48 protein-coding genes and 1 pseudogene (1 of these 49 running past the window's edge) are annotated in these 57671 nt (G+C 64.2%); 28 read left to right on the top strand and 21 right to left on the bottom strand.

All coding sequences use genetic code 11. From position 1 onward, the window contains the following. Positions 1-348 precede the first annotated feature (348 nt). A complete protein-coding gene (locus tag ACSC1W_RS09660) occupies positions 349-801 on the top strand; it encodes a ferritin-like domain-containing protein (RefSeq protein WP_435347032.1) in 453 nt (150 codons plus the stop codon). Here ACSC1W_RS09660 and ACSC1W_RS09665 read toward each other — a convergent pair. Genes ACSC1W_RS09665 through ACSC1W_RS09680 form a run of 4 tightly spaced genes read right to left on the bottom strand, consistent with a single transcriptional unit; the run spans position 798 to position 5031 of the window. Next, the gene (locus tag ACSC1W_RS09665) at positions 798-1772 is read right to left on the bottom strand and encodes an ABC transporter permease (RefSeq protein ID WP_435347034.1); all 975 of its coding nucleotides are present in this window, start codon (positions 1770-1772) and stop codon (positions 798-800) included. The two genes, ACSC1W_RS09660 and ACSC1W_RS09665, sit on opposite strands and share 4 nt — an antisense overlap. Continuing rightward, positions 1769-2497 carry an ABC transporter ATP-binding protein gene (locus tag ACSC1W_RS09670; protein ID WP_435347036.1) on the bottom strand — a complete coding sequence of 243 codons (729 nt, stop codon included), beginning with the start codon at positions 2495-2497 and terminating at the stop codon, positions 1769-1771. Before ACSC1W_RS09670 ends, ACSC1W_RS09665 begins: the two co-directional genes overlap by 4 nt. Then, positions 2494-4419 (bottom strand): NosD domain-containing protein, encoded by a 1926-nt coding sequence (locus ACSC1W_RS09675; protein WP_435347038.1) that lies wholly within the window; start codon positions 4417-4419, stop codon positions 2494-2496. The genes ACSC1W_RS09670 and ACSC1W_RS09675 overlap by 4 nt, the downstream gene beginning before the upstream one ends. Before the next feature lie 3 nt (positions 4420-4422). Beyond that, positions 4423-5031 (bottom strand): nitrous oxide reductase accessory protein NosL, encoded by a 609-nt coding sequence (locus ACSC1W_RS09680; protein WP_435347039.1) that lies wholly within the window; start codon positions 5029-5031, stop codon positions 4423-4425. A gap of 152 nt (positions 5032-5183) precedes the next feature. Here ACSC1W_RS09680 and ACSC1W_RS09685 point away from each other — a divergent pair, with 152 nt between their 5' ends. Beyond that, positions 5184-5480: a DUF5779 family protein gene (locus ACSC1W_RS09685; protein ID WP_435347041.1), complete on the top strand. Its 297-nt coding sequence runs from the start codon at positions 5184-5186 to the stop codon at positions 5478-5480. Between the two features lie 36 nt (positions 5481-5516). Here the strand turns inward: ACSC1W_RS09685 and ACSC1W_RS09690 are convergent, their stop codons facing one another. Continuing rightward, positions 5517-6197 (bottom strand): VOC family protein, encoded by a 681-nt coding sequence (locus ACSC1W_RS09690; protein ID WP_435347042.1) that lies wholly within the window; start codon positions 6195-6197, stop codon positions 5517-5519. A gap of 49 nt (positions 6198-6246) precedes the next feature. Then, a complete protein-coding gene (locus ACSC1W_RS09695; protein ID WP_435347044.1) occupies positions 6247-7095 on the bottom strand; it encodes a class I SAM-dependent methyltransferase in 849 nt (282 codons plus the stop codon). A gap of 146 nt (positions 7096-7241) precedes the next feature. On the opposite strand from ACSC1W_RS09695, the gene ACSC1W_RS09700 reads away from it, so the two are divergent. Beyond that, entirely contained in the window at positions 7242-7925 is a 684-nt protein-coding gene (locus tag ACSC1W_RS09700; RefSeq protein WP_435347046.1) for a hypothetical protein, read from the top strand. A gap of 55 nt (positions 7926-7980) precedes the next feature. On the opposite strand, the gene aglM is transcribed toward ACSC1W_RS09700, so the two are convergent. Then, positions 7981-9282: a UDP-glucose 6-dehydrogenase AglM gene (aglM, locus tag ACSC1W_RS09705; protein WP_435347048.1), complete on the bottom strand. Its 1302-nt coding sequence runs from the start codon at positions 9280-9282 to the stop codon at positions 7981-7983. A 108-nt stretch (positions 9283-9390) separates the two neighbouring features. Here aglM and ACSC1W_RS09710 point away from each other — a divergent pair, with 108 nt between their 5' ends. Further along, the gene (locus tag ACSC1W_RS09710; RefSeq protein ID WP_435347050.1) at positions 9391-9804 is read left to right on the top strand and encodes a JAB/MPN domain protein-containing protein; all 414 of its coding nucleotides are present in this window, start codon (positions 9391-9393) and stop codon (positions 9802-9804) included. 49 nt (positions 9805-9853) lie between these two features. On the opposite strand, the gene ACSC1W_RS09715 is transcribed toward ACSC1W_RS09710, so the two are convergent. Then, positions 9854-10063, bottom strand: coding sequence for a ribbon-helix-helix domain-containing protein (locus tag ACSC1W_RS09715; protein WP_435347052.1), 210 nt, complete (start codon positions 10061-10063; stop codon positions 9854-9856). Between the two features lie 129 nt (positions 10064-10192). Between ACSC1W_RS09715 and ACSC1W_RS09720 the strand changes: the two genes are divergently transcribed. Then, on the top strand, positions 10193-10519 hold the full coding sequence (locus tag ACSC1W_RS09720) for a hypothetical protein (RefSeq protein WP_435347054.1): 327 nt from the start codon (positions 10193-10195) through the stop codon (positions 10517-10519). Here the strand turns inward: ACSC1W_RS09720 and aglJ are convergent. Further along, entirely contained in the window at positions 10516-11493 is a 978-nt protein-coding gene (aglJ, locus tag ACSC1W_RS09725; RefSeq protein WP_435347055.1) for an S-layer glycoprotein N-glycosyltransferase AglJ, read from the bottom strand. The genes ACSC1W_RS09720 and aglJ overlap by 4 nt on opposite strands. 131 nt (positions 11494-11624) lie before the next feature. Between aglJ and aglF the strand changes: the two genes are divergently transcribed. Beyond that, entirely contained in the window at positions 11625-12416 is a 792-nt protein-coding gene (gene aglF / locus ACSC1W_RS09730; protein ID WP_435347057.1) for a UTP--glucose-1-phosphate uridylyltransferase AglF, read from the top strand. 2 nt (positions 12417-12418) lie between these two features. Continuing rightward, positions 12419-13609 carry a bifunctional sugar-1-phosphate nucleotidylyltransferase/acetyltransferase gene (glmU, locus tag ACSC1W_RS09735; protein WP_435347058.1) on the top strand — a complete coding sequence of 397 codons (1191 nt, stop codon included), beginning with the start codon at positions 12419-12421 and terminating at the stop codon, positions 13607-13609. Between the two features lie 16 nt (positions 13610-13625). On the opposite strand, the gene ACSC1W_RS09740 is transcribed toward glmU, so the two are convergent. Together ACSC1W_RS09740 and ACSC1W_RS09745 are read right to left on the bottom strand one after the other, a co-directional pair. Continuing rightward, positions 13626-15128 carry a flippase gene (locus ACSC1W_RS09740; protein ID WP_435347059.1) on the bottom strand — a complete coding sequence of 501 codons (1503 nt, stop codon included), beginning with the start codon at positions 15126-15128 and terminating at the stop codon, positions 13626-13628. Between the two features lie 249 nt (positions 15129-15377). Continuing rightward, on the bottom strand, positions 15378-16319 hold the full coding sequence (locus tag ACSC1W_RS09745) for a hypothetical protein (protein ID WP_435347061.1): 942 nt from the start codon (positions 16317-16319) through the stop codon (positions 15378-15380). Positions 16320-16520: 201 nt separating this feature from the next. On the opposite strand from ACSC1W_RS09745, the gene ACSC1W_RS09750 reads away from it, so the two are divergent. The 4 genes from ACSC1W_RS09750 to ACSC1W_RS09765 all read left to right on the top strand — a co-directional run bounded on the left by ACSC1W_RS09750 (position 16521) and on the right by ACSC1W_RS09765 (position 20891). Further along, the gene (locus ACSC1W_RS09750; protein WP_435347063.1) at positions 16521-17453 is read left to right on the top strand and encodes an alkaline phosphatase family protein; all 933 of its coding nucleotides are present in this window, start codon (positions 16521-16523) and stop codon (positions 17451-17453) included. Between the two features lie 189 nt (positions 17454-17642). After that, positions 17643-18452, top strand: a complete 810-nt coding sequence (locus ACSC1W_RS09755) for an FkbM family methyltransferase (RefSeq protein WP_435347065.1) — start codon at positions 17643-17645, stop codon at positions 18450-18452. A 28-nt stretch (positions 18453-18480) separates the two neighbouring features. Further along, a complete protein-coding gene (locus ACSC1W_RS09760; RefSeq protein WP_435347067.1) occupies positions 18481-19608 on the top strand; it encodes a glycosyltransferase family 4 protein in 1128 nt (375 codons plus the stop codon). 101 nt (positions 19609-19709) lie between these two features. Further along, positions 19710-20891: a glycosyltransferase gene (locus tag ACSC1W_RS09765; protein ID WP_435347069.1), complete on the top strand. Its 1182-nt coding sequence runs from the start codon at positions 19710-19712 to the stop codon at positions 20889-20891. A 16-nt stretch (positions 20892-20907) separates the two neighbouring features. On the opposite strand, the gene aglG is transcribed toward ACSC1W_RS09765, so the two are convergent. Continuing rightward, positions 20908-21843 carry a glucosyl-dolichyl phosphate glucuronosyltransferase gene (aglG, locus tag ACSC1W_RS09770; protein WP_435347070.1) on the bottom strand — a complete coding sequence of 312 codons (936 nt, stop codon included), beginning with the start codon at positions 21841-21843 and terminating at the stop codon, positions 20908-20910. A gap of 117 nt (positions 21844-21960) precedes the next feature. Here aglG and ACSC1W_RS09775 point away from each other — a divergent pair, with 117 nt between their 5' ends. The 3 genes from ACSC1W_RS09775 to ACSC1W_RS09785 all read left to right on the top strand — a co-directional run bounded on the left by ACSC1W_RS09775 (position 21961) and on the right by ACSC1W_RS09785 (position 26299). Next, positions 21961-24942: an STT3 domain-containing protein gene (locus tag ACSC1W_RS09775; RefSeq protein WP_435347072.1), complete on the top strand. Its 2982-nt coding sequence runs from the start codon at positions 21961-21963 to the stop codon at positions 24940-24942. A gap of 55 nt (positions 24943-24997) precedes the next feature. Beyond that, the gene (locus tag ACSC1W_RS09780) at positions 24998-25924 is read left to right on the top strand and encodes a DUF368 domain-containing protein (RefSeq protein WP_435347073.1); all 927 of its coding nucleotides are present in this window, start codon (positions 24998-25000) and stop codon (positions 25922-25924) included. Positions 25925-26179: 255 nt separating this feature from the next. Further along, complete coding sequence (locus ACSC1W_RS09785) at positions 26180-26299, top strand: DUF7503 family protein (RefSeq protein WP_435347676.1); 120 nt, start codon at positions 26180-26182, stop codon at positions 26297-26299. 23 nt (positions 26300-26322) lie between these two features. Here the strand turns inward: ACSC1W_RS09785 and ACSC1W_RS09790 are convergent, their stop codons facing one another. The 4 genes from ACSC1W_RS09790 to glpA all read right to left on the bottom strand — a co-directional run bounded on the left by ACSC1W_RS09790 (position 26323) and on the right by glpA (position 33119). After that, the gene (locus ACSC1W_RS09790) at positions 26323-28398 is read right to left on the bottom strand and encodes a hypothetical protein (protein ID WP_435347075.1); all 2076 of its coding nucleotides are present in this window, start codon (positions 28396-28398) and stop codon (positions 26323-26325) included. A gap of 439 nt (positions 28399-28837) precedes the next feature. Then, positions 28838-30118, bottom strand: coding sequence for an anaerobic glycerol-3-phosphate dehydrogenase subunit C (locus ACSC1W_RS09795; RefSeq protein ID WP_435347077.1), 1281 nt, complete (start codon positions 30116-30118; stop codon positions 28838-28840). After that, the gene (gene glpB / locus ACSC1W_RS09800; protein ID WP_435347078.1) at positions 30115-31413 is read right to left on the bottom strand and encodes a glycerol-3-phosphate dehydrogenase subunit GlpB; all 1299 of its coding nucleotides are present in this window, start codon (positions 31411-31413) and stop codon (positions 30115-30117) included. Before glpB ends, ACSC1W_RS09795 begins: the two co-directional genes overlap by 4 nt. After that, the gene (glpA, locus tag ACSC1W_RS09805) at positions 31410-33119 is read right to left on the bottom strand and encodes an anaerobic glycerol-3-phosphate dehydrogenase subunit GlpA (protein WP_435347080.1); all 1710 of its coding nucleotides are present in this window, start codon (positions 33117-33119) and stop codon (positions 31410-31412) included. Before glpA ends, glpB begins: the two co-directional genes overlap by 4 nt. A gap of 249 nt (positions 33120-33368) precedes the next feature. Here glpA and glpK point away from each other — a divergent pair, with 249 nt between their 5' ends. From glpK to ACSC1W_RS09820, 3 genes are all read left to right on the top strand, one after another. After that, positions 33369-34910, top strand: a complete 1542-nt coding sequence (gene glpK, locus ACSC1W_RS09810; RefSeq protein WP_435347082.1) for a glycerol kinase GlpK — start codon at positions 33369-33371, stop codon at positions 34908-34910. Positions 34911-34912: 2 nt separating this feature from the next. Then, positions 34913-36088 (top strand): DUF7973 family transport facilitator, encoded by a 1176-nt coding sequence (locus tag ACSC1W_RS09815; RefSeq protein WP_435347084.1) that lies wholly within the window; start codon positions 34913-34915, stop codon positions 36086-36088. A gap of 96 nt (positions 36089-36184) precedes the next feature. Then, the gene (locus tag ACSC1W_RS09820; protein ID WP_435347085.1) at positions 36185-37366 is read left to right on the top strand and encodes a Cdc6/Cdc18 family protein; all 1182 of its coding nucleotides are present in this window, start codon (positions 36185-36187) and stop codon (positions 37364-37366) included. A 936-nt stretch (positions 37367-38302) separates the two neighbouring features. Here the strand turns inward: ACSC1W_RS09820 and ACSC1W_RS09825 are convergent. Then, complete coding sequence (locus ACSC1W_RS09825; RefSeq protein WP_435347086.1) at positions 38303-38428, bottom strand: hypothetical protein; 126 nt, start codon at positions 38426-38428, stop codon at positions 38303-38305. An 838-nt stretch (positions 38429-39266) separates the two neighbouring features. Here ACSC1W_RS09825 and ACSC1W_RS09830 point away from each other — a divergent pair. Continuing rightward, a complete protein-coding gene (locus ACSC1W_RS09830; RefSeq protein WP_435347088.1) occupies positions 39267-39758 on the top strand; it encodes a hypothetical protein in 492 nt (163 codons plus the stop codon). A 437-nt stretch (positions 39759-40195) separates the two neighbouring features. Here ACSC1W_RS09830 and ACSC1W_RS09835 read toward each other — a convergent pair whose 3' ends face one another. The 3 genes from ACSC1W_RS09835 to ACSC1W_RS09850 all read right to left on the bottom strand — a co-directional run bounded on the left by ACSC1W_RS09835 (position 40196) and on the right by ACSC1W_RS09850 (position 43972). Then, positions 40196-40648: an outer membrane protein assembly factor BamB family protein gene (locus tag ACSC1W_RS09835; protein WP_435347090.1), complete on the bottom strand. Its 453-nt coding sequence runs from the start codon at positions 40646-40648 to the stop codon at positions 40196-40198. 80 nt (positions 40649-40728) lie between these two features. Continuing rightward, on the bottom strand, positions 40729-42054 hold the full coding sequence (locus ACSC1W_RS09840; protein ID WP_435347092.1) for an outer membrane protein assembly factor BamB family protein: 1326 nt from the start codon (positions 42052-42054) through the stop codon (positions 40729-40731). Between the two features lie 544 nt (positions 42055-42598). Then, positions 42599-43972: an outer membrane protein assembly factor BamB family protein gene (locus tag ACSC1W_RS09850; protein ID WP_435347094.1), complete on the bottom strand. Its 1374-nt coding sequence runs from the start codon at positions 43970-43972 to the stop codon at positions 42599-42601. A gap of 539 nt (positions 43973-44511) precedes the next feature. On the opposite strand from ACSC1W_RS09850, the gene ACSC1W_RS09855 reads away from it, so the two are divergent. The 4 genes and pseudogenes from ACSC1W_RS09855 to ACSC1W_RS09870 all read left to right on the top strand — a co-directional run bounded on the left by ACSC1W_RS09855 (position 44512) and on the right by ACSC1W_RS09870 (position 50014). Continuing rightward, the gene (locus ACSC1W_RS09855; RefSeq protein ID WP_435347096.1) at positions 44512-45849 is read left to right on the top strand and encodes a hypothetical protein; all 1338 of its coding nucleotides are present in this window, start codon (positions 44512-44514) and stop codon (positions 45847-45849) included. Positions 45850-45929: 80 nt separating this feature from the next. Then, positions 45930-46199 (top strand): annotated as a pseudogene (locus ACSC1W_RS09860) (IS5/IS1182 family transposase); the annotation flags it as partial. A 1683-nt stretch (positions 46200-47882) separates the two neighbouring features. Beyond that, positions 47883-48740, top strand: a complete 858-nt coding sequence (locus ACSC1W_RS09865) for a twin-arginine translocation signal domain-containing protein (protein ID WP_435347098.1) — start codon at positions 47883-47885, stop codon at positions 48738-48740. A gap of 569 nt (positions 48741-49309) precedes the next feature. Beyond that, positions 49310-50014, top strand: coding sequence for a phosphoglycolate phosphatase (locus tag ACSC1W_RS09870; RefSeq protein ID WP_435347100.1), 705 nt, complete (start codon positions 49310-49312; stop codon positions 50012-50014). Here the strand turns inward: ACSC1W_RS09870 and ACSC1W_RS09875 are convergent. Then, positions 49974-50174 (bottom strand): VNG_1110C family protein, encoded by a 201-nt coding sequence (locus ACSC1W_RS09875; RefSeq protein ID WP_435347102.1) that lies wholly within the window; start codon positions 50172-50174, stop codon positions 49974-49976. The two genes, ACSC1W_RS09870 and ACSC1W_RS09875, sit on opposite strands and share 41 nt — an antisense overlap. Positions 50175-50389: 215 nt before the next feature. On the opposite strand from ACSC1W_RS09875, the gene ACSC1W_RS09880 reads away from it, so the two are divergent. The 6 genes from ACSC1W_RS09880 to ACSC1W_RS09905 form a co-directional block, all read left to right on the top strand. Next, on the top strand, positions 50390-51502 hold the full coding sequence (locus tag ACSC1W_RS09880) for an OBG GTPase family GTP-binding protein (protein ID WP_435347104.1): 1113 nt from the start codon (positions 50390-50392) through the stop codon (positions 51500-51502). Beyond that, positions 51502-51960, top strand: a complete 459-nt coding sequence (locus tag ACSC1W_RS09885) for a TIGR04206 family protein (protein ID WP_435347106.1) — start codon at positions 51502-51504, stop codon at positions 51958-51960. The genes ACSC1W_RS09880 and ACSC1W_RS09885 overlap by 1 nt, the downstream gene beginning before the upstream one ends. 83 nt (positions 51961-52043) lie before the next feature. Further along, on the top strand, positions 52044-53180 hold the full coding sequence (locus ACSC1W_RS09890) for a hypothetical protein (protein ID WP_435347108.1): 1137 nt from the start codon (positions 52044-52046) through the stop codon (positions 53178-53180). Positions 53181-53324: 144 nt separating this feature from the next. Beyond that, positions 53325-54083, top strand: a complete 759-nt coding sequence (locus tag ACSC1W_RS09895; RefSeq protein ID WP_435347110.1) for a VOC family protein — start codon at positions 53325-53327, stop codon at positions 54081-54083. A 211-nt stretch (positions 54084-54294) separates the two neighbouring features. Next, complete coding sequence (locus ACSC1W_RS09900; RefSeq protein WP_435347111.1) at positions 54295-55692, top strand: DUF7827 domain-containing protein; 1398 nt, start codon at positions 54295-54297, stop codon at positions 55690-55692. 393 nt (positions 55693-56085) lie between these two features. Continuing rightward, on the top strand, positions 56086-57671 hold the 5' portion of the coding sequence (locus ACSC1W_RS09905; RefSeq protein ID WP_435347113.1) for a DUF7827 domain-containing protein. The gene runs 739 nt beyond the window's last position; the window shows 1586 of its 2325 coding nt (coding positions 1-1586); its start codon is at positions 56086-56088; the stop codon falls past the right edge of the window.

Raw genomic sequence — 57671 nt, forward strand, 5'->3', positions numbered from 1 at the left:
GTAACTCGTGGGAGGTGCCATCTCCTATTTAAGCCTGGTGCTGTGACAGACTCCGCGCCCGGGAAATCTCTCGTTATCGACCACGACACTCCCGGGAATCGCAACCGGGCGTCGGCTACTGTCGGATATAGATTCCTAATATTGTTGGTATCGGGCGTCGCGAGGGCCCACCAGCAAGACACCGGGTCGGCGTCGTGGTCCTCCACGACGACGACGTCGGCCACGAACGGGACGCTCCACGCCAGCCCTGCCGTCGCGACGCTCGACGGGACTGGTGGTGGCGAGCCGACGGTGCGGTCGAGTGCTGGCTACCCTATCGTTATCTGTTAGGTCGACGTAGTACGTACCATGGCGAACGAAGTGACTCGCCTCCTTAAGAAGGCGTACGGCGACGAGATCGAGACGGTGATGAACTACATGTCGAACTCCATCGTCCTCGACGGCGTGCGGGCCGAGGAGATCAAGCAGAGCCTCGACCAGGACATCCAGGAGGAACTGACACACGCGCGCCAGCTCGGCGAGCGCCTGAAGCAACTCGACGAGGCCCCGCCGGGGTCGATGGCGTTCGAGGCCAGACAGGAGAGCCTCCAGCCGCCCGAGGACACGACGAACGTCATCCACGTCATCGAGGGCGTCCTCGAGGCCGAAGAGGACGCCATCGAGACGTATCGGAGTCTCATCGACGCGGCCAGAGAGAACGACGACCCGGTCACGGAGGACCTGGCCGTGACCATCCTCTCCGACGAGGAGGCCCACCGGACCGAGTTCCGGGGCTTCCGCAAGGAGTACCGGAACGACTAGTCCTCGGACGACTCGCCGTGGGTCCCCGGACCGGCAGAGTGCTCGTCGACCTGCCCCGGACCGGCCGACTCCCGTTCGACGCCGTCGTCCCCGACTGCTTCACTCGTGTCGTCGCCAGCGCCGTCGAGCGTCGCGACGGTCGCCCACCGGTCGGCCGTCGGGTTCTGCCAGACCGTCTTCGTCGCGACGACGAACGACCCGACCAGCCAGAGCGTCAGGCCGACGACGTTCGCGACGACCGCCGAGGCGGGGAGCGTCGCCGCCTCGACGGACTGCACCGCGAGCGCGAAGACCAGCCCCCGGAACGCGCTGTTCGGACTCAGCGCGAGCAGGTACCGGAGTCCGTCCGGACCGACGAGTCCGGCCGACAGCGCGCCGACGAGTCCGAGGTCGAGGCCGACGGTCAGGAGGACGAACAGGCCGACGGCCGCCGCGATGGCGGTGCGGCCGGTCGCGGCCACCGTGGAGACGGCGACGACCGCCGCCAGCACGACGGCGGCGTAGCCCGTCGACAGCAGGACGAACCTGAGGTAGGCCGCGAACGACCCGTCGCCCCCGTGGCTCGCGATGACCGGGTTCGCGGGCGGCCCCAGCAGGGGGACCAGCACCCCGGCGAGGACGAGCGTCGCGAAGACGAGCGAGAGGACCACGGCCGCGCGCCCGAGGTACACCCCGAGGACGTACGTCCACCCCGGAATCGGGTAGGTCCGGAGCACGTGGAGTTCCTTCCCCGCCGCGTCGGACTGGATGGCGCGGTAGCCGAAGGCGACGGCGAGCAGGGGGACGAGGAACTCGACCGGCGTGAGCAGGTCGACCGTCAGGGGTACGTACCCGGTGACGCCGCTGGTCGCCGTCAGGCCGAGGACGAGGGCGACGAACCCCAGCGCCGTCCCGACGTACACCGGCGTGCGGACGACGGTGGTGAGTTCGCGGTCGACGACGGCGAACAGGCGGTCGCGGGTGGTCGTCATTCGGACCCCTCCATCCCCGACCGGACGGTCAGTTCGTCGCCGACCAGTTCGCGGAAGGCGTCCTCCAGCGACGCCGCCCCGGTGTCGTCCACGATGGACCTGGGGGGACCGGACGCGACGATGTCGCCCCGGTCGAGGACGAGCAGTCGGTCGGCGCGCTCGGCCCCGACGAGGTGGTGGGTGGCGAGGAAGACGGCGAGACCCCGGTCGGCGAGCGCCTCGGCGGTCTCGAAGATGTGGGTGCGCATCGACGGGTCGAGGCCGCTCGCCGGTTCGTCCAGCACGAGCAGGGGCGGGTCGCCGAGGACGGCCTGTCCGAGGCCGAGCAGGCGCTTCATCCCGCCGGAGAGCGCGCCGACCCGCCGGTCGGCCACGCCGTCCAGGCCGACGAGTTCGAGCGTCTCCGAAACGGAGACGTCGGCGTCGAGCAGGTCGGCGTAGAACGACAGCGTCTCCTCGACGGTGAACCCGGCACGGAAGGCCGGTTCCTGCGGACAGAAGCCGACCGGTCGGGCACCGTCGGCGGCGACCCTGACCGACCCTGAACTGGCCGGCAGGAGGCCGGCGACGACGTGCAGTAGCGTCGACTTGCCCGACCCGTTCGGGCCGACGATGGCGGTCAGGTCGCCCGCGTACAGGGAGAGGTCGATGTCGTCGAAGACGGTCACGTCGCCGAAGGAGACGCCGACGTCTGAGACCTCGGCGACCCGTTCGCCGGCGCTCATACGCGCACCTCCGACCCGTCCGTCGCGTTCGTCAGCGCGTCGGCGACGGCACCGGGTCTGACCGGACCGGCGCGGGGTGCCTCGTCGACGACGCCCATCGCGCGGAGGCCCGGAACGGACCCCTCCTGGGAGCGGAGGAGTTCGACGGCGGGCGAGCGCGCGACGACGTGCACGTCGGGGGAGTCGGCGGCGTGCCGGTCGACCGGCCCGGTCGGGTGGAACGCGCGGTCGACGAAGCCGTCTTCGTCGCGGTCGACCCCGGGTGCGCCCTCCCAGTAGTTGCCGGCCCCGTCGTCGGTCCAGATGCGGACCGGGCCGAGCGACGTGCGGACGTACTGGTCGTTCCCGACCACGTCGTTCGCGGTGACCGTGTTCGTCGGGATGAGCGTCGACGCGGTGATGCCGACCTCGTTGGCGACGACGACGTTCCGGGCGTAGTACGACCGGTAGGACCCGACGTCGAGTCCGCGTTCGTTCCCGACGACGACGTTGCCGACGACGTAGGAGGACCCACCCGCAACGTCGATGCCGACGTCGCTGTCCGTGACGCGGTTGTCGGCGACGACGTTGTCCTCGGGACCGGTCATCACGACGACCCCGGTCCGGGTGTTCGAGGCGGTGTTGTTCGCCACGAGCGTCTCGGACGTGTACATCTCGTGGACGCCGAACCGGAGGTCCTCGAACTGGTTCCGTCGGACGACGGTGCCGTCGCCGAGGTGCATGTAGACCCCGTCGCGGCCGCCGTCGAACGACGAGTCCTGGACCACCATGCGCGAGTGGATGGTGATGGTGCTCATGAACCCCTCGCGCCACGGGCTCTCGCCGTCGACGTGGACGTCCTCGACGACGGTGCCGTCGCTGTACCTGACCGTCACGCCGTTGGTGGGCGTGTCGACGTACACGTCGCCGACGTAGGAGCCGTCGGCGTGGTCGAACTCGACGCCGGAGGCGGCGTAGCCGTAGGCCCTGAGCACCTGTGCGTCCCACGCGTCGGTGTCGACGGTGACGTTCGGGCGAGACTGCGCCTCGCCGATGCCCCGGATGGACAGGTTCGTGACGGCGACGCGTGCGTCGGACGCCACGACGACGCTCCCGTTGCCGGTGCCGACCAGCCACGTCTCGTTCACGCCCGCCCCACGGACGGTGACGGGTTTGCGAACGGTGAGATTCAGGTCGGTGTACTCGCCCGCCGGGACGAGGACCGTCGTCTCGGGCGGGGCCGCCTCGACGGCGGCCGCGATGGTCGGTGCGTCCCGGCCGACGACGACCGAGACGGGCCGTTCGGTCAGGGTGCGGGCGTCCTCGGCGGCGGCGTCAGCCCAGGCGTTGCGCTCCGCGATGCGGCGCTCGGCGGCGTCCATCGAGAGTTCTGCGTCGTCGAACGGGCGGTCCTGGAGGGTCTGCCAGTCGACGACGGTGCCGTCGTACGCCTCGGCGAACGCCTCGGCGTCGCCCCGGTCAGAGAAGGGGACGACGACCTGCCCACCGGGGCGCTGGGCCCGCGAGTCGACGACGAAGTGGGCGTCCTCGACGGCGACCCACCGGGTGACGCCGTCGGTGACCCGGAGGTAGCCGTCGTCGCCGACGCCGAGTTCGGCCGGGGAGTAGTCGGTGACGTAGATGGACAGCGGGATGCCGAACTGGCGCTCGTGGCCGTCGCGGTCGAGTTCCGTCACGAGCGACGTGAGGCCCTCGTGGCCGACTACGTACCGGTACCGGGAGTAGAACACCTCGGCCTGTGGGACGGCGAGGTCGCGTTCCCTCGCCGTCCTGAGTTCCGACTGGGTCATGTCCGTCATCGTGATGGTGTCGTCGAAGTCGACGACGGACTGCTCCTCGTCGGGCGACACGTCGACCGCGAACACGCTACTGCTCACCAGCAGGACGCCGAACAGTGCGGTGAGGACGTATCGCGAGAGCACGGTTCACCGCCCGACCAGCGCCGGGGTGACGTCGCCGAACTCGACGACCGACCCGCCGTACTCGGCGGCGAACGAGTCCGCGTCGTCGCGGTTCGAGAACGGGACGAAGTCCGGACCCATCGCCCCCTGGACGTCGCTCTCGACGACGTAGTACAGGTCCCGTGCGGGGCCGAACGACGACGCCTCGGTGTGGGAACTGATGCGTGGCGTCCCGTCCGACGTCGAGACGTCGTACTCGACCGACGAGTAGTCCGTGACGTAGATGGCCTCGGCGGTCCAGCCCTGGTCGCGCATCTCGAAGACGTGCGGGAACAGGCACTGCTTCAGGGAGTCGAACCGGAACGGCGGGTCGTGTTCCTCCGGTTCGTTGTCGCGCCAGTACACCTGTCCGTTCGGCCCGGGGTGCTTCGAGATGACCATCCCGCAGACGTCACAGGCGTCCTGCTCGCCGATGGCGACGGCCGCCGGTGCCTCGCCGTCGCCCTCGCCGCCGAGACACCCCGCCAGCGCCGTCGCCGTCATCGCCGCACCCGCCCCGAGGACGGCACGCCGCGAGAGGCCGCGGTCGCTCTCTACACGCTGCTCGTCGTCTGGAACGCAGTGGTTGCACATGTGGGGACACTCGAGCGTCGGCTGCTCACGTGATATTGGCCCTCCAGAACTTTAGCAATGTCTGGCGTTCTCCGGTCGCGGTAACCGGCGAAAGTCACTTGGCCGCGGGCGGGAGGCGAGGATTTTTCTCGGCACGATTCGAGATGGTTGCCATGGGAAAATTCGACCTTGACCTGAACGCGGTCGAGGACCACCTCGAAGACGACGAACCGGGGGCCATCGAGGGGACGGTGGAACTCGGCGTCCTCGACGGGACGACGCCACCGGAGGAGTGGATCGACGTCGTGCTGGGCGGGCGCATCCTCGTACTGGACATCGAGGGCGACGTGAACGAACTCGCCTCGGGGTTCGCCCGCGACATCAAGCGCGAGGGTGGAGGGCTCGTTCACTTCCGGGGGTTCCTCATCGTCTCCCCGCCCGACGTCGAGATAGACACCGACCGCCTCTGAACTGGTCGACGGCCGACTGCGTCCGGTCCCGCCCCGTCACTCCGCGCCGACGGTCAGGTAGTGCCCGTCGGGGTCGCGTATCCTGACGCCGTCGTCTAGCGACTCGACCGTACAGGCGTCGGTACCGACGGCGTCACGGGCGGCGTCGGGGTCGCCGACGAACCCGAGGTCGACGTGGACGCCGCCACGGGCGTCGGCCAGGCCGAGGTGCGGTTCCCAGAGTTCGAGCGCCATCGGCCCCTGTAACCGCGTCCGGGTGCGTGCCTCGCCGCGGTCGACGGGGTCGAACCCGAGGGCGGTGTAGAACGCCTCCGCACGTTCGAGGTCCTCGACTTCGAGGACCACCTCGAAGACGCCGTCGATGCCCGGCCCGGGGACGTTCGTCTGCCCGAGTTCGACGCAGTTCCCGTCCGGGTCGTAGCAGTACAGCGACCGGGCGTCGCCGAAGACGTGCTCGTCGAGGTCGAACTCGCCGTCGAGTCGGTCCCACCAGTCGTCGTACTCGGCGGCCGGGACGGAGAACGCGAAGTGGGTGTGGACGCCGCCGCGGGGGACCGACGAGGGGCGGCGCAGGACGAGGTCCGTCTCGCCGGCGGCGAACCTGACCGCGTCCTCGTCCCGGCCCCGTTCGGTCATGTCGAGCGTCTCCCCGTAGAACGCGGCCGCCGGGTCGAGGTACTTGACCTCGAGTGCGAGCCAGTCCAGCGTAGAGAGCATACCGCCCGGTTGGGTGCCTGACTGTATAAACGTAGACCGCGGGCCTGGGTCACTCGACCCGACCGACGGCGAGCATGTGGCTCGACACGTCGACGACCGACCGGTCCTCGCGCAGGTGGTCGTTCACCTCGCGGACCACGTCCCGCCGGTCGTCGTCCAGGCTGTCGAACCCGTCTCGCCGGATGGACCCGACGCCCTCCAGCGCGGCCAGCGCCTCGACCGTGAGTCCGCTGTCGCGGAGGAGCGATTCGAGTTCGGCGGCGCGGAAGAAGTGGCAGTCGGCCATCAGGGGTTCGACGCCGTGTCGCGCACAGAGGTCGCCGGTGTAGTCCTGCTCGGCGACGAGTTCGGGGAGGATGGCGACGTCGTCGACGGCCCCGTCGACGCGTCCGGTCGCCCTGACGGTGTTGAGCACCGCGGCGAGCAGGCCCATCACGGAGACGAAGACGTGCCCGCCGGGCCGGGTCACGCGACGTAATTCGCCGACTGCGGTCGCGCGCTCGTCGGCGTCGACGACGTGGGAGATGGGGCCGCCGAGACAGAGCGTCGCGTCGACGGCGTCGTCGCCGACGTCGAGGTCCCGGACGTCGCCCCGGTCGACGGTCACCCGGTCGCCGAGGCCACGGTCGGCGATTTGCTCCCGGGCGATGTCGAGTTGCGTCTCGCTCAGGTCGACGAGGGTCACGTCGTAGCCCTGCTCGGCCAGCCACACCGTGTACCGGCCGGCGGCCCCGCCGGCGTCGAGGACGTGCCCGTCCCCGGGGAGGTACCGGTCGAGGTACTCGACCGTCCCCTCCCACTCCAGTCGGTGAAAGAAGTCGCGGTCGAGGCGGTTCCACTCGCGTTCCCCGTACCCGTCGTAGAACGATTCGGGGTCCGTATCGGTCGCGTCACGCATGTCCTGTACTGCACCCGTTCGCGCGTCGGCGCTTCAATGCTGTCGGTGGTGCGGGTGCGTCTGTCACACCGGGTCGGCCGCCAGCGACGGTAAACCGAACCGCCGTTGGGGGTTCTTTTAACGGTCGTGCGTCCGAAGGGAGAGACATGGCAATGAAAGGCTCCGGCACTGCCGAGGAGTACCGCGTCGTCACCGAGCACGACGACGGCTTCGGCTGGATCGCCTACCCGGACGAGACGATGCAGCGGGCGAGCCACGCCCTCGTCGTCGACGGCGAGGTCTGGGTCCTCGACCCGGTGGACGTCCCCGGCCTGGACGAGAGACTCGCGGAGTACGGCGACGTCGCCGGCGTGGTCGTCACGCTCGACCGCCACAGCAGGGACGCCGCCGAGGTGGCCACCCGCCACGAGGTCCCGGTCTTCCTGCCGAACTGGATGGACGGGGTCACGAAGAAGATAGACGCGCCGGTCGAACGATTCGGGGCCGAACTCGACGACACCGGGTACCGGGCCATCCGCCTCCACGACAACCGGTTCTGGCAGGAGGTCGCCCTCTGGAACTCCGAGACCGGCGTCCTGTGGGTGCCGGAGTCGGTCGGGACGGCGGAGTACTTCCTCGCGTCGGGCGAGACGCTCGGCGTCCACCCGATGCTCCGGGCCCTCCCGCCGCGCCGCGCCCTCGGCGGACTGGAACCGGAGGTGCTCGCCGTGGGCCACGGGCCGGGCATCGACCAGGGGGCGGCGCAGGTACTCCGTGACGCGCTGTCGACCTCCCGGTCGAAGCTGTTCAACCTCTATGTGAAGAACGCCCGGTCGTTCCTCTCGTTCTGAGCCGGTCGGTCGTCGTTTCTACAGAGAGAGTCTCGGGGCTCGACCCCGAGGCGGGTCACCAGGTCAGGCCCTCGTACGTGATGCCCTCGCGGCGCTCGACGACGTGGCGCCCGTCGACGACGACCGGGGAGGCCATCGAGTCGAACTCGGCGTCGAGGGCGGCGAACTCGTCCCAGTCGGTGACGACGGCACAGGCGTCGGCGTCCGAGAGCGCCTCGGCCGCGGAATCGACGTACGTCACGTCGAGGTCCGGGTACTTCTCGCGGAACTTCTCGGTCGCGACGGGGTCGTAGGCGACGACCTCGGCCCCGCGTTCGCGCAGGCCCTGCACGACGGGCGTCGCGCGACTCCCGCGGACGTCGTCGGTGCCGGGTTTGAACGAGAGGCCGAGGACGGCGACGCGTGCGCCGTCGAGGTCGACGTGGTCGGCGAGCAGGTCGAGCAGGCGTCGGGGCTGGAGGTCGTTCACCTCGACGGCGGCGTTCAGCATCGGGGGTTCGTAGCCGGCGTCCTCGGCGGCGGCGACGATGGCGGCGACGTCCTTCGGGAAGCACGACCCGCCCCAGCCGAGCCCGGAGCGCAGGAAGCGCTCGCCGATGCGGTCGTCGAGGCCGATGGCGTCGGCGACCTCGTAGGCGTCGACGCCGAACTCCTTGCAGACGTTACCGATGTCGTTGATGAGGCTGACCTTGCTGGCGAGGAAGGCGTTGTTGGCGTACTTTATCATCTCGCCCTCCCGCAGGCCCGTCTCGACGACGGCGGGGTCGGCGGACTCGACGACGGGCGCGAAGAGTTCGTGGAGGACGTCGAGCGCCCACTCGTCGGCCGCGGTGCCGAAGACGATCTTCTGGGGCGTCCGGAAGTTCTCGACGGCCGACCCCATCTGGAGGAACTCGGGGTTGACCGCGACGTGGACCGACTCGCCGACGGGTTCGCCGAGTTCCTCCTCGAGCGTCGGTACGACGAGGCCGTCGGTCGTGCCGGGGACGACCGTGCTCTTGACGACGACGAGGTGGTCGCCGTCCTTCTCCGCGAGCGTCTCGCCGAGCGACCGCGTGGCCGCCTCGACGACGGACGTGTCGATGCTGCCGTCCTCGCGTGAGGGCGTCCCGACCGCGAGGAACGTCACGTCGGTCTCGCTGACGGCGTCGTACGACGTCGTCGCCCGGAGCCTGGAACCGGCGTGTTCGGCGAGCAACTCGTCGAGACCCGGTTCGTGCACCGGCGACTCGCCGGCGTTGATGGCCGCGACGATGTCCTCGTCGATGTCGACGTTGACGACGTCGTGGCCGTCGTCGGCGAGACAGGCGGCGACGGTCGTCCCGACGTACCCGCTCCCGATGATGCTTACGTCCATCGCCGTTCGCTACGACGCCGCGAGTAATGATGGTGGTGGTCGCGCGACGACTCGACCCGGCACCGCTCGACCCAACTGCTTTAGACCGTTCCCGTCCTATGGGTACGCGTGATTTATCTAACGCGTGGCCTGCTGGAGACGCTGCTGGACTTCGCCCGCGAGGCGGACCCCGAGGACGTGACGCTCTCCCTCGCGGCCACAGCGGCCGGCGACCTCGACGGGCAACTCGACGTCCCGCCCGAGACGCCGGTGTTCACCGACTTCTACATGCCCGACGCCGGCGGGTCGGTCTCTGCGGTCTTCGGCGTCGACCTCGGCACGCCCCCGGGGCAGACCCACGGTCGGTTCGTCTCGCACGCCACGGGCGAACTCGCCGTGTCGCGGGAGGACGACCTCCACGCGGTCGTCATCGTCGCCGCACCGCCCTGGGGCGCGGACAACGTGGCCGCGTTCGACCGGGCCGGACGCCGGCAGGAACTCGAGGTCGTCGACGCCGTCCCGCCGGACCAGTACCTCGGGTAATCCGCCTGCTTGGGTAGTCCGCCCGCGACGGCGGTCCCGTCGCTCCCGGTCACTCCAGGTAGCCGAGGTCGCGCAGTTGCTCGGTTATCTCCTCGAACTCGGCCTCGGTCAGTTTCCCCTGCTTCTGGTGCTGGATGACGATGCTCCGCAGCAGGAACCGGACGAGGTCCGAGGTCGACGAGAAACTCGTCCCTTCGATTGTCTCTTCGACGCGGTCGGCGAGGTCTTTCGGGATGGAGACGGTGGTGTACTCGGTCACGTCCGTTCGGTCCGTGTGTGCGGTAATGTACGTTGCGGACGGGCACTTGCGGACGGGCACGTCGCGCCGTCGAGGCAGCGGGCGTCGGACCGAAGCATTTTGATGGGGGAGCGGTAACTCTCCGGCACCATGGGAGTGAGACCGCCGTCGAACGACACGAACGAGCCGTCGTCTCTCGAGTTCGGCATCGCGGCGGTAGACGCCCACCTCGACGAGTACGACGTCGAGTACCCCGCGACGACGACGGACCTGCAGCGTCGCCTCGGCCACATCGACGTCCCGTTCGACATGAACGGCAACACGCTCTCGCTCCGAGACGCGCTGTCGGAAGCCGAGCCGGACGAGTTCGAGGACGAACAGGCACTGTTGAACGCGCTCCACCCCGTGTTCGAGCGCAAGCGGACGGGGACGCGTGCCGGACTCGTCAGCCGACTCAGGACGCTGCTCCCCTTCTAGCGGGCCGACTGCTCTTTCGGCTCGGGTTCCTCCTCTCGCTCGTCCAGTTCGTCGACCAACTGGTCGATCCGGTTGCGCTGTTCGCGGTGCAACGAGACCATCGTGTCCGCGAGCACGCCGAACATCGCCAGTTGCACGCCGACGAGCAACAGCACGCCCGCGAGCATCGCGAGCACGTCGTGTGGCACGCCCTTCGCGAACCACTCGTATGCGACGAAGCCGGCGACGAAGACGCCGGTCAGTCCGAGGATGCCCCCGACCGTCCCGAAGTAGAACAGCGGGTTGTGTGTCTTCGCACGCAGGTACAGCGTGAGGAGGATGCCGCCACCGTCGCGGAACGGTCTGAGGTTCGTCTCCGAGCCGTCGGGCCGGGCCAGGTACGTGACGTCGACCACCTCGGTCGGGACGTCGTGGCGTGCACACTCGACGGCGAGTTCCGTCTCGATGCCGAAGCCCTCGGCGCGCAACGTCATCAGTTCGAACGACTCCCGGGTGAACGCGCGGTAGCCGCTGAGGATGTCGCCGAAGTCCTTGCCGTGGACCAGCCTGAAGCCGGCGTTGATGATGCCGTTGCCCAGTCGGTTGAGCGGCGTCATCGCGCCCTGCTCCATGTCGGCGAACCGGTCGCCGATGACGTGTTCGGCGCGACCGGACAGGAGCGGTTCGAGCATCGCGTGTGCGTCCGCCGGGCGGTACGTCCCGTCGCCGTCGAGCATCAGGACGTACTCGGCGTCGGCGAGGGCGACGCCCTCCCGGACCGCCTCCCCCTTGCCCTCGCCGCGGCCGTTCCCCGACTGGAGGACGACACGAGCGCCGCGTTCCTCGGCAATCTCGGCCGTGCCGTCGGTCGAATGGCCGTCGACCACGAGGACGTTCTCGAACCCCTCTGCCCGCAGTCCGTCGACGACGTCGCCGATGGTCGCGGCTTCGTTGTAGGTTGGGACCAGCACGCAGACGTCGTCACTGTCGGCCATCGGCCGGAATTCGAGTGGGGCGAGGCAAAAGAGTTGCTGTCGACCGATACCCGGAACGACCGTGCCCAGTGGTACCGTCAGACACCATGTGAGACTAAAGTATTAACAGTCAGGATAGCGGATGTAGTTGTATGAAGGCAGTCGTCCTCGCCGCAGGAAAAGGTACCCGCCTCCGGCCGCTGACCGACGACAAACCCAAGGGGATGGTCGAGGTCGCCGGCAAGCCCATCATCACCCACTGTCTCGAACAGCTCCGTGACCTCGGGGCCGACGAGTTCGTCGTCGTCGTGGGGTACCTCAAGGAGAAGATCATCAGCCACTACGGCGACGAGTTCGAGGACATCCCCATCACCTACGCGCACCAGCGCGAACAGAAGGGACTCGCCCACGCCCTCCTGTGCGTCGAGGAACACATCGACGACGACTTCATGCTCATCCTCGGCGACAACATCTTCCGGGCGAACCTCCAGGACGTCGTCCGCCGCCAGCGCGAGGACCGCGCCGACGCCGCCTTCCTCGTCGAGGAGGTACCGTGGGAGGAGGCGAGTCGCTACGGCGTCTGTGACACCAACCAGTACGGCGAGATCGTCGACGTGGTCGAGAAACCCGACGACCCGCCGTCGAACCTCGTCATGACCGGCTTCTACACCTTCACGCCCGCCATCTTCCACGCCTGCCACCTCGTCCAGCCGTCTGACAGGGGCGAGTACGAGATCTCCGACGCCGTCTCCCTGCTCATCGAGAGCGGGCGCACCATCGACGCACTCAGACTCGACGGCTGGCGCGCCGACATCGGCTACCCCGAAGACCGGGACGAGACCGAGCGTCGCCTCCAGGCCGAGACCGAGGCCGACGCCGAGGTCGAGACGGAGGACGTCGAGGATTCTGCGACCGAGGCAACGGCAGAGAGCGGGTCCGAGTGACGATGCATGCGGTCGTCGTCGCCGCCGGCGAAGGGACCCGTATGCGACCACTCACCGCCGACCGCCCCAAGCCGATGCTCCCGGTGGCCGGGACGCCCATGGTCGAGCGCGTGCTCGAGGCCGCCGAGCCGTACGTCGACGGCTACGTCCTCGTGGTCGGCTACCGGTCGGACGCCATCGTCGACTACCTCGGCGAGACCTACCGGGGACACCCGATAACCTACGTCGAACAGCGGGACCAGCTCGGCACGGCCCACGCCATCGGCCGCGCCGAATCCGTCGTCGACGAGCGCTTCCTCGTCCTCAACGGGGACGTCGTCGTGACCGAGGACCTCGTCGCCAGCCTCGTCGAAGCCGACGGGACGGCCGTCGCCACGATGCCCGTCGACGACCCGCAGTCCTACGGCGTGGTGAGCCACGAGGACGGCCGGCTGACCGACCTGGTCGAGAAGCCCGCGAACCCGCCGTCGAACCTCGCGAACCTGGGCCTGTACGCCTTCGAACCCTGCGTGTTCGACGCCATCGACCGGACCGACCTGAGCGAACGCGGCGAGTACGAGATCACCGACTCCATCGGCCGCATGCTCGACGATGGCGAGCACGTCTCCGTCGTCGAGTACGACGGGCCGTGGCTCGACGTCGGCCGCCCGTGGGAACTCCTGGGCGCCACGGAGACGCTCCTCTCGGACCTCGATGGCCGCCTCGACGGCACGGTCGAGGACGGCGCGACGCTCCACGGCCCCGTCGTCGTCGAGGAGGGCGCTCGTGTGCGCGACGGCGCGTATCTGGAGGGCCCCGTCGTCGTCCAGTCCGGCGCGGACGTCGGCCCGAACTGCTTCGTCCGCGGCGCGACTGTCGTCGGTCCCGACGTCCGCGTCGGCAACGCCGTCGAGGTGAAGAACTCTATCCTCATGGACGGCGCTGCGGTGGCGCACCACTCCTACGTCGGCGACTCGGTGCTCGGCCGGAACGTCAACTTCGGCGCCGGGACGAAGGTCGCCAACCTCAGGCACGACGACGCGACCGTCCGGATGACCGTCAAGGACGAGCGCGTGGACACCGGTCGCCGGAAGCTGGGCGTGGTCTGTGGCGACGGCGCGAAGACCGGCATCAACTCCAGTCTGAACGCCGGCGTGAAGCTGGAGTCGGGAGCGACGTCGAAGCCCGGTGAGGCGGTGATGCGGGACCGGTGAATCTGCAACCAGCCGTCTACAGTTGTTGTGTGATTCGAACGTCGAACGGCAGATTGTTAGCGACTGTGTCCCTGAATCTACGAGAGATATAAAAATACACTCCAAAGTACACGATAGCGCCTGCCCCCACCAGAACGAGGACGGTGGCGACGTTGTTCGACAGCAGGTCGTATCCCTCCTCTATTCGAAGGCCCCCAAAGACCACTCCACCCATGATGGTCGCGGCTACCCACTGTCGTGCAATCTCCCGGTACGGAACCTCGAACGCTATCAGTGAGCGAAGGTAGTAGTAACCGAGGAGCAGGCTGATCGTCACCGAGAGACTGGTGGCTACAGCGGCACCGATCCATCCATAGCGGTATATCAGCAGTACGTTCAAACTCACGTTCGCCACGACGAAGAGACCATTCACGCGGAACGCTAATTCGGGCCGGTTGATAGCGTTGAGGGTATTGAGAATCTGATTCTGATAGCTCATCACCAGGTTGGCGACGATGAGTATGACGAGAATCGTCGCTCCTTGAGTGAACTCTTTCCCGTAGATTCGAAGGAGACGTTCACCGATCACGGCGCCGCCGATCAAACCGGGGACGAGGAACAGGCCAGCGTATGCAAGTGCGTTCTCGACAAGGTTTCTGATCGCTCGAGAGTCGTTATCCGAGTCAGTGGACAGTTGACTGATCTCGGGGAACAGTGTCGTACTGATTGCGGTCGCGAATATTATAAGGAACTCTGATATGTTCCAGGCGATCGAATACACGCCAATCAACGCGGATGGGGTAAAGAGACCGAGTACAAGTATATCCGTATAGCTGAACATCTTGGATTGCAGACTGCCAAGCCAGGAGAACTTGGCGAAGTCGGCCAGGCTTCGAAAATGTCGCTTCTGTGGAAGAGATACCTCTTTCAGATTCCGGCCGATTACGACCCCCCCTAATGCGATCACCACGACGAAACCCGCAATGTAGCCGAAGAACAGGCCGACGATTTCTAGACCAGCGATAACCGCCAGTATCTGGAAGACACTCCTCGAGCCTATCTTCACGGTCGTGAGGACCCCGTTAACGTGAACGAGCCGCAACCCAGTTAACACCGAAGACACAGCAGAATGCACGAGGGTCACGAAGAGTATCAGAATAACGAATAGTGTGGCTGAAAAGCCGATGTACTGGTCGACGTAGGGCTTTGCCACGAAGAGCGCTGCGGCGGTGACGATGAACAGTACGGCGATGATAGTGGAACCTGCCGTCACGTGGCTCCCCTGCTCTTCGCCTTCACTCACTCGTTTGATGATCGCATCTGTAACACCGATACGTCCGACTATGGAGAGCCAGGCGACGAGGCCGATCGCCAGGTAGTAGGAGCCGAGTACTTCGGGACCCAGCAACCGGGCGATATAGAGTGTTGCCAGAAACCCGAACGCGGTCGCTAAGAGTTTCGAGACAAAGTACACGATCGAAGTCTGACCTATCTTCATAGTCCCTGGGTTCTTCGAGGCAACGATGTCTGGGGGAGACACCGGGATAGTCCTTCTGATTCCACCACTACATCGATGTTCGTACTGCGCGTGACCTGTCGTTCGAACGGCTACCAGCAGCGTCGTAACTAGGTGCCTACGAGTGCGTCACATGCGCCAGATTTTTAAAAGACAGAGCATCGTCGTCTCACCTCGTGGCAGTCGATAGGGGCGGTCGAACCGGACTCAGGCCGGCCCGAGGAATCTACGGGCACGACGAAACGACGAGGACTTCGACTTCGTAGTTCGAACTCATTTGTATCCGAGGGCCCTGAGCCTGTCTTCGACGGAGGTATCGGAGATGTTCCCGGTCTGGACTGGTGGGTCCGAGGAGACCTCTCGACGCTCGTCGGACTCGATCACGAACCACGGCACTTTGACCAGCTCTTCCGTGTGTACTCCGTACGGATGGCTGTACTTCCGACGGGTCGGAATCGGCCACAGGCGCTCACCGACGAGGTTGCCGTGGTCCGCGGTGATCACGGTCTTGCCAGAAATCTCGTTCAGGAGCGTCTCGACGTGAGAGAGCGCCAGGTCCAGGTTCTCGTTGTATGCCCGCCAGAACGTCTCCATGTCGAGTTCGTCGGAGCCGTTTCTCAGGTGTTCCCAGACCCCTGCCGTCTCTTCGTCGGTCGTCCCCATCGTCCACCCCTCTCCCACGAGTTCTCGTCCGGTATCCCCGATGAAAGGAGCGTGCGGTTGCATGAAGTGGATTATCAGCTTCTTGTTCGGGAACCTGGAGTGTGCGTCGATGGACGCGTCGACGACAGCCTGGGGATGCACCGTCTGCAGGTCGGAGTCCCACTCCTCGAGCAGGTCGATGACGGCGTGGAACGTTCCATCGTCCAAGTCCAGATGCGGTACGTACGGGTTCGAATTTACGTAGACGATGTCGTGAAACTCAGACCCGAGGAAGTTCCGTTCCAGAAACTCCTCGCTGCTGGACCCGAGGGAGATCCGCGACTCGAGTGTTCCATCGAGTTGTATACGGTCCGCAAACATGTCGAAGCGACAGGCGTCGAGGATCACGAGGTTGTCCCAATCTTCGTCTGTCACCGGCTTTCCGGACCCGTGTTTCATCTTGAAGACGAAGTTGTTCAGCTCGACCGGAATGTACCTGATACCGCTCTTGACGACTTCTGTGGCCCCTTTCTCTTTATATAAATCAGCTCCCTTCCTGAGGTGGTGCCGCATATGGTTGGACAATCTCGGTCGAACAATAACGCTGTCGTTCGATATACTTCCGGACGCGAGGTTCACGAGGACGTCGAAGGCGACCCGAAACCAGGGTTGTGGTGGGCGTCAGTCGTTGTGATAGCGCCTCGTGGCGAACGGTTCGACACACGACACCACCTTACCGTAAGAGTCAAACCTACCGGTCCTGAGTGAGAAACCATGGTAGGGCGGTATAATCTTACGAATCTAAAGAAGGTGATCAGGGAACCGGAGTACGTTCTCTGGGACATCCAGCGGTCGCTCTTCGACCTTCGTCACGACGACGGGATCGACGTGATGGCGGAGGACTGGGATAATCTACTGTTGTTAGACGCCTGCCGGTACGACTACTTTAAGGATCAGAATCAGATAGACGGAACGTTGCGGCCGGTCATCTCCAGGGGAAGGCGGAGCTGGGAGTTCATGCAGGGGAATTTCGTCGGAAAGACGTTTCACGATACAGTGTACGTCACCGCTAACCCACATACGGGCAAATTGGCCGACGACGTCTTTCACGCTGTAGAACCGCTGTATCTCGAACGGTGGGACGACGAACACGAGACGGTACTTCCGGGCGACGTCGTGGACGCGACGCTCGAAGCCCGTACCGAGTATCCCGACAAACGGCTCGTCGTGCACTTTATGCAACCCCATCGTCCGTATCTCGGACCGACTGGAGAGAAACTTCAGGAGGAGTACGACGTACGAGGATTCAATCGATACGTGGCCGAGAAAGAACGGCCGAGCGATCATCGGTCGTTCTCCAAGATGGTCGAGAGTGGGACGATTCCCGTACCCGAGACCCGGAAAGCATACCGGGAAACGTTAGACATACTGCTTTCGCACGTAGAGGAACTGGTGGATTCTATCGATGGGAAGACCACCATCAGCGCCGACCACGGCGAGATGCTCGGCGAACGGCTGACGCCCCTCACGAAGCCGAAACACGGACACTCGTTCGAGTATCTGAAAAACGAGATCCTGTACGAAGTTCCCTGGCTCGAGATCGAATCGGACGAGAGACGTGCCATCACCGAAGACGAACCGATACAGTTCCAGCGAGGCTCTGACGAGGAGATAGATGAGCGGCTTCGTGCTCTCGGGTACAAGTAACGCCTCCCGTACGTCATTCGGTTTCCCTCGTAACTAGTTCTTTGAGTCCGTCTAATAGCTATCACTGTCGCCACGGGAAGGATGGCTGCATTCGAGGCCGTCACCGGAGCATTGTACTAAAAATCTTGGCCGGCACGACGTGGTACCTCCTTACTAACATAATACCCTCACCGCGTAGACTCGTCGTCGATGGGCATCACCCGGAACGCGTTTCGGATTCTCCAGACCGATGGAGGAGTCGAACTTCTCAGGCGAGGATTTCGACGGTCTATCGAACCGCTTGACCCCGTATATCAGCGGGTAAAACCGGAGTACGGGACGTACACTGCAGGTGGGTCCAGTGCGACGTTCGATATGTCTCTCCGGTCGCTCGAGATGCATGACTTCGTGGACGATATGCGCTCTGAGGTCGACATTATCGAACGGATCCTGACGGACATCGAGTCAGACGACGTGTTCTACGATATCGGTTCGAATGCCGGTGTCTACTCGTGTCTAGTGGGGACAGCGTTAGACTCGGGGCAAGTGGTTTCGTTCGAGCCTCATTCGGGAATATTCGACGTGTTGGAGTCGAATATCGAGAAAAACGACGTTCCGGCCACTCTCTACAACGTTGCTCTGTCGAATCGCGACGGAGAAGCCACGATGGTCGTCCGGGGGCAAACCGGGCACCAACTCGCCAGTGGGGAGGACGATGGAACCATCCAGATCGAGACGAAACGAGGCGACAGCCTGGTCGATTCTGACGGACTTGCCCCACCAGACGTCTGCAAGATCGACGTCGAAGGTGCTGAGTATCTCGTGATCGAAGGGCTCGAAGAGACGTTAGCTCGTTCGGACTGTCGGGTGATTTATTGCGAGGTACATCCGGAGAAGATCGACACCATCGGCGGGTCAGCCGAAGCCGTGGAGTCTCTACTGAGGAATCTGGGCTTCGTGGTCGAGTACCTGGGCGAACGGCGGAGCAACTACTTCGTCAGGGCAACCCGCAGTACATAAGGCCTGCCTGGCTATTTCTTCGCAGAGGATGAGGATCGGCATCGTGACTCCACGGTACCCGCCGACGCATGCTGGCGGCGGTGAGATTAGCGTGCAACTGCTGGCCGAGCAGCTACAGAGACGTGACAGCGTCGAGACTGTCGAGGTACTCTCGTTCGACGGGGAGACGGCAGAGTCCGTCGGTGGAGTCAGCGTGTCTCGGCTGACCGACGTGCCACAGTATCCATACACCCTGCCGAACGAGATTGCGTATCGAGCACTTCGGTCACTCGACCTCGAGTACGACGTTCTTCACGCCTACAATATGCATCTGCATCCTGCAGTCGGTCGTATCTCCGCTCGATTCGACATCCCCTCGGTCGCGACGCTCAACGCCTACCCACTGCTCGATTGGGAAGACGTTAACGTCCGTCCGTCTCTCAAGCGTCGAGTGTACGAGAAGACCCTCCTCCGGTTCGAACGCCCCAGGCTGAAACGGATGATGGATTCGATCGACCTGTTCCTCCCGTTGAGCCACGACGTCGAAGAAATTTACCGGAATCAGGGATTCGAGGGTCACGACTACACCGTGGTTCCCAATATGATAGACCCCTCGTTCGATGTCCCGTCACTCTCGTCCGAGGACTCCGACGGCGGAACACTGCTGTACGTCGGTTACCTCCGCGACTCGAAAGGAGTCCGACATCTGATCGATGCGATGGCCCATCTTCCGACGGACCTCGAACTGAAGATAGTCGGAGACGGTCCGAGGCGTGACGAATTGGAACAGCGAGCAGCCGCCAGCGGTCGAGCAGACCAGATCACGTTTACTGGACGGGTCCCCTACGAGGAAGTGACACGGTCGTATGCGACGGCAGACGTGTTCGTACACCCGGGCGTATGGCCCGAACCGTTCGGACGGACGATACTGGAGGCGATGCAGGCAGGTCTTCCCGTGGTTGCGACGAACATCGGCGGCCCTTCCGAGACGGTTCCTCAGCAAGAGCTACTTTGTTCACCAGGGGACCCGGTCAGCCTGAGCGACTCGATACGACGTGCCTACGAGGACCGTACAGAGATTGGCGCCCAGAACAGGGACCACGTTCAGCGAGCGTATCATCCCGATACGGTGGTCCCGAGGTTCATGGACGCCTATCGTCGCGTCGTCCACGGGTGAGTCACATCCAGGAGACAGTACCGTCGAGTCCGGGTGCTGCGCCTGCTTCGCTCCCAGTTGAGTCGTGAAGGATATCACGTTGGGACCTGAGTTGGCTGATAATGACGACCGAATCCGAGTCCGGGGACCTCCTCTCGGAGCAGAGTATCGCAGTCGCGCACTGGGGGGAACATGCGAACGGTGGAGGGGACCGTCTTGCGTGGGAACTCGGTAGGGTGTTCGACCAGTCGTCTTTCTACACCGGCTGGGCCGACAAGTCGATCGAACCTGCGGACATAGACTCCGAACAGATTATCCAGGGGAGAGTCCTGAACTTCGCCCTCGAACGTGGCGGTCTGTTTCGTCAACTGGCTCACCTCGTCGGGTGGCAAATCGCACCGCAGCTCCGAGAGTACGACGTTCTCGTATCCAGTGGCAACGAACCGTTGTTCTACGTCGTCCCCGACGACCAGATCTGGGTAGCGTACATCCACCACACGAACCGGAGACAATCCGACCAGATCGCCGAGATTCAGTCTTCGAGACTGAAGCCGTTCTCGTTGTTGCTCTACTATGCAATCCGAGTCGCATACGACCACAACACACACAAGCCGGATATTTTCGTCGTGAATTCGGAGATAGTGAAACGGCGCGTCGTTCGATACTGGGGCGTTCCGGAAGAGAAAATCCGCGTCGTGTACCCGCCCGTCGAGACACACGATTACTCTCCGAACGATGCCGAAACTGGTGACTATTACCTTACTCTTTCCCGACTCGACTGGCACAAGGACGTCGATGGCATCGTGAAGGCGTTCAATGAACTAGACGAGCGATTGATCGTCGCTGGAGACGGTCCAGAGCGGTCGAATCTCGAAGAGTTGGCCGGAGAGAACGTTGAATTCGCCGGGTTCGTTGACGAGGACGAAAAACGCAAGTTGCTCTCCGGTGCAAAGGCGTTCGTCTTCAATGGGCGAGACGAGGACTTCGGTATCTCACCTGCCGAAGCGTTGGCTGCGGGGACTCCCCTGCTCGGAGTCAAGGAGGGGATGACCCAGTTCCAGATACTCGATGGGAAGAACGGATATCATCATACGCGCGATGGCGCTGGTCGCAGCATCGTCGAAAGCGTCGAACGCTTCGAAGCCGAGGGTGTCGAATGGACAGGGTCTGAAATAGCAGAGTTCGCGGACCGATTCTCAGTCGAGTCCTTCCATCAGGGAATCCGGGCCGTAACCGAGGAGGCGATACGTGTCTCGGATGTTACTCCCGATTGGTACCGGGAGTACGTTAGCGACCCCCGTTGAACGCCTTCTCGAGCGCTCAGTCGAAATCGTTCAGTAGATTTGGCTTCAGTATCGCGTACACGTACCCGAATCCTACCATCGCAGTGAACACGAAGATAGCGACGAGTTGCTTCACCTTCGCCAGTTCCGGGTCGCGAACGAGACTGGCCAACCGCTCCGGGACGTGCTTCGTCAGCAGGTCCTTCAGGTACTCGTTCTTGTCCGCGGACGCCTCCGGGATGAGGTGGTCCATGATACGTTTCGAGTACCCTTGCCAGAAGGACCGACTCGCCAGCCAGCGGAAGTCGCCGCGGTACTCGAACAGTTTGTGGTTCACGACGGCTTCCTTGTTGTAGATGACGCCGCGCCCGTAGTCGCGCTGGAGGCGCGCGCCGACCGTCGACTCGTGGGCCTGGATGTGTTTGTCACCCTTCCGACCCGTGTTCTCGTCGTAGCCGCCGACGTTCAACAGCACGTCGCGTCGGAACGAGATGTTCGAGCCGTAGGTGTTGCGCATCTCCTCCATGTGCTCGCCGAAGCCCTTCTCGTCACAGCCGACGAGCCAGTAGAACTCGTCGGGGAAGAAGTCGGGCTTCTCGACCTGCCAGTCGGGTTTGACGTGGCCGCCGACCGCGATGGCGTCCGTCTCCTCGTACGTCTCGACGAGGCGTTCGATCCAGTCGGGTTCCGCGACGGCGTCGTCGTCGATCATCGCGACGACCTCACCAGTGGCGAGTTCGGCGCCCTTCGTCCGACTGTAGGAGATGCCGCGGTTCTCGTCGTTGCAGTGGATGCGGACGTTCTCGACGTCGCCGAAGTCGTCGACGGTCCACTCGTGGACCTCCTCGTTCCCGTCGACCACGAGGACCACCTCGATGTCGTCGTATGTCTGTTCGAGAACACTTTCGACGCACTCCGAGAAGTACTCGTAGCGGTCCGTCGGATACGTACAGATGACGACGGAGACGTTCATCGTCCCGACTGAACCCACGACGAGCGAATAAGGGTTTTGAATCCCTCGTTCCCGAACGTATCTGCCTTCGAACGGATTACACAAGGCTTATTCGTGGCATCAGACTTTTCCCGTACAATGAGCACGTCGACCGGCGAGGAGACGGAGTCGGAGGAGGTCCCCGGCGCGTCCGTCCTCGAGGTTTTCAACAGATGGTATCACGTGCCAGGCATGGGGCTGATCATGCTCTTCATGTTCTGGATACGCCTCAAACCACTCGACAACTTCGTCCGTGGCGGCGAGGTGTTCTTCGCGGGGAACGACGCCTGGTATCACTACCGCCAGGTGTCGTGGACGGTCCGTAACTGGCCGTGGACGATGCCTTACGACGTCTACTCCGAGTTCCCGACGGGCGTCCGCGCCGACCAGTTCGGGACCCTGTTCGACCAGCTGGTCGCGACGGGAGCGCTCGTCGTCGGACTGGGCGACCCGTCCCAGCACACCGTCGCGATGTCCCTCCTCGTCGCGCCGGCGGTCTTCGGGACGCTCGTCGCCATCCCGACGTACTTCATCGGGAAGCGACTCGGCGGCCGTCTCGGCGGCATCTCGGCCGCACTCGTCCTGGCCCTGCTCCCCGGCGTCTTCCTCCGACGGAGTACGGTCGGGTTCTCCGACCACCACGTTGCCGAGGTGCTGTTCCAGGCCCTCGTCGTCCTCGGCGTCATGGTCGCCCTCCGCTCGGCCGAGCGAGAGAAGCCCGTCTTCGAACTCGTCCTCGACCGCGACTGGGACGCCCTCCGCACGCCGACGAAGTGGGCGGCGCTCTCCGGCGTCGCGGTCGGCCTCTACATGTGGGTCTGGCCGCCGGCAGTCGTGATGCTCGGCATCCTCGGCGTCTTCTTCACCGTCGCACTCGTCGTCGAGTACCAGGCCGGCCGGTCCCCGGATCACATCGCGTACACGGGCGTCGTGATCGGCGTCGTGAGCGCGGTCGTCACCCTGCTCAACCTCGACAAGTTCGGCTTCGACGTCACCTCGCTGTCGTTCCTGCAGGTCGGGATGGCGTTCGGACTGGCCGCCGGGAGTGCGTTCCTGGCCTACCTCGCGCGGGTCTGGGACCGGACCGACGTGGAGACGCTCCGGAACGCCAGCCTCGGCCCCGCGGTCTTGCTGTTCCTCGGCATCCTGCTGGCTCCCGTCGTGGGCTTCCCGTTCCTCGGACTGCCGTTCGGGTTCGTCTTCGTGTTCGCCGCCGGGTTCGCACTCGGCTCGTACTACCTGACCGAGAACGAACGGGCGGCGTACTACCCGGTCGCGATCGCGTCGACGATGGTCGCCGGGCTGCTCGCGATGCGCCTGGTCATCCCGGACACGTTCGGGCTGTTCGTCCGGAACATCAACCGGACCATCGCGCTGAACCAGAGCGACACCACGCTGACCATCGGTGAGGCACAGGCCGTCGTCCCGGCGGGCGAACCGTTCTTCCAGGTCGCCACCCAGTTCTTCGGCGCACAGTACGGTCTGACGTACATCCTGGCGCTCGTCGCGCTCGTCTGGCTCGTCGGCTACCTCTACGCCACCGACAGCTATCGTGCGGAGTACCTGTTCGTCACCGTCTGGACCGTCTTCGCGTTCCTGATGGCGCTCACGCAGGTCCGGTTCAACTACTACCTCGTCGTCACCGTGGCCGTGCTGAACGGCTGGTTCATCGGCCAGGTCGCCTCGTTCGTCGGCCTGACGAACCTCGCCGAGAAGGCGTACGACGTCGAACCGTACCAGGTCCTCGCGGTCGTCTCCGTCCTGATGCTCGTGTTCGTCCCGCTCATCCCGCCGGTGAACATGACCGGGACGACGGTCGACCAGCAGGCCGCAGGCCTCTCGCCCGGGGGGGTCCTCACTTGGAACGAGAGCCTGCAGTGGATGGAACAGAACACGCCCCAGGAGGGGCAGTACGGCGGTGCAGACGGCGACCTCGGCTACTACGACCGCTACCCGAACCAGGACGACTTCGCCTATCCGGAGGGATCCTACGGCGTGATGTCGTGGTGGGACTACGGTCACTGGATCACCGTGAAGGGCGAACGGGTGCCCGTCGCGAACCCGTTCCAGCACAACGCCAGGGAGGCGTCGGCCTACCTGCTCGCCCAGAACGAGACGCGCGGCGAACTCCTCCTCGAGGCGCTCCCGTCACAGAGCGAGGCCGACCGGCCCATCTACGAGATGAGCAACGAGGAACTCCGGACGCTCGTCGACCAGCAGACGGACCAGCAGGCCGGTGAGGACACCCGGTACGTCGTCATCGACTACCAGATGGCCGGGAGCAAGTTCGGCGCCATCGCGACGTGGACCGGCCCCGAACCGAGCACGTACTTCAACCAGCGCGAGAACGTGACCGTCGGTGGGACCCAGACGGCACTGCCGGCGACCTCCGAGCAGTACGAGAACACGATGCTGTCCCGGCTGTACTTCGACGATGCCGAGGGCATGGAGCACTACCGACTCGTCCACGAGTCGTCCTCGCAACAGCTGTTCGCGTCCATCGCCCAGAACCAGAGCGGCCAGCTCCAGGCGACCGGCTTCGTCAACCAGCCGCTGTCGAGACTGAGCCCCCGGGTCCAGGGTCAGGTCCTGTTCGGGTCCCAGTACCAGCTCTACGACACCCGCCAGGAGGCGTCGGTGAAGACGTTCGAGCGCGTCCCCGGTGCGACGCTCACCGGACAGGCCGACGTCTCGGAACCGACCGAGGTGACGGCGCGGGTCGAACTCGGGTCCGACGCGCTCAACCGGACGTTCAACTACACCCAGACCGTCCAGACGGACGCGAACGGGAACTTCGAGATAACCGTCCCGTACGCCACCGACGACTCGGTGAGCGTCGAGGACGGTAGCACCGACGTGGCAGTCGAGGCCACCGGCGACTACGTCGTCACGGTGGGCAACCAGACGGGTACCGCGTCGGTGCCCGAGAGCGCCGTGATGACCGAGGGAGGCGACCCCATCACCGTCACGTTCGACGGGAACGCCTCGGCACAGACCGACGACACGACCGGGGACGAGTCCACCGAGGACCGGACCGCCGGCGCCCTCGAACCCGCCCAGGTGCTCGCCCGGTCGGCCTGACGTCACGGCCCTCGAAGGGGAACCGTTTTCCGCGTGCCTCAGGTACCGTGAAGCGATGCGTTCGCTACTGACGGTCTATCTGAAGGGGTTCCTCATGGGGGCGGCTGATACGGTCCCGGGCGTCTCCGGCGGCACCATCGCGTTGATAACAGGCATCTACGAGCGGTTGATCGACGCCATCACGTCCGTCGACCCTGGCGACGTGGAAGTCCTGGGCCGGCTCCACACCGCGGAGGGACGTGCCGACCTGGCAGCCCTGTTCGTCCGCGCCGACGCGCTCTTCCTCGCCGTGCTCGGGTTCGGCATCGCGTCGGCCGTCGTCACCCTCTCGCGGTTCCTCCACACCGCCGTCCAGGAATACCCGGCGCTGATGGCCGCGTTCTTCTTCGGGCTCATCGCCGCGTCCGCCGTCGTCCTCTACTCCGAGGTCGACGTCAGGACGCCCCGGCGCCTCGCCGTCGCCGTCGCCGGCGTCGTCCTCGCGGTCGCCGTGACCGCCATCCCCGAGAGCCAGGTCGGGAACTCGCTCCCCGTCATCTTCGTCACGGGGATGATCGCCATCTGTGCGATGATACTCCCCGGCGTCTCGGGCTCGTTCTTCCTCTACGTGTTCCAGCAGTACGAGTACGTCACCGGGATGCTGAAGGAGTTCGTCGACGGCGTCATCGCACTCGCCGATGGCGGTGACCTGGCGGCGCTCACCGAGTCGTTCACCGTCGTCGCGACGTTCTGTCTCGGCGCGCTGCTCGGCCTCCTCACGATGTCCCGCGTGGTGAAGTGGGCCCTCGAACACTACCGCGAGGCGACGCTCACCTTCCTCGTCAGCCTGATGGTGGGCGGGCTCGCCCTCCCGCTGACGACGATCGCCGAGACGGAACCGACCTCGACCGGCGACCTCCTTCCCATCCTCGGACTCGCCATCGTCGGTGGTGCCCTCGTCCTCGGCGTCGACTTCGTGACGGACGACCTCGCGTACGAGTGACCACGAGCCGTGGCTACCGCTATCGGTGATAGCTGAAGGTTATCAAAATTGGCCAGGTGTTCATCCCTGAATAGAATAATAATCAGTATTAAGACTTTTGGCCAAGTACTATACTCGTTTGTACACTTATACACGGTATTAGTTCACAACCCTTTGCTACTTATGTAAAAAACCGTGAAATTTTATAAGTAATATTAAGATAATTTGATGTGTGTTCCCATTCTCGAATCAAGTACAATGTCCGAGAAAGGCACGATGCAGAACTGGCTATCGGAGCACCCGCGAATGATTGGCGTCCTGTTCATGATTCTCATGCTGATGATGCAGGCATCCCCCGTGATGGCGAGTGGAGCATCCGCTAGCCCGGGCCCGTAAACAACTGTTTTAATCGCCGTCCGTTACTCGAAGTTCACCGTACCGATAGCGTTGTTCCAGTGGAGCTCGTCACCGAACTCGACCGGTGAGACGGTCCACGTGAGATACTCGATCAGTTCTCTGTGGTCCAATTCGAACGTTCGCATCCGTCCAGGAAGCAAATAATACTCGTTGACCGTTTCGAGGGTGGGGAGCGCACGCGACCCGAGTTGGAGTTCCTTGGTCGGGTACGTCTGTATCGTCAGTTCGTACGTATCGTCCTCTCTCTCCTCGACGTGACAGACGAGGGGCGGCCCGCCGTCTGACTGGACGATGTCGACCGACCCGTCGCCGACGACCAGATACTGTTCCCCGATGCGCGTATGTTCGTGGACCAGTTCGACGGCCGCCCGCAGTGGAAAGCCAAGGTTGAGGAGGTGTGCCACTGCGTGGCCAATCTCGACGGCGTGTTCGTTGACGACGTCACTGAGGGTCGCGACACCACCGAAGGACCCCTTGTCGACGAGTGCCTCCGCCTGTTCGAACGACCGGCACGCGTTCAACAGGAACACGTTGACACCGATCGAATCGAGGTTCCGGACGTCGAGTTCGCCGTCGGTACATCTGAGACCCGTCGGCGTCGCGTGTCCGATGTAGTGCAGGAAGTCACAGGCATCGTCAGTCAGGAGGTCGGCGAGGTCGTCCTGCGGGACTCCGAAGTGAGAGTCGACGTTGTACGGTTGGTCCTCCCGCTTCCCGTAGACGTCGTCCAGGGTCACCTGCTCGTCGAGCATCCGGGGATCGTTGCACACCACGGTGATGTTAATCGACTCGCTGCGCTGGCCCTGTTTGAGCTGGTGCTCGAACGATTTGACGGACGCCTTCGACGCACCCATCGGAAGTTGGTCTCCGAACCACGCGTGTTCGATAGATTCGTCGTTACAGTCCGGTTCGACGAGGGACAGTGAGACCTCTTCCTGCGTCGAGTTTCGAGCGCCAGAACGACGAACCGCTGAATCGACGGTCTGCGTCGTGACGGTGCGTGAGATGGTTCGCGTCGTTCCGTGAGGGGACCTGATGACTCCGAGGTCGTTGACGATGTGCGGCACCGCTTCGACGTGCTTCGCATCTGCCGGGACGTGTGCAGTCAGACACCAGCGTGGGAGGTGTGGTTCGATGACGTCGAACGGGACCGAGAGATACGCCTCCAACTGGTTCGGGAGCGGTTGCCCGTACATTTCTGCAATGTCGAAGGGTAACTTCGGTTCGACCAGTTGTCGTTCGTAGAGCTCTACCTGGTGAATCCCCTCGGTTCTGACCACGCAGTCCAGAAAGAGGGTCTGTTTCAGGATTTGGGCGACGTCATCCTCGAAGCGACGCCCGTCAGCGAGCCCGTGTTCGAATTGGCCCATCCGTATCTTCGGCTCTGATGCGGGGACGATGTCCGCACCGAGATAGAACGCGAGGGGAGCAGCAGCGTAGACGTACTGTAACTCGCTGGGAACGCCGATTTCGACACCTGTCCCTGCAGGCGAGAAATCGTCCGGGATGTCGAGTTCGTCCCCGAGTTCGAGGAGCGGTGGATGGCCCCGGAGGGTCGGATACGACCGCTCCACGGATGTCGTTTTGAGCGCCGACGACAACGCGCTAATCGCGGTCATCACGTCGTTCGGGTCGGCCGAGGTGGTGATGGTCCCTGCTGGATTCTTGTGGTAGGTGCGGACGCCGAACTCGACGGTCGCCCGGTCCGAGAAGTCGACGCGGAGCGAATCCGCCCCGTTCCTGACGACCGGCTCCCCCTCGAAACGCCAGTAAAGCTTGACCGGTCCCGAGATGTCGAGGCTGTACACGTTCGTGTCGAGTCGGAGCTCGGTCTGGTGTGTGACGGGCCTGTCGTACGTTCCACAGGCACTTCGGAGATACACCTCTTCGGCGCGGTCGATGAACAGACGTCCCGTCTCTATCGTGAACGCAGCGTCCACCGGAAATTCGAAATCCTCGGGGTCCGTCGGCGTCGGCGAGACGGCGTCGTCGGTGACGACCTGGAGCCGTCGCTGCTTGATCTGGTCCGTGATGGCGACGCCGTACGGATCGTCCGTTGCTGTATAGCTGACTTTCATGGTGTCCCGGCTGAGGGGTCGGGCTTCGATGGGTGACGCGTGATCGTCGCCGACGTGGACGGGCGACCGCGTTCCATGCAGACGGACCCCCAACTAGCTGTCAATGTGGGATTCTGGGGGGAATCTCCGGGGGTAGCACTGCCATGGGTCGGCCCGGGCACGACTGGTTGGTGACTGTCTTTGACGTTATATACCGGTCGGGATACTTAAATTTCCGGTTGGTGGTTGTATCACAGATGAAATGTTACCAGTTGAGTACAGTGAACGACGGCCGTCGAACCTGCAGTAGAGAGCTCGAGCGACCGACCAGGCAGCGGCTAGTTCCGTGGTCGATCGGTCGTCCACTCGGGACGGCTCTTTCGCTCGACGTCGCAGCTGATACCGAGGATTACACAGGGGTCCCTGAGACCGAAGAACAGTGCGGACTGACCCACCGGCGTCAGTCGCCGGCGAGTGCCGAGTCGAGGACTTCGAGGGTGTGCCTGACCGGGTTGCCCGACCCGTGTTCCATCTGCATCGCACACGTCGGACACTCCGTCAGGCCGGTCTCGGCGTCGGCGTCAGCCATGTGTTCGAACATCTCCTCGCCGACGGCCATCGACGTCTCGTAGTTCTCGGACTTCCAGCCGTAGGTCCCGGAGATGCCCGAACAGGACTCGCCGACGTCGTGGGCCTCGACGCCGGAAACGTGGTCGAGGACCGACACCGTCTGCCCGTCGAGGCCCTGGTTGCGGGCGTGACACGGCGCGTGGTACGCGAGGTCGGGGACGTCCACCTCGTCGGCCGCCGCGAGTTCGGCCTGGAGGTCCTCGTGGAGGCGGAGGTACTCGACGGCGTCGTAGGTGTGGGCGGCGACGCGGTCGGTGTCCGGGAAGTCGAACAGTTCGGGGTACTCCTGGCGGAGCGCCATGGAGCAGGAGGTACACGAACAGACCACGTCGAACCCGTCGTCGACGAGGTCGGCGAACGTCTCAACGTTGAACCGGGCGGCACGACGGGCGTCGTCGAGCATCCCGTTCGCGAACATCGGCGTGCCCGAACAGCGCTGGTCCGGGACGCGGACCTCGTACCCGAAGTGTTCGAACACGCGGACCAGGGCCTTGCCCACCTCCGGGGTGTTGTAGTTGGCGTAGTCCCCGTGGAAGTAGGCGACGCGCTTGTCGTCGCTCTGGACCTGTGGCCCGTCGCGGTCCGACCACCACTCGCGGAACGTCTCGGTCGCGAACTCGGGGAACTCGCGCTCGGACGTGATGCCGAGCACCCGGTCGTTGAACGCCTGGACCAGTCGGTTGCCCATGACGGCGTTGGTCAGGCGGGGGACCTTCGACCCGAGTCTCGCCATGGTGCCGTAGTTCGCGAGCAGGCGGTTGCGCCAGTACTCGACCGAGCGCTTGCTCATCGACTCCTCGACGTACGCCGCCCGGGCCGTGTTGTGCATCTGGCTCAGGGGGACGTCCGAGGGGCACGCGCCGTCGCAGCGCATGCAGTTCGAGCACTTCATGATGGACTCGTCGACGTCGTGGTCCTCCTTGCGCTTGAGGCGCCACTGTTCGGGCCCCTGGAACTTCGGGCCGGGGAACTCGTCGTCCACCTCGGCGACCGGACACGACGTATCGCACGTCGAGCACTTGTAGCAGTCGTCCGCCCCGGGGCGCAGGTCGGCCTCGCCCTCGGGGAACACCTGGATCGGTTCGAAATCGCTGTCGTCGTCTGTACTCATGAATCCTCTCTGGCTTCTGGCTCTGCTCCGTCGGTCGGGTCCGCTGTGCCACCTGTCGCCTCGGTGCCGGCGCGCGTTCCGGCCTGCCACCCGGTCGCCAGCGAGACGCCGCTGGCGGCCTTCTGCAGGGCGACGTCCGCACCGCCGACGACCGCACCCGCCGCCCCGAGGTTCTCGTAGGCGACCGCCCCGTCGGCGTCGAGCGGTCGGGCGTCGGCGCCGATGCGGACGCCGAAGCGGGCGAACGCGTGGTCGCCGAACGGGTCGTCCTCGAACCAGTCGTACCGGTCGCCGGGCTGTGGGACGTGGAGGTCGAACACGGGTTCGTAGACGCCCTCGCGGTCCGAGTCGATGCCCTCGCCGACGAGGCCGCCCGTCGCGAGGACGACTTGCTCGGGCCCGTAGGGCACCCGTGCGCCGTTCCGGTCGACGACGACCGACTCCACGCGGCCGTCGTCGGCCTCGAAGTCGACGACGGGGACGCCGGTGACGAGTTCGACCCCCGCCGCCTCCAGTGCGCTGCGAAGGTGGTTCCTGAGGCGGCCACCCGCGATGCTCGGCGGGCCGGTCGGCACCTCGAACACGGCGACGTCGTGCCCGGCGTCGGCGAACGCGGCCTCGAGGTCGGCACGGACCCGGTCGGGGTCCTCGCCCAGCACGGCGGGGAAGCCGACGCGCTCTGCGTCCGCGACCTGTGGCGCTATCTTCTCGGCGAGTTGCTCGCGGACGGCCGCGTTCGATTCCAGCAGGTTCGCGTACCGGGTCCGCTTGGCGTCGTCCCGCAACCGGGGGAACCGGACGGTGACGCCGCGCACGTCGCCCGGGACGGTCCCGGCCAGTCGGTCGGCCGCGAGTCTCGCGTCGAAGTCGGCGTCCGAGGCGAACCCGACGAGCAGCGTCTCGCGTCCGTCGCCTGCGACGCCGGGTGCGACGCTCGCCGGGTACCGGTACGTCGGCTTGACCGTCCCGTGGGTGGTCGGCACCAGCGCGTTCCGGTCGCCACCGCGGTACGCGTCCCCGGTCACGTCGTCGAACAGGTCGAGGCCCGCCCGGAGCGCGTCCGTCCCGACGACCCGGTACGGGTGCGAGTCGGGGAGGTCCGCGAGGGCGGCGAACGGGTCGGCGACGAGGTCGCCGTCGACCCGGCCGAGCACGTCGACGAGACCAGACGCCTGCCGGAGGGTGCTCTCCGCCTTCGAGACGAGGGTGACCGACGCGCCGGTCCGGGCCGCCGAGAGCGCGGCCACCGACCCGGCGAGGCCGCCGCCGACCACGAGGACGTCGGTTCGGATCACGTCCGGTCGCCCCCGGGTCCGCCGTCGGTTCTCGCCTCGTCCTCCGCCGCCGGGCCGCGGGCGAAGGCGTCCCAGTCCACGTCTTCGTCGTCGCCGTCGCGGTTCCACGTCGTCGCGTGGAGCAGCTGGTTCAGCATCGCCTGCGAGAGCTGTTCGCCCCACAGCGCGTGACGGTGACCCTTCCAGCGCTCGTCCCAGAGTTCGGTCAGCGACTGGTCGACCGTGCCGGCGTCGTACTCGGGGTGGAGTTCGTTGGCCAGTCGGTGACAGCAGAACCCGCCCTGGCAGTTGCCCATCGACGCCCGCGTCCGGATGCGGACGCCGTTGAGTTCCGTGCCGGCCTGGTCGATGGCGTCGCGCACCTCGGCGCGGGTGACCGCCTCGCACTCGCACAGGACGGGGTTCGGGTCGTCGGTGTCGAGCACGTCCGGCGCCCGGGAGCCGAGTCGTTGCTTGCTCCGGCGGGCGACGGGCGAGCGCAGACCGAAGTCGGCCATCGCCTCGTCGAGTCGGTCGAGGTTCTCGCTCCCCGGGAGGGGTTCGTCGGCGGTCGCGCACGACGCGCGCACGCCGAGGACGTCGCAGACGTGGTCGGCCACGTCCTCGGCCATCATCCGGTAGGTGGTGAACTTCCCGCCGACGACGGTGGCGAAGCCGTCGATGCCGTCGCGTTCGTCGTGGTCGAGGAGGAAGAAGTCGCGGGTGATGTCGGTGGGGTCTGCCGTCCCCGTCTCGGGCGGTTCGTACAGCGGCCTGACCCCCCAGAACGACCGGACGGTCCGGGCGTCGGCGAGGATGGGGACGAGCTTCGAGAGCTCGTCTATCATGTGGTCGACCTCCCACTGCTCCTCGGGGTAGTCCTCGGGGTCGGAGACCTCCTCGTCGGTCGTCCCGAGGATGGCCGTCGTCTCGTGGGGGACGACGATGTCGGCGTCGCCCTTCGGCTTGCACCGGTTGACGACGGTGTCGACCTGCCGGACGTTCATGACGACCATGACGCCCTTCGACGGGCGGACCTCCACGTCGACGCCCGCCATCTCGCCGACCTGCCCGGACCACGCGCCCGTCGCGTTGACGACGTACTCGGCCTCGATGTCCTCGGTCGTCCCGGGCACGCCGTGTTCCCGCTTGCCCGGCCCCGAGGTGTGTTTCACGCGCGCCCCCGTGACGCGGTCGCCGTCGGTGAGCAGGCCGACCACCTCGGCGTGGCTCTCGATACGTGCGCCGTGGTCGACCGCCGAGACGGCGTTCGCCACGACCAGTCGGAACGGGTCGACGGCCCCGTCGGGGACCTGGATGGCCCTGTCGACGTCCTTCGCGAGGTAGGGTTCGACCTCGCGTGCCTCCGGGCCCGAGAGCACCTCGGCCGGGATGCCACACTCACGACAGCCCCGTAGCTTCTCCTCGAAGTACTCAGCCGAGTCCTCCGGGCGCTTGACGAACAGGCCGCCGGTCATCTCGACGCAGTGACCGGCGATGTCGCGCAGGACGCGGTTCTCCTCGATACACTCCGTGGCACTGGCCTGGTCCGCGACGGCGTACCGACCGCCGCTGTGGAGGAGGCCGTGCATGCGGCCGGTCGTCCCGTGTGTCAGGTTCCCTTGCTCCACGAGGGTCACGTCGACGCCGCGCATCGCGAGGTCGCGCGCGATGCCGGTGCCGGTGGAGCCGCCCCCGATCACGAGAACGTCGGTAGTCGTTGCCATCCGGTTGTAGACACTGCGTGCCGCGAGCACTTCATTTTTTATCCTCAGGTGGGGGGTGCCAGTAACGACCCGTTGTCAGAGTCCGGTTCGAGTCGATTCGTCGCCGCAGTACCCGAAATAGGCGGCTAACAGGCCGAGAGAACCGGGAGAGTGTGAACGACCCACACAAGTTTTAACATGATGGACCGTGGTGTTTACTGGTAATGGTGGGCTGGAAGTAAATATTCGCCCACCGGCACGGAGACAACTATGGCAGGTACGACATACGTCGGCGCGATCGACCAGGGAACGACAGGGACGCGCTTCATGGTGTTCGACCACGGCGGGCAGGTCGTCGCCAACGCGTACGAGAAGCACGAACAGATATACCCGGAACCAGGCTGGGTCGAGCACGACCCGATGGAGATCTGGGAGAACACCAAATCGGTCGTCCAGACCGCGCTCGGCGAGGCCGACCTCGACCCCTCGCAACTCGAGGCAATGGGCATCACGAACCAGCGCGAGACGACGCTCATCTGGGACCCCGAGACGGGCAAGCCCGTCCACAACGCGCTGGTCTGGCAGGACCGTCGGACCACCGACCGCGTCGAGGAACTCGAGGCGGAGGACAAGGTCGAGTGGATCCGCGAGAAGACCGGCCTCGAGGCCGACGCGTACTTCTCGGCGACGAAGGCCGAGTGGCTGCTCGAGAACGCCGACCCCATCAAGATGGAGCGCGCCCGTCCCCAGGACGTCCGCGACCGGGCCGAGGCCGGCGAACTCCGGATGGGCACCATCGACAGCTGGCTCATCTACAAGCTGACCGGGAACCACATCACCGACGTGACGAACGCGTCCCGGACGATGCTGTACAACATCCGGGACATGGACTGGGACGACGAACTCCTCGACGAGTTCGACGTGCCCGAGAGCCTCCTGCCCGAGGTCCGTCCGTCGAGCGACGACGAGACGTACGGGACGACCGACCCCGAGGGCTTCCTCGGTGCGGAGGTTCCCGTCGCCGGCGCGCTCGGCGACCAGCAGGCGGCGCTGTTCGGCCAGACCTGTTTCGACGAGGGCGACGCGAAGAACACCTACGGCACGGGCTCGTTCTTCCTGATGAACACCGGCGAGGAGGCCGTCGCGAGCGACCACGGCCTGCTCACGACCATCGGCTTCCAGCGGTCGGGCGAACCCGTCCAGTACGCCCTGGAGGGAGCCATCTTCATCACCGGCGCGGCCATCGAGTGGCTGGAAGACGTCGAACTCATCAAGGACCCGGCCGAGACGGCGGAACTCGCCCGGAGCGTCGACTCCACCGACGGCGTCTACGTCGTCCCGGCGTTCACCGGACTCGGCGCGCCCCACTGGGACGGTCGCGCCCGCGGGACCATCGTCGGGATGACCCGTGGCACCCGGCGCGAGCACCTCGTCCGGGCGACGCTCGAATCCATCGCCTACCAGACGCGCGACGTCGCCGAGGCGATGGAGGCCGACTCCGGCATCGACATGGGCCGCCTGCGCGTCGACGGCGGCGCGGTGAAGAACAACTTCCTCTGCCAGTTGCAGTCCGACATCCTCGGGACCGACATCGTCCGCCCCGAGGTGGACGAGACGACGGCCCTCGGGTCGGCGTACGCCGCCGGCCTCGCCGTCGGCTACTGGGAGACCGTCGACGAACTCAGGAAGAACTGGCAGGTCGACCGCGAGTTCGAACCCGAGGGCGACCGCGAGCAGATCGAGGCCAACTACGCCCGCTGGGACGACGCCGTCGAGCGCAGTCTGAACTGGGCACAGGAGGGAGGTGACTGACGATGTTCGACCCGATCCCGCTGCAGTTGCTCGGCTACACTGCCCAGGAGTGGGTCGTCTTCGGCCTCGCCGCCTTCGCCGGCGGCGCGTTCGGTGCCTCGCTGGGTGCCCTCCCGGCGTTCATCTTCACCGGGTTCATGGTCGTCGCTGGTGAGGCGGTGAACACCCTCGGGCGGAGCGTCAGCGGCGCGATGGAAGGGCCCGCCGCCGAACTCGGTTCGGTCGGCATCACCGGACTCATCGCCTTCGGCCCGCCGTTCTCCCCGGCCATCAGTTTCGCCGGCGGTGCGGCGGCGGCCGCCTACGCCGCCGACAGGGGCTACATGGAGAGCGGCTTCGACTACCACAACGCGAAGGACATCGCGTACGCCCTCGGGACGAAACCGGACGTGCTCGCGGTCGGCGGCGTCTTCGGTATCATCGGGCTCGTCCTCACCCAGCTCTCGGCCACGTTCGCCGCCCCCTGGGACCCCATCGCGATGGGGGTCGTCCTCTCGGCGCTCATCCACCGCATCGCCTTCGGGTACCCCATCATCGGTGAGGTTCGGGGGAACATCCTCGACATGAGCCCGTTCGAGCGCGAGGAGATGCGCGTCGTGGGCGACGCCGCGACGTCGGGCGGCGGCGGCGACACCGCCACCGACGGTGGCACCGCCACGTCGGACCGCCTCCTCGTCGAACCGTGGCTCCCCCACCAGTACAAGTGGGCCAACGTCGCCATGCTCGGGTTCGTCGTGGGCATCTTCGGCGCGTTCGTCGCGCTCGTCACGGAGAGCTACTTCCTCGCGTTCGGCATCAGCGCGGCCACCCTGGTGTTCCTGAACTGCGGCGTCGAGAACATCCCGGTCACGCACCACATCACCATCATCTCCTCGACGGCGGCGCTGGCCATCCTCGGCTTCGGGGCCGGCGGCGAGGGACAACCGGCGCTGCAGGAGGGCGCGTTGCTCTTCGTCGACGCGGCACCCGCCGACCTGCCGGCCATCGCGCTGGTCGTCGGTGCGGTGTTCGGCATCATCGCCGCGCTCTTCGGCGAGCTGTTCCAGCGCGTGTTCTACGCCCACGGCGACACGCACTGGGACCCGCCGGCAGCGGCGATCGTGTTCGGGTCGCTGCTCATCGCACTGCTGTACCTCGCAGGGATCTTCCCGGCCCCGGGATACGTCCCCATCCCGTGACGGGGCGGTGAAACCGCCGCGTCAACAGGCAATTTATTGCACCGACTCTCGTAGCCGCGCTACGACGCCACTGCAGTTACCAGTTCGACACGTACGATGGATCTGAAAGCACGGATACGCCGCCGCCAGCGAACCGGCGACGACTCGCCGGTCGTCCTCGAGTACGACGCCGTCAGCCCGGTCGCCCACGTCGAGGAACCGACCGGCCGGGGGCCGGTCCTGGAACGACTGCTCGACTTCCTCGACCCGGTGTTCGACCGTCGGCTCCCCCCGAACGCCTACGTCTGGGGCCCGCCCGGCTCCGGGAAGTCGGCGGTCGTCACGGCGCTGTTCGCCCACCTCGACAGGCTGCTCTCCCAGACCGGGTCGGTCATCCACACGACGACGCGGGCGCGACCGAGGCCGGCCCCGTCGTTCGTCTACGTCGACGCCCGACTCGCGGGTAGCGACTTCACGCTGTATCACGCCGTCCTCGACGAACTCGTCGACGAGTCGGTGCCGAAGCAGGGCGTGCGGACGGAGACGCTCCGGTCGCGGCTGGAGGACCGCCTCGCCGGACCCGACCAGCAGGCGGTCGTCGCCGTCGACCACGTCGGCGAACCCGACACGGTCTCGCTCTCGGCGCTGGGCGAGACGTTCGAGCCGATGACCGACACGCTCACCTGGGTCGCCGTCGGTCGCACGCCGCCGGCCGAGTTCCCGGCCGACGCGCTCCCGCCCGAGCGCATCGAGGTGCCCTCGTACCGCCAGCACGCGCTGGTAGACCTGCTGACGAGTCGCGCCTCGGACGGCCTCGCCCGGCAGTCGTTCGAGCACGAGCAGATCCGTCGCATCGCCGACTGGGCCGAGGGCGACGCCCACGACGCACTCGCCGCGCTGTTCGGTGCGGCCGACGTGGCGACGACGGCGGGCCACGGCAGCATCCGCGAGCGCGACCTGAACGCTGGGATGAACGCCGTGCCCCGGCCGTCGGTCGCGCTCGGTCGGGTGCTGACCCTGCCCGAGAACCGGCAGCTCGTCCTCCGGACGCTCATCGACCTGCCCGAGGCGGAGGCCACGTCGGTCAGCGACGCCGCCGACGCCATCGCCGACTCGTCCCGGGTCGACCTCACGGCCGCGACCGTCACCCGGTACCTGTACGAACTCGCCGAGGTCGGCATCACCGACCGCGTAGCGAGCCAGCGACCGACGGACGGCGCGGGTCGACCCCCGAGCCGACTCGAACCGCGGTTCCCGACCATCGTGTTCCGCCGGCTGTACGACCTCCAACGCGAGTGACGGCGTGACGCCGGTGTGACCGAACCGGCGACGTGTCATCCGGCGTGAACAGCATCGTGGTCTCGGACGCGTTCGTCGCCACCGTCGAGTACGTACTCGATCGACGAGGGGTCGGTCTTCCCTGGGGATAATTTCGTCGTCCCTGAAGTTTCGACGGTCCGGTCTACGCGACCGTGCTGCATCGAACGCGCGTATCGTCGTGGGTCCAGGGGAGGTGCACGTACGCCGTCCCGCGTTACACGGCTGTAGCTGCGGGGGGTGTCACGGATCGATTCTACAGCTCGACGACGCCGGTTCCTGCTCCCGTCTGTTCTGGGTGCGAGAGAAATTCGCGTTTGGTGTACTCATCGCGTATCTCTTTCCAGAACCGACTCACTCCGTTCCACCATTGTCGCCCGACAGAGACGTGCCGTTCTCGGAGGGCCTCGGCACGTCGGAATCGCGTCGCCTTCTCTCGTTGGTCCGTGGCGTGCCGTTTGATGTCGTGAAATACGACGACTCCGTCGTCGCCAACCAAGCGTCGGTACATCTCGAAGTCCTGGTTGACGCCCTCGTACGAGCGATCGCCCCCGACAGACCGACCGCACGCTGGGCGTGTTCGACACCTTTGGGTCGTTCGGTGGCGTCGCCGCCCCAGCCGCGGTGGTTCTCTTCATGGGCCGCCCAGGCGTGGTTGGAGCGAGTTGGCGTACGACGGTTTTCTCCTCGCCGGCGTCGTCGGAATCGGCGTCGGTGCCGCCGTCGTCTGCCTCGGTCTGGGTTCCCACGGTTATCGCCCGGTCCGCAGCGCGTACCTCGTGTCGACCATCCCGACAGCAGTCACCGGTGGCAATCTCGGCGCGGTCCGTACGCTCCTGATGGTCGCCCGCGCAGGTTCCCCCGCACTCGTCGGCATCCTCTCCGAGACAGTGGGGTTCCAACCCGCGTTCTGGCTCCTCACCGAGTCAACTCGTAGATACCCTCCCGGTAGATTGGCTCGACATCCTCGTAGTAGGTGTGGATGTACTCGTCGATGGCACCCATCTCTTCCATCGTGGCTGATCCAGGTATATCGCTACGCATGTCAACGACTTCTCTGATTCAAGTTCCACAATCGGTTCGAAGCGGTTTCCGTTCCGCAGGGTGCTCTAAAGACTCGCTACGCTACTATTGGTTGTTCCACAATCGGCCTGAACCCCCGCAAGTAGAGCTGTACTCCCTGTTGTGAACTGATTGTGGACGGGGCTTCTAGCGCGGGGTCGATGAGTGAGGATGCGCCGAATTTCGTCGAAATCAGGAGGTTGGGCTCTCGATGGGGGTGTTCGTGCGTCGTTCGACGTGCGCAAACTGAGGTGTCGAGTGGTCTCTCTGGGAGACCTGATTTTCCACAATCGGTCGCTGTCGTGCGGTTTTGTCTGTGAGGGGATTCGTCGAACGGGACTGCAGGTTTCCTGCGAGATCGTGGCGCTCGCGTTTCGGTCGAATCCGGGCTTCTCAGGGGTCCTATACCGACACCGAGGTTTCCAGACCAGGCCATCAGTTTGGCTCCGCTCTCGTTCCACAATCACCTCCATCACAGCGATAGCGTCCCTCTTGCGGGGGCTGAGGCCGATTGTGGAACGACGCAGACCGAACGAGCGAGGCTATCGGGTGTTGTCAGCGAGTTTCAGGACACTATTCCGATTGTGGACGAACCCCCTACCTCGCCGACACGTTATGGCGGGCTGTTCGAGGCCCGATCGAGCACCAGAGCACAGCGACCTCCAGTGTGTGTCAGCCACCCACCTCCCGGAGTGTGAACATGTACAATTGTATGTGCCGTCTGCAATCGTGAGCGCCTGGCCCAGAGCCCCGGCGAGCGGCTGTGTCTACATTCTCGACAGCCACCGTATTTTTGTATGGGTTGATACGTAGAGGGGGCTTGTCGGAGCGTGGGCTGGGAAGAGGAGAGCGACTCGTCTCCGAACTCGAAACGGCGTACGATGAACCAGTCCAGTATGCGACATTCAGAGCGCCGGAGTGGACGAGACTCGTCGTGAGCGGTTCTGAACTCGGGAAGTTCGACCCGTATCCCAGCATCGGCTGCAACTGGCTGACTGGTGGCGATACGCTCGCTGGTGCCGTCGATAGACTACAGGCCGGAGAGTTCGACGACGAGTTCCCAGGCGTTGTCGAGAAGATCGCAACGCTACGTCGACAGTTCCCCGATCATGGGATCGATGCGGTCATCGTTCGACAATACGAGAAGATCTGGCCACCGGTGACCCTCGACGGGAATCATCGGGCCCGGGCGGCTATTCTGGCGGCAAGGTTCTGGCGGCAAGGGATGGTCTGGACGTGGAGTTGGAAGTGTACGTCAGTCACGTGGTCGCCACTGGAAGACATCCCGTTTGAGCAGGTGCACACGCCGTAGCATCGGCCAGAAGGATACCCAGTCTGTTTGCTACAACGTCTCTGGTACATTCACAACCCTACGGACCGGCTATTTCGCCGAATATGGCTCTGCTGAACCCTCAGCCCATGAACTGTTTCAGGGCCTGTGCTGCATAGAGAGCGCAAATATAGCACACCATGCTCCGTAATCGGCGCCGGCATCGTTCGCTCGGCGTCGACGGTTCAGGTATCAGTTTCGCTCCCGACGCGACAATTGGAATGAGAGTATATACTTATCTCGCCGCGGTCCGCCCATACGTCACCACACCGCGCTGTGTCTGACAGATTCTGCGTGGGGTTCAGTGCCTCGTGCCGAGTGCTCGTGTTGCCTACAGGTCGCGTGTCCAGTATGTGTCGAACATCGGCGGTGAACGCCACCAAGAGCCCTGCTTCGGCCGTCCCAGGGCCTGAGAGTCCCTATTCGACGTTCATTCGGTCGCGACGATGCAGGAGGTAGCCTGCTGCACCGAGACCGGTAAGTGCGCCCAGAACACCGTAGCCCGGTATTTCAATGACAGAACTCGGAGTACCGTCCTCGGGGCGTGGCGGACGACCGTCGCCTGCAGCTATCGCGTACAGGTTGTCACTCGAATCCCCGATGTAGACGGTCCCGTCGGCCACCGTCGGTGATGTGTGAACCGGACTGTCGAGTTCGAAGTGCCACAGTTCGTCGCCCGTCTCGGCGGCCACTGCGAACAGGGTGAGCCCAGTCCCGACGAAGACGATTCCGTCACGGGGGCGACCGACTCGTCCGGCCCCTCGGCGGGGAGAACCACGGCTCGCGCTGGACGTCGCTGGTCGTCCTGAACCATGTACAACCCACCTGGTGACGAGTTCGCGGAACTGCGTCCACCAGATGCGTGACAGCACGGCGCAAGCGTCTCATCGTCCATGGATGGTGCCGGATCGTGTCACCAGTACAGGCCACGATTGCTACTCGTCCGTGTCCATCACCCAGACAGACAGTGCCCGGCCACCATGACCGAGCACTCACCGAACGCGTAGAGGTCTCCGTGATTCGACGCGAGGAAGACGAGGTCGGAGGTGACCGCTGGAGTCGCGGTTCGAGCGTGTTCGTTGCGGCCCATCTCCACTCGACTCAGCTCCTCACCGGTGGCGGCGTCGACGACGAACAGGTAGCCGTACGACCGATCACGTTCGATAACCCCCGGAGTATAGACGGCGTCACCAGAGACGACGGGCGTGTTGTCGAGGAAGAACCTCGGTTCACCGCGCTTGCTCTGCCACTGCTCGTCTATATCGAGCCCAAATCGCCAGACGCGCTCACCCGTCTCGAGCCGGCGAGCTTCGAGGCCGAAGTACGTCGCGAGATAGACGCGCCCGTGGGCTACGCTCAGTCCAGCCTCTGCCCACCGGTGACCGATCGGCACCTGCCAGCGGAGCGAGCGGTCACTGCGGTCTAGTGCGACGAGCGTCTTCTCCTGGTTGCCGTGCTCGAGCGGCACGAGTAGCAGGTCGTCGACGACGGTCGGAGTCCCGTCGATCGGCGCCTCCCAGCGCCAGCGCTCTGTGCCGGTCGCCATATCGAGCGCGACGAGTCCCTCACCGAGAAACGGGACGTAGACCACGTCGTCGGCCCCAGTCAGTTGCCACATTGTCTGCCACTCGGGGACGGCCACGTCCCAGCGTTCCTCACCGGTCACAGCGTCGACACCGTAGACGACCTCGTCCTGGTCGTCCTCGACCTGTGAGTCGTACGTTCCAGTCACGACCAGGTCGTCGGTCACGACGGGTGTGACGACGTCGGGCGCTTGCTGGTCGCCATAGAGGTTGTCGAACGCCCACTGTACGTCCCCCTCGGTGGTGAGCATCGTCAGTCCGGGCCTGGTCTGGAGGAACAATCGGTCCTCGTGGACGACCATCGAGTCCGAGTGATAGAAGTAGTAGGACTCGTCGGTCCGGAAGAGTTCGGTCGTCCACCGGGAATCGCCGGTCGCCGCGTCGAACGACTCGACCCACGCCCCACCGCGTTCGTCGCCTCTCGAGTCCTGTGAATAGCCGAGATAGAGCGTGCCGTCGTCGAGGACCGGCGAGGGGATAGCCGCAAAACTGTCTGGGCGTTTCCGGTGCCAGACGGTGTGGAGGTCCGTCTTCGGACCGTCGGTGGTCGCGTACCCGGTGTGGCCGTTGGTCAGGGTGCGACGGGGCCAGGAACCATCGGCAGTTGGCTGTTCGAGCGTGAGACAGCCGGCGGCGGTGATACCGACGCCTGCCGAGACGAAGCCGAGGAGTTCTCGGCGGGAGCTGGAGGGCATATATGAACTATGTCATACTGTTTCTGCATAATTCTTCACCACAGAGCTGCACCGATCTCGAGCTGGCACCCATCCTGGACCTTCCAGATTCCCAGCTATGAAACAGAGGGCGATCGCGTGCTGAATCCGTGCGCTGCATGCGGCAGGCAGGTTCTGCCAGACCCGCAATAGACGATTCAAAACGAGCAATGTATGGCGTTCGTAGGTAGTGTGTGTCGAACGCCACTCGGTGGAGACCACCTGGAGCCCTGTTTCTATAGTCTCGGAGTGTTCCTACTCGGCGTCCAGTGCGTACAGGTTGTCATCAGTACTCCCGACGAAGACGGTCCAGTCGGTCACCACCGGCGACGACTCGATTTCACCGTCGGTTTCCAAACGCCAAAGTTCGTCACCGCCTGTTGGCTCGGTTCCGCCCACCGTGAGTGGGAAGCTGGCCGTTCTGGCGCCAGGTTTCGCACGGCTCGCTTTCTCGCTCGGACGGGAACGACAAGACTCGGTGAAGACCGCCTGGAGCCCTGTTTCGACCCTCTCGGAGTGTTCCTGCTCAGCGTCGACGTTTCAGGAGGTAGCCTGCCGTAATCGAGAGGTATCCTGCTGCACCGACTCCGGCGAGTACGTCAGGAATACCGAAGCCCAGTATCGCGTCGTCAGAACTCGGGGTACCGTCGTCGGAGCGCGGAGGACGGCCGCCAGAGCGCGGAGAACGGTCGTCAGGGCCCGGAGAATCGTCGTCACCTGCATCGAACGCGTACAGGTTGCCATCGGAACTCCCGACGAAGACGGTGCCGTCGGTCACCGTCGGCGACAGGTGAACCCTGTCTTCGGTTTCGTATCGCCACTGTTCGTAGCCCGTCCCGGCGTCCACTGCGTACAGGTCGCTCTCGTCAGAACTCACGACGAAGACAGTGCCGTCGGCCACCGTCGGCGACGAGACGATGTCGTCACCGGCCTTGAAGTGCCACTGCAGGTCACCCGTCCCGGCGTCGACCGCGTACAGGTTACCGTAAAACCGATTCTGGTCCACGCACCCGACGAAGACGGTGCCGTCGACCACCGTCGCCGACGCACTGGAATAATCGCCGGTGATGAGTTCCCACTGTTCGTCGCCCGTGTCGGCGTCCAGTGCGTACAGTCTCGAATCCACGTGGAGGAAGACGGTGCCGTCGGTCACCGTCGGTACCGCGGGGATGCCGCCATCGGGCTGGAAGTGCCACTGTTCGTCGCCCGTCACGGCGTCCACTGCGAAGAGGGTAGTTGCGTAGGGGGTGTTTTTGGTGCTCTTGACGAAGACGGTGCCGTCGGCCACCGTCGGTGGCAGGTAAATCCCGTCGTCGGTTTCGAATCGCCACTGCTCCTCGCCCGAGTCGGCATCCACTGCGTACAGGTGCTGATCGTTACTCCCGACGAAGACGGTACCGTCGGCCACCGTCGGTACGTGCCTGATCATGTCGTCGGTTTCGAAGTGCCACTGTTCCTCGCCCGTCTCGGCGTCCACTGCGTACAGGTTGTCGTCCCAACTTCCGAAGAAGAGGGTGCCGTCGGCCACCGTCGGGGACGGCGGTCCGAAGAGGTCGGGTTCGTAGTACCACTGCAGGTCGCCCGTCCCGACATCCACCGCGTACAGGTTGTCGTCGTCACCCTCGACGAAGACGGTGCCGTCGGCCACTATCGGCGACGACGTGATACCGTGGTCGGTCTCGTAGTACCACTGCAGGTCACCCGTCCCGGCGTCCACCGCGTACAGGTTGTCATCGTCACTCCCGACGAAGACGGTTCCGTCGGCCACAGTCGGCGAATGACCGATTTCGCCATCGGTTTCGAACCGCCACTGTACGTCACCGCCAGCAGGCTCCGTTCCGGCCACCCTGAGCGGGAGGCTGGCCGTTCCGGCGATTCCCGCGCCTGTCAGCCGTAACATCGTACGCCTGTCGACAGCCATTGGTCACAATTCTCATACAATTTATTTAAATTGGCTGGATTGTTTTGAACCGTGACCGTTACGGGAGCGACCGACTCGACTAGCCTCTCGGCGGAGGGGATTCCGATTACGTCCCACGCCGGACGTCGCTGAACCGGCTGAACCCATCCTCTATCTCTCGTATGGCAGTTCTCCCAGCCTCTGCAGAAGTCGGATGAGGCGGCAAGATGCAGGGAGCGTATCGGGGACTGTCCTCCGGGTAACTGGGGAAAGGTGTGTTCGACAGACTCGGACTATCAGCTAGTCCAGTTCGATGGTAAATACATCACCGGGTGTCCCTCACGGAAAACATTTATAGTTGTTAGAAAGTCACGACACATGGTCCCTCTCCCACGACGGAATGTAAACCGTCCCGGTCTGGTAGTAACCGACCTCCCCACTGCCTGTAGCTCCAGATTTCCGTCGCCACAGGGGAAGACCGGCGCTTCGGAGTCACCCGTGACCCGTCACCGAGCGACGAGGGTATTTTACAGCCTCCAATGAACCGTCGAACGTTCCTCCAGAAGACGTGTCTCGTGGCCGGAATCGCCGGTTCGAGTTCGGTACCGGTCGGTGCACGGAGCGACCAGCGCTCTCCGCCCCCCGGAGTCGCGTGGCGACGCGACTTCGAGACCCTGGCTGTCAGGGACGCGATTCGGGCCCACGGAGGCGGATTCCTTCTCGTCGGCCTCACGAGGGACAACGCGGGACACCCGGACCCACCAGTTCGGGTCGCCGTCATCGACCCCGATGGATCCGTCCGGCGCTCGCGGGAAGTGCGTCCAGACGTCTCCGGGTCCGCCGACCGGTTGGACCTTGCCCTGCCAGCCGCCACACGAACGGAGAACGGCTACGCCATCGCTGCTGGGACGTGGCTGGCCCTCCTCGACCGCGACCTGACCGTGACGCACCAAGGGACCGCCCCAGCCGCAGACTGGTCGCTGCACAACTCGACCAGCGTCGTGGAGACTGCGAACGGCTTCTTTGTTGCAACGATCGTGAATCGGCCGGACAATTACTGGACGCTCGTGTTCGGCTTCGATTCGACAGGCGAACACCAGTGGACGCACACCTACGACAGGATGGAGGCGGCCTGGTTGTGCTTCCTGGAGCAGTACGGTGACGGTGTCGTCGTCGGATTTACTCGTTCGGGTGGACTTGGGCTCGTGACCATCGGCCCGGATGGAACGGAACGACGGAACTCGACGGTAGACGCGATACCAGGATTTCCCCCAGCAGCCGTCGACGACGACGGAGTCGTCGTATTCGGAGAAGGTGAGTTGGTCCGTCTCGACCGGGAGCACCGCGTGACGTGGCGTCGGTCCCTCGACCAGTCCGTCGGTGGATATCCGGTATCACTTTCACGAACCAGTGACGGCGGGTTCGTACTGCTGGCCGACAACGAGGACCGCTACGTGACGGTCGCGAAGACGGACCCCGACGGCCGACTCGAGTGGTCCGACCGGTACGCTGCGACGACCGACGACGTGGAACTCCTCGACCCGAGCGAGGTCCCTGAAGGCGGGACCCGTGGGATAATCATCGACTCGATGGCCGCAGTCGAAAGTCCACCCGGTGAGATACTCACCGTTGGTCAGCAACGAAGGGACTTCAGCAGCTGGGGATTTCTCGTCTCGGACGGGACTGAACGGCGACCGATCACTCCCACGCGAACGCCGACGCAGACGACTACTCGAACCACGACGACGGGGACGACAGTAGAGTCACGGACGACCGGAGACGGGGAGACGACACCCGGTTCGCCGGTTCCCGGCTTCGGCATCGGTGCCGCACTGGTCGGAACCGCTGCCGGACTGATCGCGAAACGACGGCCGTAACAGAATCTCTCCCCGAGAGTGAACTGCTGGACTTGCAGTCCCGGTCTGCCGGCGTTCTCGGCTCTTCGAAGGGTGAACACCAGAAGGTTCGCGCGTTAGCCCGTGACGCTGGTGTTCGTCCCCTCATCGAGCACCGAGAATTTTCGTCGCTCCACAGGGCGTGGAACTCCCGATTGGATGCCGACCTCTACGGGCAACGTAGTCAGAACGAGACGGTAAACTCTCGCATTAAACGGAAATATGGCGCATTCGTCCGCTCACGACGCTGGTGGAAGCAGTTTCGTGAACTCGTTGTCGGCTGTCTCACTCACAACATCGACAAGCCACTCGGAACGTTAGATGTAGAGTAGAGGTTACCGAAACGGGGCCCAGGTTTCGTTCACCCAATTCATTTATAGACTAAGCTCATATCTCACGATAATGTCAGACGGTCGTATTATTTCTCGGCGGAAAATTCTTGCCGTTACCGGGGGAGTGGTTGGCCTTGCAGGTGTTGGGTACGTCGGTGCACATCGGATTACTCGAAAAGGGTTCGTCAATGTCCGTATCGTCATCGGTGAGGACCTGGAGGGCAGTACAATCGTTGGCAGCGAGCAACTCTTAATGGAGCAGCTCAACTCCGATGGGTCCCCCCCAGATCGTCGATTCAATCCTGATTACCGCCAGTATTTTCCTGACGAACCGCCCCTGACAGTTTCACATTCCGCCCAGCAGGAGCTTCGTCAAGAGTTCGATCGAGTCGTGTACGCGCTGAGCCACTCCTGTCCCAATGCAGACTGTTCGACTCCCCGGGTTAGTCGCCACGATTTCAACAGCGTAAGGGTGGGAGACGAAGTCCGGCTCCTGTATCATTCTGGCGATAGCGCAACTATCATCCCATGACCCAACACAGGTTCTTGCCCTGCGTAATTCAGGTCGAGCAATAACTACGCAGTTCGAATTAACGGCTGTTTCAGCGTAAAGGTGTCGAACAAATAGGATTTCAACAGAGCCGTTTGACTCCAACGAGGCAGACGTTGGAAGGGGCGTAATCCAGACTGACGTACACCCGCGGCCGGACTCGACGAGGGAGCCTTACTGCAAGGACGCATCGGCCACCCGTTCGGGACCGGGCTGTTTTCATAATCGGTGAAACGCCGTCAGATAAGGTCTGCGTCTCGTTCGTCTACTCACAGCCGTTCGTTACCGGTTCATAATCGGCCGAAACCTCCGCAAGGTGGCGGGGACGTGGCCGAGACAGCCGCAACTAGGAACGGTAACCGACCATCGCCGTGGGGCCACACCCGGGCCAGAATCCAGACGGGCCACAGAAGGCCTCTACCGGCCGGATGGCCGAACCCGATGGGGGTCGGACGCTCCACGACGACGGTGGATAATCGACAGACGGGAACCGATTATGAAACTCACGAGGGGGCTCTCGACCCAGTCGTCGCGACGATCCGATATTCCCGTCCGGCGTGTACGGGCCCACTCGACCCGGTTCTGGCCCGTTTCGACGATTCCCGGCCCTCCACGGTCGTCGTTCATAATCGGGTCAGTCCACGCCCATGGCACGCTACTTGCGGACGATTCGGCCGATTATGAACCCGGATCGAGAGGTGGTGCGGGGTCGAGCGCCCGTCTCGTGCGGTCTCACCGGGCCGTTCCGATTATGAACGTCGACGGCTCTGTTGAAACGCGACGAATGATAGAACCGGCGTGGACCCAGTTGTGGGCCCCTTTCAGCGACCGTTTGACACCGAACTTTTCCAAGTTCCAAGATGGCGTTCGAAAGTGATTACCCCGGAAGATGTAGTCGAATACCGAACACGATCAACTGATGCGGTGTCTGCTCTCATTCTACAAGTCCGAATCCGATCCAGCCGCTACGAACACCGAGGCGGGCGATTTTCGCCAAATGTCAGCTGAAACTCACCTCGCCTCATCCTTCAGCCTTAACTAAACACGACATACAATACAGTCGTTAGATTTATATCTCCACTACTTAATTTACCTACGCGGATAAAAACAACAATCCTGAAATGAATCGAGATATGCCTCACGGTCGACGTGCGTTCCTGAAGAAGGCCTCCGCTGGAATCGGCGCAGCGACGGTTGGATTGCACACCCTTGCAGACCCAGCCGCCGCAGCGGGCTCCCCAGGCGACAGCTGGGAACGTTACTCGGAGTCAGTGTACTACAATGGAGGAATCGACACGAATGACTTACTGTATCACCACGACTTCCAGGTAAACTTCCTGGACAGCTACCAGAATAGTCCTGACTACTCCCACCTGATCTTTGAACTGTTCGGGACGGGGGCAGAGCGCCAGCGCCAAGACACTGGTGACCACTGGGTCTCCTACTCCATGGATATCGTTGAGGAGATCGGATTCTCGGTGAATTCGCCCAACTACGGGGTGACCGTCTTTCAGGATGAATCGCAAGAGGAGCAGATGTCTGCATCAGCAATTCCCAAAGACGAAGCATACACCACGAACGAGCTTCTCGCAGACGCTGCGCTCTCCCTCGCGACCGGTGGCGTCGGGAGCATGGTTGCAAGGAAGGTGGCTGTGCAAGGCGTCAAGAAGTTCGCTACCAAGAAGGCCATTCAGGAAGCCTCCAAGGAGATTGTGAACTGGCTAGTTGATGAATACAAGCAGACGACGCCCAAAGACGATCTCGAAGAGACCTGGACGAACCAGGATGTGTTCGATATGCTCACTCCGAGGGAGCGGCACACACAGTCATATTACACGCAGTTCACGGTGAAAGTGCCAGCCTCCTACGATACTATCGACTTGAATCTCGATAGCTTCGCCCAGTTCACTACGGATTTGAGCGGTGGTTATCGGGAAGATTGTTCTGTAAGTCTCCAGCTCAATGTCCCGGGTAGTTCTAACATCCTGTAAGTAGCACCGTGGGGGCCTGACAGCGGTTTTTGGAGCCCCCTTGATTGAGGAGTACGATCGGAATCGGTGGCTTGCCCCAGACGCACCCGGAGCATCACTAATCGCCTATAGGTTCGACGGCTGGACCACGGCGAAAATGGCAGACGATGCTCGCCACGATGGCCCCCTCGTTCGATAGACCCCTGTGATTATTCTACGAGAGGAGCTTCGAGTACGGGTTCGGAATTACGATGGGCAGCCACAGGATGACGAAGCGGACGAGTCGGGCGTCTCGAACGGTGTATAGGAACCATTCACCACGAACAGTCCGACACCGAGTGCGACGACCCATGCCGCACACGCGCTCGCTATGCAGCACAGGCCCAGAACCAGTTCACTGGCTGAGGATTTCGACAGAGCCACGTCGACGGGTCTCGCGTATCTCCAGCCATCACCTGGCATCGGACCCGACCGGTCACCGGCCCGGCGAGCGCGACGCCCGACCCTCTGGGGTCTCCTCTGGGTGTGGCCAGCCCCTGGGCCGGAGTCGAGAGCGTAGCAGATTTACAGCCGTCGCCCCGAGGAAGGGTATGACCGACGTGCCCCCGCTGGTGCTGGACATCGACGGGACGTTGACCCGGCCGGAGGGAGGTATCGACCCGCGAGCGTGCGAGCCCATCCGGTCGTGGCCCGAACCCGTGGTCCTGGCGACGGGCAAGGCGTTCCCGTACCCGGTCGCGCTCTGTACGTTCATCGGCATCGAGGAGCGCGTCATCGCAGAGAACGGGGGTATCGCACACGTCGACGACGAGGTGCTGGTCCACGGCGACCGGGAACTCACGACCAGCGCCGTCGAGGAGTTCCTCGACGCCGGTGGCGACCTCGGCTGGGGGCAGGTCGACCTCGTGAACCGCTGGCGCGAGACGGAGGTGGCGGTCAGACTGGACGCCGACGAGGCGTTGCTCAGGGACGTCGCCGGGAGACACGGCCTCGAGGTCGTCGACACCGGGTACGCCTTCCACCTCAAACAGCCGGACATGTCGAAGGGGCTGATGCTCGAACGGGTCGCCGACCGCCTGGGCTACGACCCCGCGGCGTTCGTGGCCATCGGCGACTCGGAGAACGACGTCTCGACGTTCGAACGCGTCGGGCGGAGTTACGCGCCGGCCAACGCCGACGAGCGAGCGCGGGCGGCCGCGGACGTTGTCCTCGACGGCGAACACGCCGACGGGACGCTGGCGGCACTGGAGCGCATCAGCGCATCGGGACGCCCTGACGGGCCAGGTAGTTACTGACGCGCTTTATCTCGACGGGGCTCCCGACGAGACGGCAGGTCTCGCCCTCGTCGAGGATGGAGAGCGTGAACTCGTCGTCGAGCTGCTGTCGCAACTCCGCTGCCGTCCCCTCGGGGAGGACGATCTGCGTGCTGTCGCGGAGCTGGGACGGGGCCGGCATCGGTCGTCTCCACGATTCCTGTGGGTGGATAAGAACGTGTCGAAACTCATACGAAAATTACTTGTACGATGGTCGAGCCGCCGCCGTGTAGTGTGGAATCGACCCGCGCGGCAGCGACGGTCGACACCGGCGCTGGCGACTCCCATGCGGCGGTTCCGGTCCGCCGTCGGCGGGAGTGGACAGGTTTTTCGGTGCCGACGGCTCAGGTGAGTACGATGGGGCTGGAAGAGGAGATCGAGGCGATCGAGGAGGAGATAGCCGACACGCCCTACAACAAGTCGACTGAGGCCCACATCGGCCGGCTGAAGTCGAAACTCGCCCAGAAGAAAGAGAAGCTCGAGGCCCAGCAGTCCGGCGGGAGCGGCGGCGGTGGCTACGCCGTCGAGAAGACGGGCGACGCGACCGTCGCACTCGTCGGGTTCCCCAGCGTCGGCAAGTCGACGCTCCTGAACGCGCTGACCAACGCCGAGAGCGAGACGGGCGCCTACGAGTTCACGACGCTGAACGTCAACCCGGGGATGCTGAAGTACAACGGCGCGAACATCCAGTTGCTCGACGTCCCCGGCCTCATCGAGGGTGCGGCCGGCGGTCGCGGTGGCGGGAAGGAGGTGCTCTCGGTCATCCGGAGCGCCGACCTGCTCGTCTTCCTGCTCTCCGTGTTCGAGATCGACCAGTACGACCGTCTCTCGACGGAACTGTACAACAACAAGATCCGCGTCGACGAGACGCCGCCCCGGGTGACCATCCGGAAGAAGATCAAAGACGGCATCAAGGTCACGTCGACGGTCGACCAGGACCTCGACGAGACGACCATCACGGACGTCCTGCGCGAACACGGGTACGTGAACGCCGACCTGAACCTCGGCGAGAAGGTGGACATCGACCGTCTCATCGACGGCATCATGGACAACCGCGAGTACATCCCCTCCATCGTCGCGGTCAACAAGGCCGACCTCATCGAGGCCGACTACAAGGAGACGGTCGACGAACAGCTCCGGGAGCGCGGCATCGACCCCGAGGAGGCGACGTTCATCTCGGCCGAGAAGGAGCGTGGACTGGACGCGCTGAAAGAGCGCCTCTGGGACGAACTCGGGCTCATCCGCGTGTACATGGACAAGCCCGACCGGGGCGTCGACTGGGAGGAACCGCTCGTCGTCGAGCAGGGCTCGACCATCGAGGACGCGCTGTCGAAACTCGGCGGCGACTTCGAGCGGCGGTTCCGGTTCGCCCGGGTCCGCGGCCCGAGCGCGAAACACGACGGCCAGCAGGTCGGCGAGGACCACGTGCTCGAGGACGAGGACGTGCTGAAGCTGATTCTCCGGAAGTGATGGGCGACCGGCGGAACCCCGACGCGACCGCGACCCGCAGACTTCTGGCACTGGTCGTCGTCGCGCTGAGTCCGTTCGCGCTCGTCCGGTCGAACGGGGTCGTGACCGCCGTGTTCCCGGCGGCGCTGGTCGACTTCGACCCGCCCGGGGCGACGTTGCTGACCGACTACCTGTTCCGGTACACGGCGGGGTTCTTCGGGTTGCCGCCGTTCCTGCAGGCGTGGCCGCTGGCCACCCTCGCACTGGCCGGGGCGCTCGCCAGCGCTGCCGTCGGCGCGCGGTGGGGCGTCGAGGACGTGCGCGTGACCGGTGGACTGCTCCTGTTGAGCGCGCTGTCCAGCCTCCGCCTGGTCGTGGGCATCCTCTCGCGGCCGGGCCAGACAGCCGTTCCGGTCGCCGCCGTCGTCGCCGTCGTGGTGCTGTGGTGGTACTACTGGCCGCTGGTCGGATTCGAGTAGATGCAGACTGGAAGCTGATTTTTTAGTACCACTCCACGGTGGATTCCTCTGCCTATTTCAAACACCGAGTGGGATGTTAACGCATGTCATTAGTGGGCACTCTCCCACTGTTCAAGCCAGGCGCTACCGGCCGGAATACGATTGTCGCAGTTCTGTACGTCGTTCTTGCGTTCATCTTGTTACCGATTCTGATATTGATTTTCCCGTTTGCCTTGTTGGCGCTGATCGGGACCAATTACAAGGGATTCGGCGACCGGGTGGCCGATTCGCCACTCGGCGTGGTTCCCGGTATCAGCAGTGGTGGATGGACTGCAGGTATCATCGTATTTGTAATTATCTTCATTGCGTACGCGGGACTGGGTGCAATCTTACCTGGGGACGATTCCACAGGGGCACCCGATGCAGACGTGAACGGTCCTGCTGAAGGACCCGTCGACGACGGTGAAATCGCTGCCCAAACCGATGACGTGGCAGACACATCGACGGAGATCGTGACCAGTGCTGGTCAAACCGATACTGGCCCAACGGACAACGGCGGAGACCCAACTGCCAGCGCGACAGCGAGGGTCTCCCAGACGATTGCCAACACCAACACACCGGTACAAACCGTAGCACCGACGACGGTGTCCCCGACCCAAACAGCGACGGCTGAACCGTCGCAGGTCGAGGAGTACGAGCCGCAGTCATTCGAGGGAAGCGGCTCGCGTGTCGAGTCAGGGATCACCATCGAAGGTGGTCTCGTCGTCGTTGAACTCACCCACGACGGTGACAGTAATTTCCAGGCCCGATTGATTCGAGGTGGGACTGAGGTGGAATACTTGACCAACGCTATCGGCGCGTACGACGGTGAGGTCGCCATCTACGCCCCAAGTGGTGAATATCAACTCGAAATCAGGGCTGACGGTGACTGGACTGCTACAGTCCGTCAGCCCCGCTTCACTGATGCTGATGTTCGTCCTGCAACCGGTGTCACCGCGGAGGGGAGCCAACACGGTTGGATCGGTCCACTGTCTTTCGAAGGGGGAGAGGTCGTGAGCGTCCAGGTCGAAGGCGATGGCCACCTCGCAGTCTGGCTCACGGACCATCAAGGCTCAAAGGTTGCCCTGCTCGCAAACGACATCGCACCGTACGAGAGCGAAACGGTTGTCACTCAGTCTGGAATCGGATTGCTGGTCATCGAAACCGACAGCAACGACTGGCGGATCGAAATCAGAAGATGATGGCCACCCCAACAACTTCTCTGTGCTAGCCTTTTTTGCGTTCACTGGATTTCAGGTGCGGTTTCAGATTTGGTCAGAGAGTGGATACGCGTCCGAACTACCGAATCCAATACTCGTATCTGTTCCCTCTTCGTATTCCTGTCCATGCACGCGACGCTCGACCACACGATGATGCGCGTCGAAGACCTGGACGCCGCCCTCGACTGGTACGGCAGCCACCTCGACTACGAGGAGAAGGGGCGCTGGGAGGCCGACACGTTCACCAACGTGTTCCTCGGTCCCGAGGATGTCCACGACGAGGGCGCGCTGCTCGAACTCACCTACAACCACGACGGGCGGAGCTACACGATGGGCGACGCCTGGGGCCACATCGCCGTGCGCGTCGAGGACGTCTACGACGCCTACGAGGAACTGATGGACGAGGGCGTCGAGGACTACCGCGACCCCGACTCCTGTGGCGGGTCGTACGCGTTCGTCCGCGACCCTGACGGCCACGAGATCGAACTGGTCGAACGCGACCACGGCGCGCCGTTCAGCATCGACCACACGATGCTCCGCGTCGAGGACGCCGACGAGGCCATCGGCTGGTGGACGCGGAAACTGGAGTACGATCTCTTCCGGCGTTCTGAGTTCGACGACTTCGCGCTCTACTTCCTCAAGCCCGAGGACGCCGCCGAGGAGGCGATGAGCGTCGAACTCACCTACAACTACGACGGCCGGAGCTACGAGATCGGCGACGCCTGGGGCCACGTGGCCGTCGAGGTCGACGACCTGCAGGGCGACTGGGAGACGCTCCTCGAACGCGGCGCCGAGGACTACCGGGACCCCGAGTCCTGCGACAACCGCTACGCGTTCACGAAGACCTGCGACGGCCACCAGGTCGAACTGGTCACGTCCGACTGAGTCGGCGGCACGTCCTCCGGTCGTCGCCGTTCCCGGTGACGGGGTGTCACCGTCGCGTTTCTCGTCGACGATTCGATGTGGTGAGCGACGACGCTCGTTCGGTAGTGATGGCGAACACTCATATCAGCTGGCCAGAAACGGGTGCCCGACGTGCCGCCCGGCTGGTCCCCGCGTGCGAGCGCGGGCCAGCGCACGCGTTAGATGAAAATACATGACGACGACACGCCCTGCCCACCTGCTCGTACCGCTACTCCTGACCGTCTCGCTCCTCGCCGGTGTGGGCGCGTTCGCCGACGGTGCGAACGCGTCCGGTCCCGAATCCACGCTCTCGGCGGACGACGGTGAATCGTCTCTCGACCTCGAACCCCCGGACGCCGACGCCGAGATAACGCCCGGAGCGGGGTACTGGCTCGGCCAGACGCTCTGGACGGACGCCTTCGACCCCGGCGACCGGGTCGTCCTCGAGGCGCGCGACGGGGACGCCTGGTCGTTCGTGTCGAACCAGTCCGTCGCGGACTCCGGCGACCTCGCCCTCCCCACCGATGGCCTCAACGTCGGCACGTACCGGCTCCGGTCGGCGTCCGGTGCTGAATTGCAGTTCGAGTTGCGCGAGCAGCGGTTGTCCCTCGACGTGGAAGAACCGTACGTCAGCGTCGACCCCGACACCAAACCGGAGGTCCAGTTCCGACTCGAATCGAACCGCGCCGAGTACGACCTCGTCGTCGTGCTGGAGGCGGCCACGCCGTCGCAGACCGCGTCCGTATTCGGTGTCGAGGGTGACGCCTACGACGCCGACGGCGACGGGAACGCGACTGAACCCGCGGACGGACTCGTCATCACGAGCCGGACGTTCGGAACGAACTCGTCGATCACCGGGAACATCTCGGGTCGGCTCGACATCGAACCTGGGTCGTACAACGTCACGTTCCTCGTCGCCGACGCTACTGCAGACGCGACCCAGGAGATACGCGTATATCACATCGATCCAGGGTACGCCAACTTCGACCGAACCCTCTACACCGCGGACCCTGGCGACACCGTGAACGTGACGCTCGACTTCGTGGCGATCAGCGAGGCAGTGGTCACCGTCGCTCCTCGGGACGAAGACTACATCGCAGCCGTCGTCGTCGTCGACGAGGACGAGGACGGGGAGGCCACACTGCGGATCGACACGGGTGCGCTGGCTGGTAACGCTACCGAGGGTACCCAGTCGTCCGATGCCGACCCGACGTTCACGGTGACCGGTGCGGACAGCATCGAGATACTGGAGAACGGGACGGATTCACTGAACGGGACCGATTCCCTCTCGGCCATCAGGGGTGACTATACACTCCGTGTCTCGCGTGGTAGCGACCCGACCAACCCAGCAACGTCTATTTCGACGCTCCGAATCGGGTCCTCGAACGCAACCGACTCGACTGGGACGACCGGCGCGGCCCCCGACCCGACCACGACGCCCACACAGGTCCCAGGAACTGGACGCGACACGACCGCGACCCCGACTGACACCAGCACCGGGCCTCCCGACGGTGGTCTCCCCGGCTTCGGGACCGGAGTCGCGCTCCTCGCTGTGGCCCTGACGCTGCTCGTCGGACTGCGGGACCTGTGACTGGTCAGTAAGATCGACAAACTCTCGTCTCCTGGCCTCGATTCGAGACAGATACCGGAACGAACGGCCGACAACGTTTTTACTGTCGAACTGCGTCGTTGCACGCGATTTCGACGGGAACGCTCGAAACGAGACCGTCTCTGACAGCCGTTCCTTTAAGTGCTTTGTGGAGGAATCTGCAGCGGTACCGACTGGTCGCAAACCCGTAGATATCCGGTCAGAGACTGTGTGGTAAACGGTGACAATAACGCACCTCACCACAAAGCATTTATAACAATGGTCCATCGGTTGCAGGTGTACCCCTACCCATGGTGACAGTACTGATTACGGGTCGCATGCTTCCCACAGGCACGATTCGAAAAGGTGCTTGAACCAACCGAAACTACAATAACTATGACAGATACGAAAACGAAAGTTCGTGGCCTCTTCCTGGCTGCGCTGATGGTAACGTCGGTCTTCGCCGGCGTCGTCGCGTTCTCGGGAAGTGTTGCTGCGGCCGACCCTGCGGACTACGATGCAACGATTACCGAGGGTTCCGGATACTGGTCCGGCCAGACCCTCGCTGATGTAGACGATAGTAGATTCGACGAGAACGACAACGTCGTTCTCGAAATGAACGACGGCGGCAACTGGGAGTTCCAGACGTACGTCGACGTTGATGCCGATGGCGACATCGTCATTGAAACGTCCGACTACTCCACTGGTGACTACCGCCTTCGGTCTGAGGAGACCGATGGTGCGACGGTCAACTTCACGCTGCGTACGCAGACTGTGAACGTGGCCGCCGACCCGGCGAACGTCAGCAACGCTGAGGACGTCTCGTCCGACACGACGTTCGCTGTCGAGTCGAACCGTCCCGACTGGGACGTCGACATCTCCAGCGACGACCTCTCCCCGAGCGAAATCGCGGGCATCGTCGACGCGGGAGACCTCACCGCTAACGAATACAGTGACTCGTACACCATCGAGGAACTCGACACCAGCACGGCTCTCGACGCTAGCTTCGCCAACATTGACGAGGGCACCTACGACATCACCTTCACGGCCAACGACACGGGTATCTCGACGACCGCGACGGTCAACGTGTCGGACTCCGGCTCCGTGACGGCTAACTTCGGTCAGAACCTCTACCAGGAGCAGATCGGCGACATCGCGTACGTCACCGTCAACCTCCAGGGTGGAGCCCAGAACGCCGTCGTCCACTTCGGTAGTGACGATGCTGGCTACGAGGCCAACGTCTCCGTCACGGACAACAACGACGACGACCAGGTCACCATCGCAGTGAACACGTTCGCGATGGGTGACGACAGCGGTAACGCGTACGGACCCGTCGAAGGCAGCGATGACGGAGTCACTATCGTGGACGAGGATTCCCTCTCGGGCCTCATCGACGACGGTGGCTACAACATGGAAGTCGCTCCCGGAAGCACGGCCGGTACGTCTCCCACCGGTGTCGGTACGCTCGACATCGGTCCCCGATCCACTGACTCGCTGAACGTCTGGACCGCGCCCAGCGGTACGGACTTCTCGGAGGCGAACGCGACGACCGTCGCGACCGCCGTCGAGGATGGCGTCATCACGGACGACGACTCCATCGCCAGCGGTGACTACCTCATCCACGAACTCGAGGCATCCGGTCTGTCCGGTGCACTCGCAACCAGCGACTTCTTCGCGCTCGCTGGCGGCGAAGATCCTGCAATCTCGCTGCAGGTCGTGCAGCAGAACCCCGCCCGGAACCGCGACCCGAAGGTCGTGAACCTGGACAGTACCAACACCGACGTCATCGTCGGTGACGACGTCTACTACCTCGTGACCGACACGACCGGTCTGCAGGCCACCCGTACCGCCCCCGACGGCACGCCGGGCGACGTCGTTGACGTCGAAGCTGGCGACGAATACGAGGCCAACTTCACGGTTCTTGCTGACGGCCTCGCGGACGACGAGGGCACCACGGCTTCGTTCAACGTTGAGGGCCGCAC

Source organism: Haloarchaeobius marinus (genome assembly GCF_051207415.1).
GTDB lineage: Archaea > Halobacteriota > Halobacteria > Halobacteriales > Natrialbaceae > Haloarchaeobius.

Coding starts and splice junctions, on each gene's coding strand:
- ACSC1W_RS09850 (WP_435347094.1), bottom strand. CDS start 43,972: ATGTTACGGCTGACAGGCGCGGGAATCGCCGGAACGGCCAGCCTCCCG.
- ACSC1W_RS09900 (WP_435347111.1), top strand. CDS start 54,295: ATGACGACGACACGCCCTGCCCACCTGCTCGTACCGCTACTCCTGACC.
- ACSC1W_RS09875 (WP_435347102.1), bottom strand. CDS start 50,174: ATGCCGGCCCCGTCCCAGCTCCGCGACAGCACGCAGATCGTCCTCCCC.
- ACSC1W_RS09815 (WP_435347084.1), top strand. CDS start 34,913: ATGTTCGACCCGATCCCGCTGCAGTTGCTCGGCTACACTGCCCAGGAG.
- glmU (WP_435347058.1), top strand. CDS start 12,419: ATGCATGCGGTCGTCGTCGCCGCCGGCGAAGGGACCCGTATGCGACCA.
- ACSC1W_RS09775 (WP_435347072.1), top strand. CDS start 21,961: ATGAGCACGTCGACCGGCGAGGAGACGGAGTCGGAGGAGGTCCCCGGC.
- ACSC1W_RS09870 (WP_435347100.1), top strand. CDS start 49,310: ATGACCGACGTGCCCCCGCTGGTGCTGGACATCGACGGGACGTTGACC.
- ACSC1W_RS09755 (WP_435347065.1), top strand. CDS start 17,643: ATGGGCATCACCCGGAACGCGTTTCGGATTCTCCAGACCGATGGAGGA.
- aglM (WP_435347048.1), bottom strand. CDS start 9,282: ATGGACGTAAGCATCATCGGGAGCGGGTACGTCGGGACGACCGTCGCC.
- ACSC1W_RS09745 (WP_435347061.1), bottom strand. CDS start 16,319: ATGCGGCACCACCTCAGGAAGGGAGCTGATTTATATAAAGAGAAAGGG.
- ACSC1W_RS09720 (WP_435347054.1), top strand. CDS start 10,193: ATGGGAGTGAGACCGCCGTCGAACGACACGAACGAGCCGTCGTCTCTC.
- ACSC1W_RS09790 (WP_435347075.1), bottom strand. CDS start 28,398: ATGAAAGTCAGCTATACAGCAACGGACGATCCGTACGGCGTCGCCATC.
- ACSC1W_RS09780 (WP_435347073.1), top strand. CDS start 24,998: ATGCGTTCGCTACTGACGGTCTATCTGAAGGGGTTCCTCATGGGGGCG.
- ACSC1W_RS09785 (WP_435347676.1), top strand. CDS start 26,180: ATGCAGAACTGGCTATCGGAGCACCCGCGAATGATTGGCGTCCTGTTC.
- ACSC1W_RS09765 (WP_435347069.1), top strand. CDS start 19,710: ATGACGACCGAATCCGAGTCCGGGGACCTCCTCTCGGAGCAGAGTATC.
- ACSC1W_RS09825 (WP_435347086.1), bottom strand. CDS start 38,428: ATGCGTAGCGATATACCTGGATCAGCCACGATGGAAGAGATGGGTGCC.
- glpK (WP_435347082.1), top strand. CDS start 33,369: ATGGCAGGTACGACATACGTCGGCGCGATCGACCAGGGAACGACAGGG.
- ACSC1W_RS09820 (WP_435347085.1), top strand. CDS start 36,185: ATGGATCTGAAAGCACGGATACGCCGCCGCCAGCGAACCGGCGACGAC.
- ACSC1W_RS09880 (WP_435347104.1), top strand. CDS start 50,390: ATGGGGCTGGAAGAGGAGATCGAGGCGATCGAGGAGGAGATAGCCGAC.
- ACSC1W_RS09670 (WP_435347036.1), bottom strand. CDS start 2,497: ATGAGCGCCGGCGAACGGGTCGCCGAGGTCTCAGACGTCGGCGTCTCC.
- ACSC1W_RS09795 (WP_435347077.1), bottom strand. CDS start 30,118: ATGAGTACAGACGACGACAGCGATTTCGAACCGATCCAGGTGTTCCCC.
- aglF (WP_435347057.1), top strand. CDS start 11,625: ATGAAGGCAGTCGTCCTCGCCGCAGGAAAAGGTACCCGCCTCCGGCCG.
- ACSC1W_RS09685 (WP_435347041.1), top strand. CDS start 5,184: ATGGGAAAATTCGACCTTGACCTGAACGCGGTCGAGGACCACCTCGAA.
- ACSC1W_RS09895 (WP_435347110.1), top strand. CDS start 53,325: ATGCACGCGACGCTCGACCACACGATGATGCGCGTCGAAGACCTGGAC.
- ACSC1W_RS09680 (WP_435347039.1), bottom strand. CDS start 5,031: ATGTGCAACCACTGCGTTCCAGACGACGAGCAGCGTGTAGAGAGCGAC.
- ACSC1W_RS09750 (WP_435347063.1), top strand. CDS start 16,521: ATGGTAGGGCGGTATAATCTTACGAATCTAAAGAAGGTGATCAGGGAA.
- ACSC1W_RS09760 (WP_435347067.1), top strand. CDS start 18,481: ATGAGGATCGGCATCGTGACTCCACGGTACCCGCCGACGCATGCTGGC.
- aglG (WP_435347070.1), bottom strand. CDS start 21,843: ATGAACGTCTCCGTCGTCATCTGTACGTATCCGACGGACCGCTACGAG.
- ACSC1W_RS09660 (WP_435347032.1), top strand. CDS start 349: ATGGCGAACGAAGTGACTCGCCTCCTTAAGAAGGCGTACGGCGACGAG.
- ACSC1W_RS09700 (WP_435347046.1), top strand. CDS start 7,242: ATGGCAATGAAAGGCTCCGGCACTGCCGAGGAGTACCGCGTCGTCACC.
- ACSC1W_RS09865 (WP_435347098.1), top strand. CDS start 47,883: ATGCCTCACGGTCGACGTGCGTTCCTGAAGAAGGCCTCCGCTGGAATC.
- ACSC1W_RS09665 (WP_435347034.1), bottom strand. CDS start 1,772: ATGACGACCACCCGCGACCGCCTGTTCGCCGTCGTCGACCGCGAACTC.
- ACSC1W_RS09855 (WP_435347096.1), top strand. CDS start 44,512: ATGAACCGTCGAACGTTCCTCCAGAAGACGTGTCTCGTGGCCGGAATC.
- ACSC1W_RS09840 (WP_435347092.1), bottom strand. CDS start 42,054: ATGCCCTCCAGCTCCCGCCGAGAACTCCTCGGCTTCGTCTCGGCAGGC.
- ACSC1W_RS09885 (WP_435347106.1), top strand. CDS start 51,502: ATGGGCGACCGGCGGAACCCCGACGCGACCGCGACCCGCAGACTTCTG.
- ACSC1W_RS09690 (WP_435347042.1), bottom strand. CDS start 6,197: ATGCTCTCTACGCTGGACTGGCTCGCACTCGAGGTCAAGTACCTCGAC.
- aglJ (WP_435347055.1), bottom strand. CDS start 11,493: ATGGCCGACAGTGACGACGTCTGCGTGCTGGTCCCAACCTACAACGAA.
- ACSC1W_RS09890 (WP_435347108.1), top strand. CDS start 52,044: ATGTCATTAGTGGGCACTCTCCCACTGTTCAAGCCAGGCGCTACCGGC.
- glpA (WP_435347080.1), bottom strand. CDS start 33,119: ATGGCAACGACTACCGACGTTCTCGTGATCGGGGGCGGCTCCACCGGC.
- ACSC1W_RS09695 (WP_435347044.1), bottom strand. CDS start 7,095: ATGCGTGACGCGACCGATACGGACCCCGAATCGTTCTACGACGGGTAC.